Annotated in this window: 51 protein-coding genes (2 of these 51 only partly in view); 19 read left to right on the forward strand and 32 right to left on the reverse strand. The window is 66.6% G+C overall.

Annotation, left to right across the window (positions count from 1 at the left end; genetic code table 11):
- Positions 1-1,940 carry the 3' portion of a putative bifunctional diguanylate cyclase/phosphodiesterase gene (locus tag QW861_RS16390; protein ID WP_316193272.1) on the forward strand. It extends 70 nt beyond the left edge of the window, so 1,940 of the gene's 2,010 nt are visible here — the last part of the coding sequence; the start codon falls outside the window, past its left edge; it ends in the stop codon at positions 1,938-1,940.
- A gap of 1 nt (position 1,941) precedes the next feature.
- Here the strand turns inward: QW861_RS16390 and QW861_RS16395 are convergent, their stop codons facing one another.
- Both QW861_RS16395 and gloB read right to left on the reverse strand, forming a co-directional pair.
- On the reverse strand, positions 1,942-2,376 hold the full coding sequence (locus QW861_RS16395) for a cupin domain-containing protein (protein WP_315715181.1): 435 nt from the start codon (positions 2,374-2,376) through the stop codon (positions 1,942-1,944).
- A gap of 14 nt (positions 2,377-2,390) precedes the next feature.
- Entirely contained in the window at positions 2,391-3,158 is a 768-nt protein-coding gene (gene gloB / locus QW861_RS16400) for a hydroxyacylglutathione hydrolase (RefSeq protein ID WP_316166271.1), read from the reverse strand.
- A 193-nt stretch (positions 3,159-3,351) separates the two neighbouring features.
- Here gloB and QW861_RS16405 point away from each other — a divergent pair, with 193 nt between their 5' ends.
- Entirely contained in the window at positions 3,352-4,128 is a 777-nt protein-coding gene (locus tag QW861_RS16405; RefSeq protein ID WP_315751930.1) for a class I SAM-dependent methyltransferase, read from the forward strand.
- 87 nt (positions 4,129-4,215) lie between these two features.
- Here QW861_RS16405 and QW861_RS16410 read toward each other — a convergent pair whose 3' ends face one another.
- From QW861_RS16410 to QW861_RS16430, 5 genes are all read right to left on the reverse strand, one after another.
- Entirely contained in the window at positions 4,216-5,046 is an 831-nt protein-coding gene (locus tag QW861_RS16410; protein WP_315751931.1) for a DUF4167 domain-containing protein, read from the reverse strand.
- 551 nt (positions 5,047-5,597) lie between these two features.
- Positions 5,598-6,485 (reverse strand): peptide chain release factor N(5)-glutamine methyltransferase, encoded by an 888-nt coding sequence (prmC, locus tag QW861_RS16415; protein ID WP_316193273.1) that lies wholly within the window; start codon positions 6,483-6,485, stop codon positions 5,598-5,600.
- A 193-nt stretch (positions 6,486-6,678) separates the two neighbouring features.
- A complete protein-coding gene (gene prfA / locus QW861_RS16420; protein ID WP_316193274.1) occupies positions 6,679-7,764 on the reverse strand; it encodes a peptide chain release factor 1 in 1,086 nt (361 codons plus the stop codon).
- Positions 7,765-7,826: 62 nt separating this feature from the next.
- A complete protein-coding gene (gene ptsP, locus QW861_RS16425; protein WP_315715187.1) occupies positions 7,827-10,094 on the reverse strand; it encodes a phosphoenolpyruvate--protein phosphotransferase in 2,268 nt (755 codons plus the stop codon).
- 302 nt (positions 10,095-10,396) lie between these two features.
- Positions 10,397-11,653 carry an aspartate kinase gene (locus QW861_RS16430; protein ID WP_315715188.1) on the reverse strand — a complete coding sequence of 419 codons (1,257 nt, stop codon included), beginning with the start codon at positions 11,651-11,653 and terminating at the stop codon, positions 10,397-10,399.
- 147 nt (positions 11,654-11,800) lie between these two features.
- Between QW861_RS16430 and QW861_RS16435 the strand changes: the two genes are divergently transcribed.
- Both QW861_RS16435 and ubiG read left to right on the forward strand, forming a co-directional pair.
- Positions 11,801-12,268 (forward strand): PH domain-containing protein, encoded by a 468-nt coding sequence (locus QW861_RS16435; RefSeq protein WP_315715189.1) that lies wholly within the window; start codon positions 11,801-11,803, stop codon positions 12,266-12,268.
- A gap of 47 nt (positions 12,269-12,315) precedes the next feature.
- Positions 12,316-13,080, forward strand: coding sequence for a bifunctional 2-polyprenyl-6-hydroxyphenol methylase/3-demethylubiquinol 3-O-methyltransferase UbiG (gene ubiG / locus QW861_RS16440; protein WP_409977941.1), 765 nt, complete (start codon positions 12,316-12,318; stop codon positions 13,078-13,080).
- Between the two features lie 102 nt (positions 13,081-13,182).
- Here ubiG and QW861_RS16445 read toward each other — a convergent pair whose 3' ends face one another.
- Positions 13,183-13,464, reverse strand: a complete 282-nt coding sequence (locus tag QW861_RS16445; RefSeq protein ID WP_316170998.1) for a GIY-YIG nuclease family protein — start codon at positions 13,462-13,464, stop codon at positions 13,183-13,185.
- A 233-nt stretch (positions 13,465-13,697) separates the two neighbouring features.
- On the opposite strand from QW861_RS16445, the gene QW861_RS16450 reads away from it, so the two are divergent.
- Positions 13,698-14,597 (forward strand): DMT family transporter, encoded by a 900-nt coding sequence (locus tag QW861_RS16450; protein ID WP_315715192.1) that lies wholly within the window; start codon positions 13,698-13,700, stop codon positions 14,595-14,597.
- Here the strand turns inward: QW861_RS16450 and QW861_RS16455 are convergent, their stop codons facing one another.
- From QW861_RS16455 to QW861_RS16475, 5 genes are all read right to left on the reverse strand, one after another.
- The gene (locus tag QW861_RS16455; protein WP_315715193.1) at positions 14,598-15,035 is read right to left on the reverse strand and encodes an EamA family transporter; all 438 of its coding nucleotides are present in this window, start codon (positions 15,033-15,035) and stop codon (positions 14,598-14,600) included.
- 141 nt (positions 15,036-15,176) lie between these two features.
- Positions 15,177-15,653, reverse strand: coding sequence for a DUF1178 family protein (locus tag QW861_RS16460; RefSeq protein WP_315751936.1), 477 nt, complete (start codon positions 15,651-15,653; stop codon positions 15,177-15,179).
- Positions 15,650-16,528 carry a carbon-nitrogen hydrolase family protein gene (locus QW861_RS16465; RefSeq protein WP_315715195.1) on the reverse strand — a complete coding sequence of 293 codons (879 nt, stop codon included), beginning with the start codon at positions 16,526-16,528 and terminating at the stop codon, positions 15,650-15,652. Before QW861_RS16465 ends, QW861_RS16460 begins: the two co-directional genes overlap by 4 nt.
- Positions 16,525-16,800 carry a glutaredoxin 3 gene (gene grxC, locus QW861_RS16470; RefSeq protein WP_315715197.1) on the reverse strand — a complete coding sequence of 92 codons (276 nt, stop codon included), beginning with the start codon at positions 16,798-16,800 and terminating at the stop codon, positions 16,525-16,527. The genes QW861_RS16465 and grxC overlap by 4 nt, the downstream gene beginning before the upstream one ends.
- 29 nt (positions 16,801-16,829) lie before the next feature.
- Positions 16,830-17,633, reverse strand: coding sequence for a ComF family protein (locus tag QW861_RS16475; RefSeq protein ID WP_316193275.1), 804 nt, complete (start codon positions 17,631-17,633; stop codon positions 16,830-16,832).
- Between the two features lie 78 nt (positions 17,634-17,711).
- On the opposite strand from QW861_RS16475, the gene QW861_RS16480 reads away from it, so the two are divergent.
- Positions 17,712-18,569: a methyltransferase domain-containing protein gene (locus tag QW861_RS16480; RefSeq protein WP_316193276.1), complete on the forward strand. Its 858-nt coding sequence runs from the start codon at positions 17,712-17,714 to the stop codon at positions 18,567-18,569.
- Between the two features lie 119 nt (positions 18,570-18,688).
- On the opposite strand, the gene QW861_RS16485 is transcribed toward QW861_RS16480, so the two are convergent.
- Positions 18,689-19,099 carry a (deoxy)nucleoside triphosphate pyrophosphohydrolase gene (locus QW861_RS16485; RefSeq protein WP_316166260.1) on the reverse strand — a complete coding sequence of 137 codons (411 nt, stop codon included), beginning with the start codon at positions 19,097-19,099 and terminating at the stop codon, positions 18,689-18,691.
- Between the two features lie 180 nt (positions 19,100-19,279).
- Between QW861_RS16485 and QW861_RS16490 the strand changes: the two genes are divergently transcribed.
- Positions 19,280-20,629, forward strand: coding sequence for a TadE/TadG family type IV pilus assembly protein (locus tag QW861_RS16490; protein WP_316193277.1), 1,350 nt, complete (start codon positions 19,280-19,282; stop codon positions 20,627-20,629).
- A 91-nt stretch (positions 20,630-20,720) separates the two neighbouring features.
- On the forward strand, positions 20,721-21,092 hold the full coding sequence (locus QW861_RS16495) for a hypothetical protein (protein WP_316193278.1): 372 nt from the start codon (positions 20,721-20,723) through the stop codon (positions 21,090-21,092).
- A 9-nt stretch (positions 21,093-21,101) separates the two neighbouring features.
- On the opposite strand, the gene argJ is transcribed toward QW861_RS16495, so the two are convergent.
- Positions 21,102-22,343 (reverse strand): bifunctional glutamate N-acetyltransferase/amino-acid acetyltransferase ArgJ, encoded by a 1,242-nt coding sequence (gene argJ, locus QW861_RS16500; protein ID WP_315715203.1) that lies wholly within the window; start codon positions 22,341-22,343, stop codon positions 21,102-21,104.
- 255 nt (positions 22,344-22,598) lie between these two features.
- A complete protein-coding gene (locus QW861_RS16505) occupies positions 22,599-23,513 on the reverse strand; it encodes a peptidylprolyl isomerase (RefSeq protein ID WP_316193279.1) in 915 nt (304 codons plus the stop codon).
- A gap of 392 nt (positions 23,514-23,905) precedes the next feature.
- Between QW861_RS16505 and secA the strand changes: the two genes are divergently transcribed.
- Positions 23,906-26,758 (forward strand): preprotein translocase subunit SecA, encoded by a 2,853-nt coding sequence (gene secA / locus QW861_RS16510; RefSeq protein WP_316193280.1) that lies wholly within the window; start codon positions 23,906-23,908, stop codon positions 26,756-26,758.
- A 447-nt stretch (positions 26,759-27,205) separates the two neighbouring features.
- On the opposite strand, the gene QW861_RS16515 is transcribed toward secA, so the two are convergent.
- Both QW861_RS16515 and QW861_RS16520 read right to left on the reverse strand, forming a co-directional pair.
- The gene (locus QW861_RS16515) at positions 27,206-28,180 is read right to left on the reverse strand and encodes a glycoside hydrolase family 3 N-terminal domain-containing protein (RefSeq protein WP_316193281.1); all 975 of its coding nucleotides are present in this window, start codon (positions 28,178-28,180) and stop codon (positions 27,206-27,208) included.
- 72 nt (positions 28,181-28,252) lie between these two features.
- The gene (locus QW861_RS16520; protein WP_315715208.1) at positions 28,253-29,551 is read right to left on the reverse strand and encodes a flavin-dependent oxidoreductase; all 1,299 of its coding nucleotides are present in this window, start codon (positions 29,549-29,551) and stop codon (positions 28,253-28,255) included.
- A gap of 210 nt (positions 29,552-29,761) precedes the next feature.
- Here QW861_RS16520 and QW861_RS16525 point away from each other — a divergent pair, with 210 nt between their 5' ends.
- Complete coding sequence (locus QW861_RS16525; RefSeq protein ID WP_316193282.1) at positions 29,762-30,784, forward strand: glycerophosphodiester phosphodiesterase; 1,023 nt, start codon at positions 29,762-29,764, stop codon at positions 30,782-30,784.
- Positions 30,785-31,007: 223 nt separating this feature from the next.
- On the opposite strand, the gene QW861_RS16530 is transcribed toward QW861_RS16525, so the two are convergent.
- Together QW861_RS16530 and QW861_RS16535 are read right to left on the reverse strand one after the other, a co-directional pair.
- Positions 31,008-31,517: a GNAT family N-acetyltransferase gene (locus QW861_RS16530; protein WP_315715210.1), complete on the reverse strand. Its 510-nt coding sequence runs from the start codon at positions 31,515-31,517 to the stop codon at positions 31,008-31,010.
- 62 nt (positions 31,518-31,579) lie between these two features.
- Positions 31,580-33,487 (reverse strand): acyl-CoA synthetase, encoded by a 1,908-nt coding sequence (locus QW861_RS16535; protein ID WP_315751950.1) that lies wholly within the window; start codon positions 33,485-33,487, stop codon positions 31,580-31,582.
- Between the two features lie 377 nt (positions 33,488-33,864).
- On the opposite strand from QW861_RS16535, the gene QW861_RS16540 reads away from it, so the two are divergent.
- A complete protein-coding gene (locus tag QW861_RS16540) occupies positions 33,865-35,040 on the forward strand; it encodes an IS481 family transposase (protein ID WP_316193283.1) in 1,176 nt (391 codons plus the stop codon).
- A gap of 62 nt (positions 35,041-35,102) precedes the next feature.
- Here the strand turns inward: QW861_RS16540 and QW861_RS16545 are convergent, their stop codons facing one another.
- A complete protein-coding gene (locus QW861_RS16545; RefSeq protein ID WP_315715212.1) occupies positions 35,103-35,546 on the reverse strand; it encodes a MarR family winged helix-turn-helix transcriptional regulator in 444 nt (147 codons plus the stop codon).
- A 185-nt stretch (positions 35,547-35,731) separates the two neighbouring features.
- Here QW861_RS16545 and QW861_RS16550 point away from each other — a divergent pair, with 185 nt between their 5' ends.
- A complete protein-coding gene (locus QW861_RS16550) occupies positions 35,732-36,913 on the forward strand; it encodes a substrate-binding domain-containing protein (protein WP_315752312.1) in 1,182 nt (393 codons plus the stop codon).
- Between the two features lie 130 nt (positions 36,914-37,043).
- Here QW861_RS16550 and QW861_RS16555 read toward each other — a convergent pair whose 3' ends face one another.
- Positions 37,044-39,116, reverse strand: coding sequence for a putative bifunctional diguanylate cyclase/phosphodiesterase (locus tag QW861_RS16555; protein ID WP_315752311.1), 2,073 nt, complete (start codon positions 39,114-39,116; stop codon positions 37,044-37,046).
- A 321-nt stretch (positions 39,117-39,437) separates the two neighbouring features.
- Here QW861_RS16555 and QW861_RS16560 point away from each other — a divergent pair, with 321 nt between their 5' ends.
- Positions 39,438-40,331: a hypothetical protein gene (locus tag QW861_RS16560; RefSeq protein WP_315715215.1), complete on the forward strand. Its 894-nt coding sequence runs from the start codon at positions 39,438-39,440 to the stop codon at positions 40,329-40,331.
- Positions 40,332-40,388: 57 nt separating this feature from the next.
- Here the strand turns inward: QW861_RS16560 and QW861_RS16565 are convergent, their stop codons facing one another.
- The 7 genes from QW861_RS16565 to QW861_RS16595 form a co-directional block, all read right to left on the reverse strand.
- Entirely contained in the window at positions 40,389-41,702 is a 1,314-nt protein-coding gene (locus QW861_RS16565) for a hypothetical protein (protein WP_315752310.1), read from the reverse strand.
- Positions 41,703-41,964: 262 nt separating this feature from the next.
- Entirely contained in the window at positions 41,965-42,672 is a 708-nt protein-coding gene (locus tag QW861_RS16570; RefSeq protein WP_315715217.1) for a class I SAM-dependent methyltransferase, read from the reverse strand.
- The gene (locus QW861_RS16575) at positions 42,662-43,126 is read right to left on the reverse strand and encodes an Rrf2 family transcriptional regulator (protein ID WP_315735202.1); all 465 of its coding nucleotides are present in this window, start codon (positions 43,124-43,126) and stop codon (positions 42,662-42,664) included. Before QW861_RS16575 ends, QW861_RS16570 begins: the two co-directional genes overlap by 11 nt.
- Before the next feature lie 985 nt (positions 43,127-44,111).
- A complete protein-coding gene (locus tag QW861_RS16580) occupies positions 44,112-45,599 on the reverse strand; it encodes a L,D-transpeptidase family protein (RefSeq protein ID WP_315752309.1) in 1,488 nt (495 codons plus the stop codon).
- Between the two features lie 294 nt (positions 45,600-45,893).
- Positions 45,894-46,856, reverse strand: coding sequence for an acetyl-CoA carboxylase carboxyltransferase subunit alpha (locus tag QW861_RS16585; protein ID WP_315715221.1), 963 nt, complete (start codon positions 46,854-46,856; stop codon positions 45,894-45,896).
- Positions 46,857-47,075: 219 nt separating this feature from the next.
- Complete coding sequence (gene xerD / locus QW861_RS16590) at positions 47,076-48,032, reverse strand: site-specific tyrosine recombinase XerD (protein WP_315715222.1); 957 nt, start codon at positions 48,030-48,032, stop codon at positions 47,076-47,078.
- Between the two features lie 171 nt (positions 48,033-48,203).
- Positions 48,204-48,350, reverse strand: a complete 147-nt coding sequence (locus QW861_RS16595; RefSeq protein WP_316193331.1) for a histidine kinase — start codon at positions 48,348-48,350, stop codon at positions 48,204-48,206.
- 156 nt (positions 48,351-48,506) lie between these two features.
- Between QW861_RS16595 and QW861_RS16600 the strand changes: the two genes are divergently transcribed.
- From QW861_RS16600 to QW861_RS16610, 3 genes are all read left to right on the forward strand, one after another.
- A complete protein-coding gene (locus tag QW861_RS16600; RefSeq protein WP_315715223.1) occupies positions 48,507-49,172 on the forward strand; it encodes a shikimate kinase in 666 nt (221 codons plus the stop codon).
- Entirely contained in the window at positions 49,169-50,317 is a 1,149-nt protein-coding gene (gene aroB / locus QW861_RS16605) for a 3-dehydroquinate synthase (protein ID WP_316193284.1), read from the forward strand. The genes QW861_RS16600 and aroB overlap by 4 nt, the downstream gene beginning before the upstream one ends.
- Before the next feature lie 73 nt (positions 50,318-50,390).
- Positions 50,391-51,695 carry an HlyC/CorC family transporter gene (locus QW861_RS16610; RefSeq protein ID WP_315715225.1) on the forward strand — a complete coding sequence of 435 codons (1,305 nt, stop codon included), beginning with the start codon at positions 50,391-50,393 and terminating at the stop codon, positions 51,693-51,695.
- Positions 51,696-51,702: 7 nt separating this feature from the next.
- Here the strand turns inward: QW861_RS16610 and QW861_RS16615 are convergent, their stop codons facing one another.
- Positions 51,703-51,972 (reverse strand): BolA family protein, encoded by a 270-nt coding sequence (locus QW861_RS16615; RefSeq protein WP_316174476.1) that lies wholly within the window; start codon positions 51,970-51,972, stop codon positions 51,703-51,705.
- Positions 51,973-52,082: 110 nt separating this feature from the next.
- Here QW861_RS16615 and QW861_RS16620 point away from each other — a divergent pair, with 110 nt between their 5' ends.
- Positions 52,083-52,727 carry a J domain-containing protein gene (locus QW861_RS16620; protein WP_315715227.1) on the forward strand — a complete coding sequence of 215 codons (645 nt, stop codon included), beginning with the start codon at positions 52,083-52,085 and terminating at the stop codon, positions 52,725-52,727.
- Positions 52,728-52,770: 43 nt separating this feature from the next.
- Here QW861_RS16620 and QW861_RS16625 read toward each other — a convergent pair whose 3' ends face one another.
- Positions 52,771-53,859, reverse strand: coding sequence for a citrate synthase/methylcitrate synthase (locus tag QW861_RS16625; RefSeq protein WP_316193285.1), 1,089 nt, complete (start codon positions 53,857-53,859; stop codon positions 52,771-52,773).
- Positions 53,860-53,942: 83 nt separating this feature from the next.
- On the opposite strand from QW861_RS16625, the gene QW861_RS16630 reads away from it, so the two are divergent.
- On the forward strand, positions 53,943-55,166 hold the full coding sequence (locus tag QW861_RS16630) for a citrate synthase family protein (RefSeq protein WP_316193286.1): 1,224 nt from the start codon (positions 53,943-53,945) through the stop codon (positions 55,164-55,166).
- A gap of 14 nt (positions 55,167-55,180) precedes the next feature.
- On the opposite strand, the gene QW861_RS16635 is transcribed toward QW861_RS16630, so the two are convergent.
- Positions 55,181-55,837 carry a DedA family protein gene (locus QW861_RS16635; protein WP_315752305.1) on the reverse strand — a complete coding sequence of 219 codons (657 nt, stop codon included), beginning with the start codon at positions 55,835-55,837 and terminating at the stop codon, positions 55,181-55,183.
- Between the two features lie 295 nt (positions 55,838-56,132).
- On the opposite strand from QW861_RS16635, the gene cobS reads away from it, so the two are divergent.
- Positions 56,133-56,454 carry the beginning of a cobaltochelatase subunit CobS gene (gene cobS, locus QW861_RS16640; RefSeq protein ID WP_315715231.1) on the forward strand. It continues 677 nt past the right edge of the window, so the window shows 322 of its 999 coding nt (coding positions 1-322); the start codon lies at positions 56,133-56,135; its stop codon lies off the right edge, out of view.

Here is a 56,454-nt window from a genome sequence, read left to right on the forward strand (position 1 = left end):
TGACGCGCGCGCAGTTCCAGGCGTTCTCCAAGCAGGTGCCGCTGCTCTATTTCATTCTCATCACCAACAGCCTGGCGCTCGCCTACACGTTCCTTCCGCTGGCGCCGACGTGGCTCACGATTTCCGTGCCGGCGTTGCTATCGACGATTACCGGCGCGCGCATGCTGTGGTGGCTGCGGCAGGGCGAGGCCGCCAGCAGCGACGCCGAGGTGCTGCGCAACCTGCGTGTCACCAACCGGATTGCCGGCCCGATCGGGGCGCTGTTCGTCGTCTGGTCCTTCGCGTTGTTTCCCTACGGCGACCCATTCGCCAAGGGGCAGGTCGCGTTCTACATGGCGGTCACGGTCATCGGCATCATCTTCTGCCTGATGCACCTGCGCTCCGCAGCCCTGATCGTGACCCTCGTGGTCATCGTGCCCTATGTCATCTTCTTCATGTCCACGGGCGTTCACGCGCTGCGGGCGATCGCGGTCAATCAGCTGCTCGTGTCCGGCGCGATGGTCACGGTGCTGTTCATCTATTATCGGGATTTCGCCGCGCTCGTCGCCAGCCGCAAATCGCTGCTCGCGGAGCAGGCGGCGACGCAAGCGCTGTCGGATGAAAACTTCCGCCTCGCCAATCTGGATTCGCTGACCGATCTGCCCAATCGCCGTCGCTTCTTCTCGGAGCTCACGCAAGCTTTCGCCGAGGCCGACCGGGACGGCACGCGGCTCGCCGTCGGCATCATCGATCTCGACGGCTTCAAGCCGATCAACGACACCTATGGGCACACGGTCGGCGACCGCGTGCTGATCGAGGCCGCGCGCCGCATCCGCGACGCCTGTGCCGGCCATGGCGGCCAGGTCCATCTCGCCCGGCTCGGCGGCGACGAGTTCGGACTGGTGGTCGCCGGCAATCCCACGGACGACGATCTGCTCAACCTCGGACGGCAGATCACCGACCTCATCAAGCTGCCCTATCAGTTCGACACGACCCATACCGGCCTGTCGTGCTCGACCGGCTTTGCGTTGTATCCGCGCTCGGCCATGGTTGCGGATGCGCTGTACGAATGCGCCGACTATGCGCTCTACCACGCCAAGCGCCGCGCCCGCGGCCAGGCCATCATCTTCTCGACCGAGCTCGAGGCGGAGATCCGTAGCCGCAGCGTGATCGAGCACCTGTTGCGCACGGCCGATTTCGACGCCGAGATGGACCTGGCGTTTCAGCCGATCATGGACGCGATGAATTCGCGCACCACCGGATTCGAGGTCCTGGCGCGCTGGCACAGCCCCAAGCTGGGTACGGTGTCGCCCGCAAGCTTCATCCCGGCCGCCGAGCGGATCGGCGTCATCCGCAGCCTGACGCGTTGTCTGCTGGTCAAGGCGCTCGCCGCCGCGCGGACCTGGCCGGACGACATTCGCGTGTCGTTCAATCTCTCCGCGCACGACATCTGTTCGCCGGATGGCGTCCTGCCGCTGCTGGCGGTCATCCATGCCAGCGGCGTGCCGCCGCGCCGCATCGAGTTCGAGATCACCGAGACCGCCGTCACCTTCGACTTCGCCCGCGCCGAGCAGTCGATCGCGGCATTGAAGGCGATCGGTTGCGGCATCTCGCTGGACGATTTCGGCACCGGCTACTCGTCGCTCAGTCACGTCCACCGGCTGCCGCTCGACAAGCTCAAGGTCGACCGCAGTTTCGTGAGCGACGTCAACGCCAACCCGATCAGCCACAAGATCATCAAGTCGCTGACCGGCCTCTGCGCCGACATGGAAATTTCGTGCGTCGTCGAGGGTGTCGAGACCAAGGAGCAGCTCGACAGCCTGCGACGTCTGGGCGCGGACTACATCCAGGGCTACTACTTCGCGAAGCCGATGCCGGCCGACGCGATTTCCGGCTTCCTCGCCCAGGAGCGCCAGCGCTTCGCCGAGCCGGCCGCGAAGGTCGCCGGCGCGAGCGCCTGACTCAGACCTCCGGCTCCCAGCCGGGCGGCGCAAGCTCGAATCCTTCGAACATGAAGCCCGGCGCCACCGTGCAGCCGACGAGCGTCCAATCGCCGGCGCTCTCGGCGGCCTGCCAGGCATGGGCGGGCACCACCGCCTGCGGCTGCTGGCCGGCTGCGAGGTCGATGCCCAGCGTCGTCGTTTGCGGCGCCTGGCCTTCGGCGGCGATCCGCAAGGTCAGCGGCGCACCGGCATAGAAGTGCCAGGTCTCGACCGCGTCGACCCTGTGCCAATGCGAACGCTCGCCGCGCGCGAGCAGGAAATAGATCAAGGTCGATGCGGCGCGGCCGGAGGCGTCGACGGCCGGATCGCGGAAGGTCTCGCGAAAATGTCCGCCCTCCGGATGAGGCTGCAGGCCGAGACGCGCGATGATGTCGGCAGCCGAGAGCGTGGCCATCGTCGTCCTCGCCGTTACGACTTGTTCTTGCGCTCGCGCAACTCGCCGAATACCTGCTCGGCGCTGGCGCCCTTCATGCGCAGCCGCACTGCGACGGCCGGATCGTCGGCGCGCAGGAACACGTTGGCGGTCTTCTCGTCGCCCAGCAGCGACGGAATGGTCGGCCGGTTGGCGGCACGCAGCCGCGTGACCTCCTCGGCGCGAGCCTTCAGCGCCGCGTTGTCGCCGTCGACGGTGAGGGCGAATTTGACGTTCGAGGCTGTGTATTCGTGGCCGCAATAGAGCCGGAAGTCGTCCGGCAGCGCGCGCAGCTTGAGAAGCGAGTCCCACATCATCGGATAGGTGCCCTCGAACACGCGGCCGCAGCCGACCGAGAACAGCGTGTCGGCCGCAAACAGCGCCTTGTCGGCATCGAACACGTAGGAGACGTGGTCGAGCGTATGGCCCGGCGTTTCCAGCACGCGCGCGAGCAACTCGCCGATCTTCACGACATCGCCATGGGCGACTCGCAGATCGACGTTGGCGATCGCCGTCGTCTTGTCGTGGGGCGCGACCACCCGGCAGCCATATTTCTGCTTGAGCTCGGCGACGCCGCCGACATGGTCGTGATGATGATGCGTGATCAGGATGTCGGTGAGCCTCCAGCCTTCGGCGTCCAATTGCCGGACGATCGGTCCGGCCTCGGGGGCGTCGATCGAGGCAGTCGCACCGGTCGCGGGGTCATGGATCAGATAGCCGAAATTGTCGGACAGGCAGGTGAAGGCGCGGATGTCGGCGGCCATGATGTCTCCGTCGGCGGGACCGGGCGAGGCACGATGGTCGCGCTCGCGATGCCAGAAGGTCGTGGAAGCGGAGCCCGGGCGCAGCGCTGCGGGGCGGCCTCCGATGTCCCGCGCAGAGATATGGCGTTAACGCTGGAGGCGCAACGCAATATTCGGCGCGCGGCAGCGCGCGCTCGCATGATACATTGACGTCATGGACGTGATCGATCTGCGAAATTTCTATTCGGGTCGCCTCGGGATCGTCGCGCGGCTCTTGATCAACCGCGGTATCCGCGCGCGCTGGCCGAGCGCGGCCGGGCAGCGGGTGCTCGGCGTCGGCTATCCCACGCCCTATCTTGGCCTGTTCCGCGAGGATTCCGAACGCTGCATCGCCTTCATGCCGGCGGCGCAGGGGGTGCTGAAATGGCCGACGGCGCGGCCGACGCTGGCCTCGCTGGTGGACGAGTTCTCGCTGCCGCTGCCCGATGCGGCGATCGACCGCATCCTGATCGTGCATGCGCTGGAGATGTCGGACGACCCGGCCGGGCTGCTGCGCGAGATGTGGCGGGTGCTGGCGCCGGCGGGACGCATGATCATCGTGATCCCGAACCGGCGCGGCGTCTGGACGCGGACCGACAACACGCCGTTCGGCCATGGCCGGCCCTATTCGCGCTCGCAGATCACGCAACTGCTGCGGCAGACCTGGTTCACGCCGACCGGCTGGGGCGAGGCGCTGTTCATGCCTCCGGTCGGCGGCTGGTTCCTGAAATCGGCGATGGCCTGGGAGCGCGTCGGCGCGGCGCTGTCGCTGCCGTTCGCCGGTGTCCACATCGTGGAGGCGACCAAGCAGGTCTACCGGGTGATCCCGGCGCGCCGCGAGCGCATTCGGCTGATCCCGCGGCTCGAACCGGTGCTGGCGCCGTCACCGTCGGCCCCCGGATCCGGTGGCGCCGGTCGCCGCGAGGTCGGTCCGCCGTCGCGCGAAGCATGATCCCGGGCCGTTTTCCTGCGCGCTTCCCGCGCAAAAAAACGGGTGGGCTCAAGAGCCCACCCGTTTCGTCATGATGGAGGGTAATCGCTATTCGCCCGGATTGAGGTCCTCGCTCGGCGCCGGTGCAGCAGCGGCTGCTTCAGCGCGCGGACCATGCGGACGCCGGCGGCGCCGCGGATAGCGCTCGGCAGCGCCCTCGAAGGCGGCCGGGGGATTGGCGATCTGCGGCTGCGGACCGGTGATGAAGGACGGCAGCCGATCGACGCCGCTGTCGGCGATGACGGGCTGGGGTTGCGGCTGCGGCTGGTACTGGACGGGCTGCGGCCGCTCCCGGTGCTCGCGCGGCTCCCGCTCGCGATGTTCGCGGGGTTCACGGTGTTCCCGCGGCTCGCGGTGTTCGCGCGGCTCGCGATGCTCACGCGCTTCGCGGTGCTCGCGCGGCTGCTGCTCGCGCTGATAGGGCTGGTTGTCGCCGCGCTCGCGCTGGCCGCCTTCGCGGTCGCGCATGAAGGGTTGGGGCTGAGGCTGCGGCTGGGCCGGAACAAAGCCGGGCTCCTGGCCGAAATGCGAGAAGCTCTCACCGTCATCGTCGAGGTCGTCGACGGTCAGGTCCTCGGTGTTGCGCGGCTGCTGCGGCTGATTCTGGCGGAACTGCTCCTGCGCGGCGGCAATCAGGCGGAAATAGTGCTCGGCGTGCTGGTAGTAGTTCTCGGCGGCTACGGGGTCACCCGAAGAGCGGGCGTCGCGGGCAAGCTGGACATATTTCTCGGCGACATGAGAGGCAGTGCCGCGGATCTTGATGTCCGGTCCATTGGACTCGAACACCCGGGTCAGCGGATTCTGGCCGCGCCGGTTATTGTTGTTGTTACCGCCGCTGTTCCGGTTGCGCATCCGCTTGTTGTTCTGACCGTTTCTCATGTCCTGCCTTTATTCCAACCCTGCGTTAGGAGCACCGATTGTCTGAGCACTGATTGTTATCGGAATACCGAGAGTGTATTGAAATACCTTCGCCGGGCTCGGACGCCTCGCGCGCGGTCCAAATGGTCCCATCCGACCCATGTCGGTTCCGACATGCCGGTTTGACCCATGCCGATGTGATCGACAGCCGATTCTCTCGACAAAAGCGCGTTCAAAACGCGTTCCCCACCCGCCAGCCCCTGGGACCGGCGAACCACGTCATTCAGCCAGCCAAGGCGACATGCGCCACGACCGACCCAGTTTGCTTAGCGTAAGACCTCAAGTGCAAAGTCAGGCTTTCGTTCGCTTTGCAGTCGCGGGCTGCGCAGCCATCCGGGCTCTCGCGCTCAGCAGATCTGCGTTCTGGAACCTATCGCCCGGCGCGGCTCTCTGGCATCTGACCGCGGCGGTGTTCCGTGAATACCGCTCGTCGTGGCCTGCACCGGTGCTATGGATGGAACGTAGTCGCTCCCGGGGGATATTCCAAGAGCTTTTTCTGCATTCCCCGACCTTTACCGGAGCTTTTTTAGGCCCATGACGGTTCGGGGAATACCGGCCAGATCGGCCCGGATCGTCGAGGAATCGGCCGTCAGGCCAGCCCTCACCATCAATGCAGCGACCTCGTCACTCTGGCCAAGCCCGACCTCCACGATGACAGCGCCGTCCGGCCGCAGCAGGGCCGCCGCCTGCGGGATCAGCGCGCGGTAGGCGTCGAGCCCGTCCTTGCCCCCGTCCAGGGCGCGCAGCGGATCATGAGTGCGCACCTCGACGTCGAGCGCACCGATCTCGGACGATGGGATGTAGGGCGGGTTCGACACGATCAGGTCGAAACCCGCAGACAGCGCTGCGGCGTAGGAGCAGGCGACGAAGCCGGCGCGGTCGGCTAATCCGAGCGCGCGCGCATTATCCCGCGCGGTGGTCAGCGCGGCCAAGCTGATGTCGGTACCGAGTCCAAAGGCCCGCGGCAGCTCGGACAGCAGCGCCAGCAGGATCGCGCCGGAGCCCGTGCCGAGATCGGCGATGCGCAAGCGACGCTTCAGGTCGCCGCCGGCCGCGAGATGTTCCAGTGCCAGCTCGACGACAGTCTCTGTGTCCGGCCGCGGCACCAGCGTGTCGGCCGACAATCGCAGGTCCAGGCCCCAGAACTCTTTGGTGCCGAGGATGCGGGCGACCGGTTCGCCGGCCAGCCGGCGCTGCACCAGCGTTTCCAGGCGCTGCGCGTCGTCATGGGAGAGCTGTCGTCTCCCGTGCATCACGAGCCCGGTGAGGTCGAGCTGCAGCGCATGGCCGACCAGCAGCCGCGCATCGAGCTCGGGCGAGTCGAGGCCCGCATCTGCAAAGCGCGCGGCCAGGGCACGGCGGGCGGCATCGATCGTCACGCCGGCGATGAGGCCGGTCATCGCGCAAACTCCCTCCACGCGTCATCCCCGCGAACGCGGGGAGCCATACGCCGTGCCGTGGCGGGACGGGCGGTCGGAGTTGCCTTCTGTGACAGCCACGAAGGCCGGTGGTTAGGGGTCCCTGCGTTCGCCGGGACGACACCGTTTGTGTCGGGGCAGCGTCGCATCGCCTCCTGCAATGCGCCGGTGCGCATCACGCCGCAGCACCTTGCGCGGCGAGCTGCGCGGCCTGGTGCTCGGTCGTCAGCGCGTCGATGAGTTCGCCCAGCGCTTCGCCGGCGATCACCTGCGGCAGCTTGTAGAGCGTCAGGTTGATGCGGTGGTCGGTGACGCGCCCTTGCGGAAAATTATAGGTGCGGATGCGCTCCGAGCGGTCGCCCGAGCCGACTTTCTCCTTGCGCTCGGCCGAGCGGGCCGCGTCGACCTTCTGCCGCTCGGCGTCGTAGATGCGCGAGCGCAGGATGTTCATCGCGGAGGCGCGGTTCTTGTGCTGCGAGCGGCTGTCCTGCATCATCACGACGATCCCGGTCGGGATATGGGTGATGCGGATCGCCGATTCCGTCTTGTTGACGTGCTGGCCGCCGGCGCCTTGCGCGCGCATGGTCTCGATGCGCAGGTCGTCCGGCTTGATGTCGACGTCGACATCCTCGACCTCGGGCAGCACGGCGACTGTCGCCGCCGAGGTGTGGATGCGGCCTTGCGTCTCGGTGTCGGGCACGCGCTGCACGCGGTGCACGCCGGATTCGAACTTCAGCTTGGCGAAGGCGCCGCGGCCCTGCACTTCGGCGACGATCTCCTTGTAGCCGCCGACGGTGCCTTCGGAGGCCGAGACCACCTCGACCTTCCAGCCCTGCAGGGCGGCGAAGCGCTCATACATCCGGAACAGGTCTCCGGCGAACAACGAGGCCTCGTCGCCGCCGGTGCCGGCGCGGATTTCGAGCACGACGTTGCGGTCGTCCATCGCATCCTTCGGCAGCAGCGCGACGCGGATCTTCTGCTCCAGCTCGCCGCGGCGCGCGATCAGTTCGTCGCGCTCGGCCTCGGCCATCGCGCGCATTTCGGCATCGGTGGCGGGATCGGCGATCAGCGCCTCGGTGTCGGCGAGCTCCTTGACGCCGGCGCGATAGGCCTTCACCGCGTCGATCAGCGGATTGAGCTCGGCCAGCTCACGGGTGATCTGCACGTAGCGGTCGGAATTGACCTGGCCGAGCAGCTCCGCCTCGAGCGAGGCGTGATGCGCGAGCAGGACATCCAGTTTGGCTTGGGGAAGCGACGACATGATGCAATCTGTTCTAGGAGCAAACGATACGAACGGAAGACGCGCAGGCCGCGACAGACCCGCTACAGCGCGAGGCCTTCGCTCTCGGCGAACTCGGTCAGCTTCTGCCGCATCGAGAAGCTGCCGGCCGGCGCGGCCAGCCATTCGGCCATCTTCGTCGCCGCCTTGCCGGCGTCGAGTTCGAGGATCATCGCCTTCACAGGGCCGTGTGCGGTGGCCGACAACGACAGCGAGCGGTAGCCGAGCGCGATCAGCGCCAATGCGCCGATCGGCTTGGAGGCCATCTCGCCGCACAGTGACACCGACCGCTTGGCGGCCTTGGCCTTGTGCACGATCTGCTGCAACGCCCGCAGGATCGGCGTCGACAGCGTGTCGAAGCGCTCGGAGACCTTGGCATTGCCGCGATCGACCGCGAACAGGAACTGGAACAGGTCGTTCGAGCCGACCGAGATGAAGTCGACCTTCGAAAGCAGCTCGTCGAGCTGATACAGCAGCGCCGGGACCTCGAGCATGGTGCCGACGTCGACGCGTTCCGGCAGCGTATGGCCGTGCTGGCGCAGATAGGTCAGCTCGCGCTCGACGATCGCCTTGGCCGTGTCGAACTCGGCGACTTCCGAGATCATCGGGAACATGATGCGCAGCGAGCGGCCGCCGCCGGCGCGCAGCAGCGCCCGGATCTGGCCGCGCAGCAGGCCCGGACGGTCGAGGCCGAGGCGGATCGCGCGCCAGCCGAGCGCCGGATTCTCCTCGATCACGGTCTCCATGTACGGCAGCGCCTTGTCGCCGCCGATGTCCAAGGTGCGGAACGTGACCGGCTTGTGGCCGGCGGCGTCGAGAACCGTGCGATACAGCGCCAGCTGGTCGCTCGAGCGCGGCAGGCTGGCGGACACCATGAATTGCAGCTCGGTGCGGAACAGGCCGATGCCGGCGCTGCCGGTGTCCTCGATGTGCGGCAGGTCGATGACCAGGCCGGCATTGATCATCAGCTCGACCGGCTGGCCGTCCTTGGTCACGCAGGGCTTGTTGCGCAGCTCGCCATATTGCGCCTGACGGCGGGCGCGGAAGCGCACCCGCTCGGCATAGGCGGATTCGATCTCCGACGACGGGCGCACATAGATCGAGCCTGAGGTGCCATCGACGATGATGGCGTCGCCGGGATCGGCGATGCCCGGCGCGTTCGGCACCTCGCCGACGGCGGGAATGCCGAGTGCGCGCGCCACGATCGCGACGTGCGAATTGGCGGTGCCTTCCTCGAGCACGAGGCCGCGCAGCCGCTTGCGGTCGTAGTCGAGCAGCGCCGCCGGACCCATCGCGCGTGCGATCAGGATGGCGTTGTCCGGCAGGTGCTCGCGCCGCGGCGCGTGGTCCTGGCCGACGAGCTGACGTAGCAGCCGGTAGCCGAGATCCTCGAGGTCGTGCAGCCGCTCGCGCAGATACGGATCGGTCGAGCGCAGCATGCGGGCGCGGGTGTCCGACTGCACGCGCTCGACGGCGGCTTCCGCCGTGAGGCCGGTCGCCACCGCCTCGTGCAGCTTGTGCGACCAGCCCTGGTCGTTGGCGAACATGCGATAGGCTTCGAGCACCTCGCGGTGCTCGCCGCCATCGGCGACGTCGCCGCGCTCCAGCATGCGGTCGAGGTCGGCGCGCAGCTTGAGCAGCGCGGCGTCGAGCCGCTTGATCTCCTTGGGCAGGTCCTCGGCGATGTAGTTGTTGATGACGACGCGCGGCTCGTGCAGCACGACATGGCCGAGCGCGATGCCATCGGACAGCACCGTGCCGGTCTTGTGGATCGAGTGCCGCGCCGCCGGCTCGGCGCCGGGCTGCGCCAGTGCTGCGAGCTCGCCGGAGGCGATCATCTCGGCGAGCACCATCGCGGTGGTCTGCAGCGCCTCGACCTCTTCCTCGACATAGGTGCGCTTGGCTCGGTTCTGCACCACCAGCACGCCGAGCGTGTTGCCGGCGCGCAGGATCGGCACGCCAAGGAAGGAGTGGTAGATCTCTTCGCCGGTCTCCGGCCGATACGAGAAGGCGGGATGGCTCTGCGCGTCGTTCAGGTTGAGCGGCGTCGCTTCGCTGGCGACGAGGCCGACGAGACCTTCATGCGCGCTCAGCACGGTCATGTGCACGGCGTCGCGGTTCAGACCTTCGGTGGCATAGAGCTCGAGCGTGTTGTCGACGCGCAGCACATAGACCGAGCAGACCTCCGCGACCATGTTGGCCGCGATCAGCACCACGATCTTGTCGAGCCGCTCCTGTGCCGAGACCTGCTCCGCCATGGTCTCGCGAAGCCGTCTGAGCAGGACGCGGGGGCCTCCCGACGCGCTTCGCATGTGGCACAATCCCCCTTCCTGGGGCCAGCCCGGCACGCGGCCGGATCTGGCGCTAAACTCGCGGCATCGAACAGCTTTCTCGATTCGGCACTATCGCACGCTCAGAGTGCCGGCCCGAACCAGAACAACCTTCACTGGAGCACAGTTTGCGGCTGCCATCCTGCGATGGCGTATAGCGAATTAGGGCTTGTTTTGCCAAGCAAAACGCCTGCCACCGCGGGCGGCGTCAACGGCTTTCGAACGATCTCCGGCCCGTCCCGCTGTCACAGAACGGGACAGGTGTGGTCGCGGAGGAGGATTTTCTAGGCCTGGTCCAGTCCGTAGAGCGTATGCAGCGTGCGGACGGCGAGCTCGGTGTAGGCGGCGTCGATCAGCACCGAGAACTTGATCTCGGAGGTCGTGATCGCGCGAATGTTGATGTTGCGGGCGGCGAGCGCGGCGAATCCCTTGGCGGCGACGCCGGCATGGCTGCGCATGCCCGATCCGATCACCGAGACCTTGGCGACGTCGGTCGCGGTATCCAGGCGCTGATAGCCGATCCTGTCCTTGGCCGCGGTGATGGTCTCGCGCGCGCGATTGTAATCGGTGGCCGGCACCGTGAAGGTGAGATCGGTGGTCTTGCCGTCTTCGGAGACGTTCTGGACGATCATGTCGACGTTGATATTGGCATCCGCCAGTGGTCCGAAGATCGAGGCGGCGACGCCCGGCTTGTCCTCGATCTGGCGCACCGAGATCTGGGCCTCGTCCTTGGAGAAGGCGATGCCGGTCACGACGTGATTTTCCATGATTTGTTCCTCGCTGCAGATCAGCGTCCCCGGCGGCTGGTTGGCGTGCGGGTCGATATCCTCGGGCTTGTCGAATGAGGAGCGGACGAAGATCGGCATGTTGTGCACCATGCCCAGTTCCACCGAACGGACCTGCAGCACCTTGGCGCCCTGCGACGCCAGCTCCAGCATGTCCTCGAAGGCGATCTTGTCGAGCCGCTTGGCCTTCGGCACCACCCGGGGGTCGGTGGTATAGACGCCGTCGACGTCGGTATAGATGTCGCAGCGGTCGGCCTTGATGGCGGCCGCGATCGCCACCGCGGAGGTGTCCGAGCCGCCGCGGCCGAGCGTGGTGATTCGCCCGGTTTCGGCGTTGATGCCCTGGAAGCCGGCGATGACCGCGACCTCCTTGCGGTCGCGAAAGCGCTGGATCAGCTCGGAGCCGTCGATATCGACGATTCGCGCCGAGGCATGGGCGTCGCTGGTCTTGATCGGGATCTGCCAGCCCTGCCACGAGCGGGCCTGGATGCCCATGCTCTGCAGCACGATCGCCAGCAGGCCGGACGTGACCTGCTCGCCCGAGGCCACGACGGCATCGTATTCACGCGCATCGTGCATCGGCGACGCCTCGGTGCACCAGGCGACCAGTTCGTTGGTCTTGCCGGACATGGCCGAGACCACGACGGCGACCTCATGACCGGCGTCGACCTCGCGCTTGACGTGGCGCGCGACGTTGCGGATGCGGTCGATGTTGGCGACGGATGTGCCGCCGAATTTCAGCACGAGGCGACCCATGACGACGCGCTCATTCCCATCAGGAGGATAAGTTGACCGGCTGGGCGCGAAACCGGAGGCGCGCCAGCCGAAACGCGCGTATACATAGCGCCGCGGCTGGGGGCAAGACGGTTCCTTGTGGTGACAGGGTCAGGTAGAGGCTTTGGAATGGCGCGTTACATCGACGAAATCCTGCAACCCGGCGAGAAGGTGCTGTATTCGACCAATGCACATTGGATGTTCTACCTGCCGGCGATCGGGGCCTGGATCGTCGTGTTTGGATTGCTCGTCCTCTCCCGCATGACCGTGAACGACAATCTGGTTCTGCTGTGCCTGGCCACCGCCGCCGTCATCGCCATTGTTGCCCTGTATTGGACGGTCCGGGCCTGGTTCCATCGCCTGACCACCGAGACGGACGTCACCAATCGCCGTGTCGTGCACAAAACCGGTTTCATCAAGCGCCGTACCTTCGAGATGGCTCTCGACAAGGTCGAGAGCGTCGACGTCAACCAGACCATCATGGGACGGGTTCTCAATTACGGCGATGTCACCATCTTGGGTGTGGGCGAGGGCAAGGAAACCATTTCGACCATCGCGGAGCCGCTGGCGTTCCGGAACGCCATCACGGCGCGTTAGCCCGGTACGGCGCCGCAGCTTCGATCATTGAGTATTCAGCGATGACAATGCCTCAGGATTCCCGCAGCACTTCTGTTCCCTCCGGCTCGACCGTCGATCCGGCCGAGATCGCGAAGTTCTCGAAACTGTCCGAGACGTGGTGGGACCCCAAGGGCAAGATGGCGCCCCTGCACAAGATCAACCCGCTGCGCCTGACCTATATCCGCGATGCCGCCTGCCGGAAATTCGAGCGCAACGCCAAGAGCCTCAACTGCCTGTCGGGGCTGCGCATGCTCGACATCGGCTGCGGCGCGGGACTGCTGTGCGAGCCGTTCACGCGGCTGGGCGCGCAGGTCGTCGGCGTCGACCCCTCGGCCAGCAACATTGCCGCCGCCAGGCTGCATGCCGAGAAGGGTCATCTGTCGATCGACTACCGCTGCACCACGATCGAGGAGATGGACCCGCGCGAGCGCTTCGACATCGTGCTGGCGATGGAGGTCGTCGAGCACGTCACCGACGTCAGCGCCTTCCTCGGCCGCTGTGCCGCGGTGCTGAAGCCGGGCGGCATGATGGTGGTCTCGACCCTCAACCGCAACTGGAAGAGCTTTGCGCTCGCCATCGTCGGCGCCGAATACGTGCTGCGCTGGCTGCCGCGCGGCACGCATGAGTGGAGCAAGTTCGTCACGCCGGACGAGCTGACCAAATACCTGCTCGACAACCGTCTGGTCATCACCGAGCAGAGCGGCGTGGTCTACAGCCCGTTCGCCGACCGCTGGAGCCTGTCGACCGACATGGACGTGAACTACATGATGGTCGCCGAGCAGATGGTGTAGCGCGCGCGGCCATTCATCGGCTTGACCCGTCTGCCGCTCCATAACCGGTGTCGTCCCTGCGAACGCAGGGACCCATAACCACAGGGAGGGGTTTGAGGCACGCTAGGAGATCAGGTCGCTGAGATCGCGCCATTCAAGATTGTCGCGCTCGATCAGTTCGATTTTCCAATCACGCTTCCAGCGCTTGAGCTGCTTCTCGCGGGTGACCGCTTCCGCAGCAACAGTGTAGATTTCGACGTAGACCAGCCGAAACACCCCGTACTTCTTCACGAACTCCGAGCCTTCGCCCTTGCGATGCTGCTCGAGCCGCGTCCGTAACGAGTTGGTCACACCGATGTACAGCGTACCGTGACGGCCGCTGGCGAGAATATAGACATAGTACATCGCCGCACCATCGCGTGGATGGATCGCCTAACCCAATTGAAGCCGGTGGTTATGGGTCCCTGCGTTCGCAGGGACGACACCGGATGTGTGGCGCGAGGTTACCACAAGACGCAATCCGTCCTGGCCCTTCCGGCGAGAGCTGCAATCCTGACATGCGGCTGAACCGCCTCACCGCTGTTGACCCAGCGCCCCGTGGTCGTCACGGTGCCAATCTCACTACTGCATTGTGCCGCATGCTCCCCATCACCTCGCTCTGGATTCCGTTCACGTTGGTTGCCGCCGCCGGCCAGGTCGCGCGCAATGCGATGCAGCGGTCGCTGACGGCGAAGCTCGGCACCTGGGGGGCGACCAATATCCGCTTCCTGTTCGGCTTTCCGTTCTCGCTGGTGTTCCTGACCGCGGTGCTGCTGGCCACCGGCGACCACCTGCCGTGGCCGCCGGCGGTGTTCTGGCCGTGGCTGCTGCTCGGTGCGCTCAGCCAGATCATCGCCACCGGGCTGATGCTATTGGCGATGACCGACCGCTCCTTCGTCGTCACCACGGCCTATCTGAAGACCGAAGCGATCCAGACCGCGATCTTCGGCTTCATCTTTCTCGGCGATCCGCTCTCGCTTCCAAAGATGATCGCGATCCTGATCGCCACCATCGGCGTCGTCATCACCGCGCTCAGGCCCGGCGGTGAGAAAAGCTTTGCCGAGTTGAGGCCGACCGTAACCGGCCTGGTTGCCGCGGCGTCGTTCGCCTTGTCGGCCGTCGGCTTCCGCGGCGCCATCATCACCGTCGACGGCGTGTCCTTCGTCACCGCCGCGTCGTACACGCTGGTCTGGGGCCTATTCGTGCAGACGGCGCTCCTCACCGTCTATCTGCTGGCGCGCGCGCCCGACATCCTGCGCGGAATCCTGTCGCTGTGGCGGCCATCGATGATGGCCGGCTTCGTCGGCGCCTTCGCGTCGCAGTTCTGGTTCCTGGCGTTCGCGCTGACCGCGGCCGCCAACGTCCGCACGCTCGCGCTGATCGAGGTACTGTTCGCGCAGGGCGTGTCGTACTATTCGTTCAAGCAGCCGGTTTCGCTGCGCGAGATCGGCGGCATCACGCTGATCGTCGCCGGCGTGGCGCTGCTGGTCGCCGTGTAGTCAGCCCTTGATCGCGATCAGCACGGCGCCGGTCGCGATCAGGGCGATGCCGATCCAGCCCTGCAGGCTCGGTCGTTCGCCGAGAAACACGACGCCGAACAAGGCGACCAGCACGACGCTGAGTTTGTCGATCGGCGCGACCAGCGTCGCTGGTCCGAGCTTCAGGGCGCGGAAGTAGCACAGCCACGAGGCGCCGGTGCCGAGCGCCGACAGTGTGAGGAAGACCCAGCTCTTCATCGAGATCGGGCCGGGGCTCGTCAGCTGGCCTGTCGAAAACAGGATCAGCGCTAGCGTCACCAGCACGATCGCCGTGCGGATGAGCGTAGCGAGGTCGGAGTTGAGCCCCTCGACGCCAACCTTGGCGAAGATGGCGGTGAGGGCCGCAAACAGCGCGGAGAGGAGAGCCCAGAGCTGCCAGGAGGAGGAGAGGGGGGACATCGCTATCGCTCAGACCAAGAAGGCAGTTCGAGACAAGGTATTTCAACCGTCATTGCGAGCGAAGCGAAGCAATCCAGAATCTTTGCCCGGCGCTGGATTGCTTCGCTTCGCTCGCAATGACGGAGAGGGCGTCTCTATTGCTCAATTCCGGTCGTCCGGCAGCACCGGGATCGGCGCGACCTCGATGCCTTCCTCGATCAGTTCGCGGGCCTCGTCGAGCGAGGCCTCGCCATAGATCGGCCGGTGCTCGGTCTCGCCGTAATGCATCTTGCGGGCTTCGGTCGGGAATCGTTCGCCGACATCGTCGGCGTTCTTGACGATGTGGTCGCGCAGCTCCTTGAGCTTGGCGCGCAGCTCGCGCTCCTGCGCCATCATCAGCGCGGTCGATCCCGGCGGAATCACTTCCTGCGCTGGCGTCGGTGAGGCCGGTACCGGCACGGCCTCGCGGCCCTTCTTGCTGACGATGCGCGGCGCCATGATCGCCTTCTCGACCTTGGTCGAGCCGCAGGTCGGGCATTCCACCAGCTTGCGCTTCACCTGCGAATCGTAGGCCGAGGAGCTCTGGAACCAGCTTTCGAACGTATGGTCACGCTCGCAGCGCAGCGCATAGCGGATCATGCCGAGCCCCGCACCAGGTGCAGATAGTCCGGACCCGCGTTGGGGTCGGCGATGCCGAACCGGCGGCCGTGTTGCAGCGAAGGAATGGTCTGGCGCACGCTCTCGACCCGCGACGGATCGATGCGCGCCATGATCACGCCGGGCTCGACGCCGCCCTCGGCGAGAATCTCGCCCCAGGGATCGATGATCAGCGAATGGCCGAAGGTCTCGCGCTTGTTCTCGTGCAGGCCGCACTGGGCGGCGGCGAACACGAAGCATCCCGTCTCGATGGCGCGGGCGCGCAGCAGCGTGTGCCAGTGCGCCTCGCCGGTCTTGCGGGTGAAGGCGGAGGGCACGCTGATGAAGGAGGCGCCGCTCTCGGCCAGCGCACGATACAGCGCCGGGAAGCGCACGTCGTAGCAGATCGTCAGCCCCAGACGACCCCAGGGCAGATCCGAGATCACGGCCGTCTCGCCCGGCTGATAATTCGCCGACTCGCGATAGCTCTCACCGCCCGGCAGGTCGATGTCGAACATGTGGATCTTGTCGTAGCTCGCCAGCACGTTGCCCTCGGGCCCGATCAGGAACGAGCGGTTCACGGCCTTGTCTGCCGAGAAGCGCAGCGCCAGCGATCCGATGTGCAGATGGATGCCCAGCTCCTTGGCGAGCGCCTGATAGGCTTTGAGAGAGGGATCGTCCGCCTCGCTCTTGAGCTGCTCGAACAGCGCCGTCCGGTTGAGCTGCATCATGTTGCTCACTTCCGGCGTCTGGACGTACTCCGCGCCCTGCGCGACCGCTTCCCGGATCAGCCTGATGCCCTGCTCGAGGCTCGGCTCGGGCAGGAGCGAGGTGCGCATCTGCACCATGGCGGCGGTAAAGCTGCGGTCGTTGCTCATGATGTCGCCTTGTCTCCCGCCAGCATGGCGTCGAGCCTGCCCTCGCGATCGAGCGCATAGAGGTCGTCGCAGCCGCCGACATGGGTGTGGCCGATGAAGATCTGCGGAAAGGTCGAGCCCGGGCCGACACGATCATACATCTTCTGCCGGATCGTCGGATCCTTGCCCGCGTCATGCTCGGTGAAGGCAACGTTCTTGCGGGTCAGAAGCGATTTGGCGGCCGTGCAGTAGCCGCACCCCGGACGGGTATAGATTTCGATCGCAGCGGTCATGTCGCGCTCAGCTGTTACGGAACGACAGATTATATGGGAGCGCGGGGGGCATCGACAACCCGGGCGAAAACCAGCACGCTGACCTCGGCCGCCTTGGCGCGCAGCAGAGCGCGGGCGCAGGCATCCACCGTCGCGCCGGTGGTCAGCACGTCGTCGACGATGACGATGCGGCGCCCCTGCACGTCATGCAGGCGGTCTGAAGATACCTGGAATGCGCCCTGCACATTGCTGGCGCGCTGGGCGCGCGACAGGCCGACCTGCTGCTCGGTCGCCCGCACGCGGCGCAGCGCATCGCCCTGCATTCGGACGCCGCTGGACCGGGCGATCACCCGCGCCAGCGCGCCGGACTGGTTGTAACGCCGGCTGAAGCCGCGCCGCCAGTGCAACGGCACGGGCACCACGAGGTCGGCCTCGGCCAGCAGCTCGCGGCCGGCGCGAGCCATCCAGCGGCCCATGATCGGCGCCAGATCGGTGCGGTCCTGATATTTCAGCTGATGCACCAGCGCGCGGGCGACCTCGTCATAGCGCACGGCGGCGCGGGCGCGGGCATAGGCCGGTGGCGCCGCGATGGCTTCCATCGACAGCAGCTCGGGGCCCGGATCGTAGACGAAGGGGATGCCGAGCTTCGGGCAATACGGCCGCTCGATGAACGACAATTTGCCCCAGCAGGCCGCACACACGCCCTCGCCGTCGACCGGCTCGCGGCAGCAGATGCACAGGGTGGGAAGCGCGACGTCGAGTGCGAGCTTCGCAACGCGCGCGAGACTGCCATGCAGCGCGCCCACGGCTGCACGAAGTCGTCCGACGCTGATTGGAGCAAACGTCACACCCATGTGTTGAGGCTAGCGCCGCAACCCACGCGGCTCAAGCGGTGCATTGCCCGGCCACCAGGATCGGCGTAACCAGCCCCCATGACCCCGCCCGGCACCGCTCCCGTTCTGTTCGATCGCAGCTTGCTCGCGCTCAGGCTGCGGCGGGCTGCGCGCGCGCCCGAGACCTTCCTGCTGGAGCGCGTCGCCGAGGATGTCGCGGATCGCCTTGCCGCGGTGAACCGGTCCTTCACCGCGGCTGCCGACGTCTGGACGCCGGCCGCCGGCTTGAAGCCGTATCTTTCGGGACGCCTCTCGCAGCTCGCGCATATCGCCGCGCCCGCCACCGCGGACGAGCGGCTGCCGTTGGCCGCGCAGTCGCTCGATCTCGCGCTGTCGGCGCTGGCGTTTCAATTCGTCAACGATCTGCCCGGACTGCTGGTGCAGATTCGCCGGGCCTTGCGTCCCGATGGTCTGCTGCTGGCGGCGCTGATCGGCGGCGATACGCTGACCGAGCTCCGGCAGAGCTTCGCCGCCGCCGAAGCCGAATGCGAGGGCGGCGTCTCGCCGCGTGTCGCGCCGTTCGCCGATCTGCGCGACATCGGCGGTCTGCTGCAGCGTGCCGGCTTCGCGCTACCCGTCACCGACGTCGACCGCGTCGTGGTCCGCTATGCCAGCGCGCTCGGCCTGATGCAGGATCTCCGCCGCATGGGCGCGACCAACAGCCTGGTCGAGCGCCGCCGCACGCCGCTGCGCCGCGCCACCCTGCTGCGCATGGCCCAGATCTATGCCGAGCGCTTCGCCGATCCCGACGGCCGTATCCGCGCCACCTTCGACATCATCTGGCTGTCAGGCTGGGCCCCGCACGAGAGCCAGCAGAAGCCGCTGAAGCCGGGTTCGGCGACGGCGAGCCTCGAGGCGGCAGTGAACCGGAGCCCGCGCGCGGGAGCTGATGAATAGCTACTCTCGTCATCGCCGGGCTTGACCCGGCGATCCATCCCTCTTGAAGAGTCCGAATGTCGATGGATGCGCGGGTCAAGCCCGCGCATGACGAGTGAGCGTGAGGCTATCGCGGCGCCTCACATCAGCAGATCGATCAGATGCGGCAGGAGCGGAATGTCCGCCGGGGGCATCGGGTAGTCGCGCAGCTTGTTCGGCCGCACCCAGGCGAGCTGCTGTCCCTCGCGCGCGGTGACCACGCCTTCCCAGCGCCGGCAGATGTAGAGCGGCATCAACAGATGGAACGTCTCATAGCCGTGGCTGGCAAACGTCAGCGGCGCGAGACAGGCCTCGCGCACGATGATGCCGAGCTCCTCGTCGAGCTCGCGGATCAGGCTGGCTTCGGGGCGCTCGCCGGGCTCGAGCTTGCCGCCGGGAAACTCCCAGAGTCCCGCGAGCGTCTTGCCGGGCGGCCGCTGCGCCAGCAGCACACGATTGTCGGCGTCGACGAGCGCGCAGGCGACCACGAGCGTGAGTTTCAGGTCGGGCATGGTCCGATCGGTTTGAGAGGGATGCGCCGGTCCGAGAACCAGGTGCGCCTGTTGAGGGAATCTTAACCTAGGCCGTTTCGAGCCCGGTTTCCACGGTCGAAATAAGCCAACCTTAATGGCCGGCCGCGTATTTTCACGGGTGAACGCCATGGCCTCCTCATGGTTTGTTAGGCATCATTCATGCGAATTTTATCCAGCCTGCTCGGCCGCCTGCGGCACGACGTCAGCGGCAACGTCGCGGTGACGTTCGCGATCGTCTGCGTCCCGCTGATCACCGCGGTCGGCTGCGGCGTCGACTACAGCCGCGCCAACCAGATGCGCGCCAAGCTGCAGGCGGCGGTCGACGCCGCCTCGGTCGGCGCGGTGTCCCGGACCTCGCCGGCCTTCATCGCCGCAGGCACGATGACCTCGGACGGCGTGATCGCCGCCGGCAATGACGACGCGGCGAAGATCTTCAACGGCAACATGTCGGGCACCTCAGGCTATACGCTGACCAGCCTGACGCCGGAGGTGAAGAAGGCCGGCTCGGTGCTGAGCGCCACCGTGTCGTTCACGGCCACCGTGCCGATGATGTTCATGAACATCGTCGGGTTCAAGACCATGACCCTGCAGGGCTCGTCGACGGCCAAGGCCTCGATGCCGAAATACATCGACTTCTACCTGCTGCTCGACAACTCGCCGTCGATGGGCGTGGCGGCGACGCCGGCGGACGTGACCAAGATGGTCAATGCGACATCGGACGCAAGATACGGCAGCAACCGCTATTGCGCCTTTGCCTGCCACGACTACAACGATTCGAACAACTTCTATAACCTCGCAAAGAGCATCGGCGTCACCACCCGGATCGACGTGCTGCGCAGCGCCACCCAGCAGCTGATGGACAAGGCGCAGCAGACCCAGACCTATCCGAACCAGTTCCGCATGGCGATCTATGATTTCGGTGCGGCGTCGAAGACGATCGGGTTGCGGTCGCTGTTCTCGCTCTCGTCGAGCCTCTCCAGCGCCAAGAGTGCCGCCGGGAACATCGACCTGATGGGCGTGTATGGCAACAACGATTCCTATACGGCAGACAAGGATACGCCGTTCACCAGCGTGTTGCCGGCGATCAACAACGAGATTGCGACACCGGGCGACGGCACGTCGGGTTCGCCGCTGAAATACCTGTTCTTCGTCTCCGATGGCGTCGCCGACGAGAGCAATGCCGCGTGCCTGAAGCCCAAGGCCGGCGGCAACCGCTGCCAGTCGCCGATCAATCCGGCGCTGTGCACGGCGCTGAAGAGCCGCGGCATCAAGATCGCCGTGCTCTACACGACCTACCTGCAGCTGCCGACGAACAACTGGTACATGAACTGGATCGATCCGTTCAACAAGGGGCCGTTCGGCCCCTCGCCGAACAGCGAGATTGCGCAGAACATGCAGGCTTGCGCGTCCGATGGGTTCTATTTCGAGGTGTCGCCGACCCAGGGCATCTCGGATGCGATGCAGAAATTGTTCGACAGGGCGGTCGCCGACGCACGGATCGCGGGTTGAGTTGGCGCGGATTGCAATCAAAAATGGCGTTGATCGCCGTCACGACCTGAGGTGAAATCCCATCGGGTGCTCGACCCGATGGGAGGTTCGCGTGATCAAGGCTGCCGCGCTGGCGTGTGTGCTGGCTGTGGCGTTCTCGGCGGGGGCTTCGGCCGCCAAATGCATCGTACCGCCGTTCTCGACGCTGGAAAACCAGACGGCTCAAGGGCACATGTACGCTAAAACCGGCAAGCGCTGCAGCATCGCAGTCCTGCACTCGCGCGGACCGATTTTCGGCGTCCGCGTGCTGTCTGCTGCGAGCCACGGCGTGGTCTCCGTGCAGGGGGCGCAGGTCGTGTACGTCTCGAAGCCGGGCTTCGTCGGCGAAGACCACTTTGCCTACGTCCGGCACGGGGCCGATATGCTCAATCGGCCGGTGACCAAGGGCGTCGAGGTCACCGTCCATGTCAGCCAGCAGCTCTGATCCCGGCGGCTACGAGCGGTAGTCGCCGTTGATCGCGACATACTCCTTGGTCAGGTCGCAGGTCAGCACGCGGTCGCGGCCCTTGCCGAGGCCGAGCGCCACCTTGATCTGCACCTTCTGCGCCTTCATCGCCTCGGAGACTTCCGTCTCGTCATAGGACGGATCGCGCGCGCCCTTCGATGCGACGCGGATGCCGTTGAAGGAGATCGAGAGCTTGTCGCGGTCGGCCGGCTCGCCGGCCTTGCCGACGGCCATCACGACGCGGCCCCAATTGGCGTCCTCGCCGGCGATCGCGGTCTTGACCAGCGGCGAGTTGGCGATCGACATCGCGATTCTGCGCGCCGACGGCTTGCTCTTGGCGCCCTCGACGATGATCTCGACCAGCTTGCGGGCGCCCTCGCCGTCGCGCGCGACCTGCTCGGCGAGGTCGGCCAGCACGGCATTGAACGCCTTCACGAACGCTTTCGCGCGCGGATCGCTGGCGCGGCTGATCTTCGGCGCGCCCTTCGCCGCGGCGGCCCCGGTGGCGAAGGCGAGCAGCGTGTCGGATGTCGAGGTGTCGCCGTCGATCGTCACCGCGTTGAAGGTGTCCTCGACGCCGGCCTTGAGCAGGGCCTGCAGCGCGGGGGCCGAAATCGGCGCATCGGTGAAGATGAACGACAACATCGTCGCCATGTCGGGCGCGATCATGCCGGCGCCCTTGGCCATGCCGTTGATCGTCACCTTGGCCTTTCCGAGCTTGACGGTGGCGGTGGCGACCTTGGGGAAGGTGTCGGTGGTCATGATGGCGCGCGCTGCGCCCATCCAGTCCTCAGGGGCCGCGGTGCCCGCCAACCCTTCGAGCACGCCGTCGAACTTGGTCGCATCCAGCGGCTCGCCGATCACGCCGGTCGAGGCGAGGAAGATCTCGTCCTGCTTGCAGCCGACCGCCTTGGCGGCGATCGCCGCCGTCAGGGCCGTCGACTGCTTGCCGGTCTTGCCGGTGAAGGCGTTGGCGTTGCCGGAGTTGACCACCAGCGCGCGTGCCTTGCCGCCCTTCAGCTTGGCCCGGCACCATTCGACCGGCGCCGACGGGCATTTCGACAGGGTGAACACGCCGGCCACGGTGGTGCCGGGATCGAGCAGCGCCAGCAGCACGTCGGTGCGGTTCTTGTAGCGGATGCCGGCCGCCGCAGTCGCGAGCTTGACGCCCGCAACGGCGGGCATGTCGGGGACATCGGTGGGGGCGAGCGGGGAGACGGCTGAGGACATCGGAGAGGCTTCCGGCAGGAATGAGCGGGAAGCGCTCTGTATCATCTCGGTCGTCGTTGTGGGAGTGGATGTCACTGCACCCACTGCTGTCATCCCGGCGAACGCCGGGATCCATAACCAAAGGGTCCAGTTGGGAGCCCCGGTATCGGCCGCGTGCCTGTTTCAAACATCACGCGGTATGGGTCCCGGCTTTCGCCGGGACGACACCATTTATGACGCGACCATGTCCCGTCTCGAGCCAAGTAGCCGAGCCGCTTACTTCTTCGCCGGCTCGGCCGGCTTCGCGTCGGCGGGCTTCGCGTCCGCCGGCTTGGCGGCGTCGGCGGCCGGCTTGTCCAGGCGCTCGATCTTGGCGGCCTCGCGCAGCTTGCCGACGTAGTCGGCCTGGGCCTTGCGGGTGACGTAGGTCTCGATCTGGCCCTTGACCTGGTCGAACTCCGGCGGCTTGCGGCTGCGCTTTTCCTCGACCTTGATGACGTGCCAGCCGAACTGGGTCTTCACCGGATCGGAGATCTTGCCCGGCTCCAGCGAGAAGGCGACGTTGGCGAATTCCGGCACCATCTGCTCCTTGGTAAAGAAGCCGAGGTCGCCGCCGTCCGAGGCGCCGGGATCCTTGGACTTCTTCTTGGCGAGTTCGGCGAAATCGGCGCCCTTGGCGAGCTCGGCCTTGACGGCCTTGGCGTCGTCCTCGGTCTCCACCAGAATATGGCGGGCGTGGACCTCCTGCTCGCCACCGATCTGCTTGGCGGCCTCCTCATAGACCTTCTTCATCGCGTCCGGCGTGGTCGCGGCCTTGCCCTCGCTGGCCAGCAGGCTGTCCATCAGCAGCCGGTTGCGGGTGAAGGCGAGGCGCTTCTTGAACTCCTCGGTATCGGCGACCTTCTTGTCCTCGGCCGCCTTGGCGACCAGCTTCATGTCGATCAGGAACGACAGCACGTTCTCGTCCTTGGTCGCCGGATCCATCTGCGCGAGGCTCTGTCCGAGCTCCTCCTCGGCGAGCGTCACGTCGCTCTTGCGGATCTCGGCGCCGTTCACCTTGGCCAGCACCGGGTTGGCATCGTCGGCGGCGCGTGCGGGCGCGGCAAGCAGGGACAACGCGAGACTTCCGGCGAGAGCGGTGGCAAGGCCGAGGCGCAGGCCGGTTTTCGTAACCGGGAACGACGTGGTCATGGAAAATCCTTGTTGAGAAGAGGGGGCTCGAGGGGGAGGCCTCAGGGCGGCCGGGACACTCGCCCAATCGCCGTGCCTTGGCAACGCGAAAAGTCTGTCAATTTCGTGAAATCGGCGACAGGTTGGCGACGACGGCCCCGCTGTCGGGCGCCGTTGACAACGTTCCCCCCCAGCCATATCTCTGCCCGGTCGCTTCAAGGGCGATGGCGCTTATTTTGCTGCGTTTTTGGCCGTTGAACCCTGGTTTGCCTGTCTCCCACTCATCTGGCGGACGCCGCCCGGCGCCGAAGGTCGAGGCTGGCGCGGGTGCTGCGGTGCATCACGTCGGGAACAGCAAACCCAAACCATGAGTTACGGCTGCAACGCAGACCCATAGAGGCAGGATTTCAGCAATGATCGGCGCGCTCGCCCGTAAGCTATTCGGCTCCGCCAACGACCGTCGCGTCAAGGGTTACCAGTCCCGTGTCAATGCCATCAATGCGCTGGAGCCGGAGCTCGCCAAGCTGACCGACGAGCAGCTCAAGGCGCGCACCGAGGAGTTCAAGAAGCAGCTCGCCGACGGCAAGACGCTCGACGACATCCTGGTCCCGGCCTTCGCCACCGTCCGCGAGGCCTCCAAGCGCACCCTCGGCCAGCGCCATTTCGACGTCCAGCTGATCGGCGGCATGGTGCTGCACGAGGGCGACATCGCCGAGATGAAGACCGGCGAAGGCAAGACGCTGGTGGCGACCCTCGCAGTCTACCTCAACGCGCTCGCCGGCAAGGGCGTCCACGTCGTGACGGTGAACGACTACCTCGCCCGCCGCGACGCCGGCTGGATGAGCCAGATCTACGGCTTCCTCGGCCTGACCACAGGTGTGATCGTGCACGGCCTCGACGATGCCGAGCGCAAGGCGGCCTATGCCTGCGACATCACCTACGGCACCAACAACGAATACGGCTTCGACTATCTGCGCGACAACATGAAGTACCGGCTGGAGGACATGGTCCAGCGCGGGCACTTCTTCGCCATCGTCGACGAGGTGGACTCCATTCTCATCGATGAAGCGCGCACGCCGCTGATCATCTCCGGCCCGCTCGACGATCGCTCGGAGTTCTACAACACCATCGACACCTTCGTGCCGAAGCTCGACAAGACCGACTACGAGGTCGACGAGAAGCAGCGCACGGTGACGCTCACCGAAGCCGGCATGGAGAAGATCGAGACCCTGCTGCGCGATGCCGGCCAACTCAAGGGCGAGTCGCTCTACGACGTCGAGAACGTCTCCGTCGTGCACCACATCAACCAGGCGCTGCGCGCGCACACGCTGTTCACCCGCGACAAGGACTACATCGTCCGCGACGGCGAGGTCGTGATCATCGACGAATTCACCGGCCGCATGATGCCGGGCCGGCGCTATTCGGAAGGCCTGCACCAGGCGCTCGAGGCCAAGGAGCACCAGCCGGTGCAGCCCGAGAACCAGACGCTGGCCTCGATCACCTTCCAGAACTACTTCCGGATGTACGAGAAGCTCGCCGGCATGACCGGCACGGCGGCCACCGAGGCCGACGAGCTGTTCGACATCTACAAGCTCGAGGTGCTGGAGATCCCGACCAACCTGCCGGTCGCGCGTCTCGACGAGGACGACGAGGTCTATCGCACCCAGCAGGAGAAATACGCCGCGATCCTCGCCGAGATCGAGCGGGCGAATTCGCGCCTGCAGCCGGTGCTGGTCGGCACCGCCTCGATCGAGAAGTCCGAGGTGCTGGCCGCCTATCTCAAGCAGCATGGCTACAAGCAGATCGATTTCGGCAGCGAGCGCGCGCTCGACAAGCTCTATGCGGCGGCCCGCGCCGGCAAGCCCGCGAAACTGTTCGCGGTGCTCAATGCGCGCTTCCACGAGCAGGAAGCCTATATCGTGGCCGAAGCCGGCGTGCCCGGCGCGATCACGATCGCGACCAACATGGCCGGCCGCGGCACCGACATCAAGCTCGGCGGCTCGCTCGAGATGCGCCTGCAGCAGGAGACCGCCGGGATCACCGACGAGGCCGAGAAGGCCGCCAAGATCGAACAGATCAAGGCCGACATCGCCCGCTTCCGCGAGATCGTGCTGAAGGCCGAGGAGACGGTCGAGATCGAGCCCGCCAAGGGCTCGAAGGCGGCGAAGACCGTGACCAAGCCAGGCGGCCTCTACATCATCGGCTCCGAGCGCCATGAATCCCGCCGCATCGACAACCAGCTGCGCGGCCGCTCCGGCCGTCAGGGCGACCCCGGCCGGTCGAAATTCTTCCTGTCGCTGGAAGACGACCTAATGCGCATCTTCGGCTCCGACCGGCTCGACAGCATGCTGACCCGGCTCGGCCTGAAGGAAGGCGAGGCCATCATCCATCCCTGGATCAACAAGGCGCTGGAGAAGGCGCAGCAGAAGGTCGAGGCGCGCAACTTCGACATCCGCAAGAACCTCCTGAAGTTCGACAACGTCCAGAACGACCAGCGCAAGGTGATCTTCGACCAGCGCGTCGAGCTGATGCAGGACGAGAGCGTGGTCGAGACGATCACCGACATGCGTCACGCCTTCATCGACGATCTCGTCGCCAAGCACGTTCCCGAGCACGCCTATGCCGAGCAGTGGGACGTCGCCGGCCTGAAAGAAGAGCTGAAGCGCGTGCTCGACATCGACCTGCCGGTCGACGAATGGGCGAAGGAAGAGGGCATCGCCGACGAGGAGCTGCTCAAGCGCATCGAGACCCACGCCGACGAGCGCATGGCCGCCAAGGTCGCGCAATGGGGCCCCGACGTGATGCGCTACGTCGAGAAGACCATCCTGCTGCAGACGCTCGACCACCTCTGGCGCGAGCACCTGGTGATGCTCGACCATTTGCGCCAGGTCATCGGCCTGCGCGGCTACGGCCAGCGCGATCCGCTGCAGGAGTACAAGTCGGAAGCCTTCACGCTGTTCGAGGCGATGATCGCGCATCTTCGCGAGGCCGTCACCGCGCAGCTGATGCGGGTCGAGATCGTGCCACCGGAGGAGCAGCAGCCGGTGCTGCCGCCGATGCAGGCGCACCACGCCGATCCCAGCACCGGCGAGGACGAGATGGCCTTCGCCAACGTGTCACTCGTGCCCTCTTCGGGCGCCGCCCCGGTCCCGGCCGAAGCGCGCAACCCGAACGATCCCTCGACCTGGGGCAAGATTGGCCGCAACGAGGATTGCCCCTGCGGCTCCGGCAAGAAGTACAAGCACTGCCACGGCAGGTACGCGTAAGCTCGGGTCGAGGTCTCTCTTCCGTGATGGCGAGCGCAAGCGAAGCAATCCAGAGATCCGCCCACGACTCTGGATTGCTTCGCGGAGCCTGTCATCCGGCCGCGCTTTGCGGGGACCGGGCGGCTCGCAATGACGCTTGTTGATCGAGCCGCGCCGAACACACCGCCGTCATCCCGGCGTACGCCGGGATCCATAGCCACCGGCTCACCTGCAGCGACCCTTTGATAACTCCAGCATGTCGCGCTGCGTCCGGCTGAAACCATGGGCCAAGGTCCGCGCACAACGAGGCTATTGCTGTGCTTGCCTGCGGCTGTACTGAAGCCAGCCTGATCTCCAGCTTCGAATCCGCGCGACGGAGCGTTGCATCGCACCGGCCTTGAGCTCGCCCGCGCACACAGCAGCCGTCAGCGCACCGTTGATCTCGCGGCCGACATCGGAGGTCTGGTCCTAGTCGCTGAATTTGGTGAACATGATGATATCAGCGCCCGCCTTGACGGCGGCGATGGCGGCGGCGGCCGGCGGCTTGGCATCGAGGATGGCCTTCATGGCGAGATCGTCCGTCATCACCACGCCGTCATAGCCGAGCTCGCGGCGCAGCAGCCGATCGATCGCACGGCCGCCGCTCTGGGTGGCGACGCCGCCCCATCGGCTTGAATGCGCGAGATGCCCGGCCATGATCGCGCCAGCCAGTCCCCGCCTGATCAGGCGCCTGTACGGCTTCAGCTCCGCCGATGACCAGGTGGTCGTGACGTCGGCGATGCCGGCGTGGCTGTCGGCGGTGGACGATCCATGCCCCGGGAAATGCTTGAGCACCGTCAGGATGCCCTGCCTTCGGTGCGCCCGGATGAAGGCTGCCGCGTAGCGCACCACCGTGTCGGCGTCGCGGCCATAGCTGCGTTGCCGCTGACCGATGATCGGGTTCGACGGGTTGGTGTTGAGATCGACCACCGGCGCGAGATTCATGTTGATGTGCAGCGTCGCGAGCTTCTCGGCGAGTGCCGCGTAAGCGCGGCGCGCCGCCGGGACGGAGCCGCGGGCGATCTCCGCGGCCGACGGCGTTTCCGCAAGGCCGACATTCGATCCGAGCCGCTCGACCGTTCCGCCTTCATCGTCGATGGCGATGAACGGAGGAGCCGCGCATTTGCAGGACCGGAGTCGATCGATCATCGCGGCGAGATCATCTGACGTTCCGACATTGCGGCCGAGGATCACGACACCGCCGATCAGCCCCTCCTCGAGATCGGACAGAATCTGCTGAAATCCGGCATCCGATGCCTTGGTCCCGAAGAAGCCGGCCATGATCATCGGGCCCACGAGCCGCGACGTTGCCGCTGTGTTGCGGCAGCCGGCGGCAAGGCCGGCGTGCCCCGAGTGCATCAGGAGTGCGAGGGCGAGGGACAGTCGGCCCAGTCGTCGCAGCATTGCGATCACGCCTCGCGGCTGTGGAGGTGACTCGCTCATATGCACGGGGTCAGATCGCCGCGAAGGCAAATCTCAGGTTGTTGACAGGCTCGCGACCGTCGCCCCCTCGGCAATGGTCCGCGGCGCGGCATTGAGCTGCTCGATGGCAAACCCTGCCGCCTTCTTGTAGCCGGCCATGAACGCGTCGCGCTCGGCCGGTGGGATGACCTCGTCAATATTGGTGAAGGTCCCGCCGCAGCGCTCGTCGACCAGATTGAGCAGGCCGAACGGGCCGGCGCCGCGGTTGCGCAGGATGACAGCCGAAATCGGGCCGCACAGTTTCTCGTCATAGGCGGCGAGCGCGGCCGGCGTGACGCCGTGCGCGAGCAGGCAGGTACCGAGCACGCGGGCGTCGACGATCGCCTGGCTCGCGCCATTGGAGCCGGTCGGGTACATCGCATGCGCGGCGTCGCCCATCAGCGCGACCGGGCCATCGACCCAGGTCGAGACCGGATCGCGGTCGATCATAGGGTTCTCATAGGCGCCATCGGCGCCGGCGATCAGCGCGGGCACGTCGAGCCAGTCATAGGTCCAGCCGGCGAAGTGATGCGCAAACTCCTGCACCGGGACCTGGCGGAACCAGCCGGTCTGCTTCCAGCCCTCGGTGTTGTCCATCGTCACTTCCGCGATCCAGTTGATCAGCGCCAGCCCCGTCTTGGGGTCGGGATGCGAGATCGGATAGACCACGACGCGATGGCGATGGGTGCCGAGTCCGACGAAGGATGATCCGGTGCGCATCGGCTTCGCCCAGGTGACGCCGCGCCACATCACCGCGCCGCCCCAATGGATGGGCGGCTGCGCCGGGTGCATCTGCGCGCGCACCGCCGAGTGGATGCCGTCGGCGCCGATCAGGAGCCGCCCGCGCCGCTCGGAGCGCGACCCATCGGCATGCTCGACGCGTGCGGTCACGGAGCCGTCCGCATGCTTCTCATAGCCGCTGACGCGGCTGCCGAGCCGTACGCAATCAGCGCCAGCCCGCTGTACCAGCCGGCTGTAAAGCAGCATGTGCAGCCTGCCGCGGTGAACCGCATATTGCGGCCAATTGTAGCCGGCAAGCAGCCCGCGCGGCTCGGAATAGATGTCGTTGCCGTTCAGCCCGACCAGCGCCCATTCCTTCGCGGGCACGCCGACCTGATCGAGATCGTCGGCGCCAATGCCCAGATCATACAGCTCGCGCACGGCATTGGGCTGCAGGTTGATGCCGACCCCGAGCGGCCGCATCTCGCGCACGCTCTCGTAGACGACGCAGGGCACGCCGATCTGCTGCAGGGTGAGTGCGGTCGCAAGGCCGCCGATGCCGCCGCCGGCGATGATGACAGGAAGGTCGGTCATGGGCATGGGTCCGTCGCGCCTGAACTCGGGAAACAAAGCTCGAAAGGAGGGTCGATAGGGATGCTGGCACGACGCGTGCAGCGCGCGGATCGCCTCCCTCGATCCATCCGTGGCCAGCGTTATCCGCCGGTCTGTGGCAAAGGCCTAATTCAGAAGGCCAGCCGAAACAAGGGGAATGGGCAATCCGCGCCGTCATGGTAGGCTGGTGCCATGCACCGTCCAACTCTCTCCCTCTGTGCGGCCCTGTTGCTGGCCGGCCTGGCGAGTCCCGCGACCGCCTTCGACGTCGAGGCTCATCGCGGCGGGCGGGCACTGCATCCGGAGAACACGCTGCAGGCCTTCGCCGCAGCGCTCGCGTTGGGCGTCGATACGCTGGAGCTCGATGTCGGCGCCACGGCCGACGGCGTGCTGGTCGTCTCGCACGAGCGGCGGCTCAATCCCGATCTCGCCCGCGACGCTTCCGGCAACTACGTCGCGCCGCCCGGACCGCTGCTGATCGACCTGCCGCTGGCCGAGGTGCAGTCCTACGATGTCGGCCGGATTCGCCCCGGCAGCGACTATGCCAGGCAGTTTCCGGAGCAGCAGCCGCTCGCGGGCGACATGCCGCCGCGCATTCCGACCCTGAAGCAGGTGTTCGATCTCGTCAGGCGCTCGGGAGACGACCATGTGCGTCTCAACATCGAGACCAAGCTCGATCCAGCGTTTCCCAACGAGGCGCCGGTCCCCGAGCGGTTCGTCAGCCTGCTGCTCGGCCTGATCGATGCGGAGCAGTTCGCGGATCGCGTCATGATCCAGTCGTTCGACTGGCGCACCCTGCAGTTGGTACAGCAACGCGCACCTCGGATTCCAACCGTCTATTTGTCACTGCAGCGGGGCAAGGCGCCGACGGTGTCGTTGACCGAGGCCACCCGCTGGACCGCCGGCTTCAATCCTGCCGATCACGGCGGCTCGCTGCCGCGCACGATCAAAGCGGCCGGCGGCAAGGTGTGGTTACCCTATTTCGCCGACATCACGCCGGGGTTGGTCGCCGAAGCGCATGCGCTCGGGCTGCAGGTCGTGGTCTGGACCGTGAACAAGCCGGAGGACATGGCGCGACTGATCGACACCGGCGTCGATGGCATCATTTCCGATCGGCCGGATCTGTTGCGCAGGGTTGCTGCCGACAAGGGGGTGGCAAATCCAACGGGTGAGCTGCGGCTGCAATCGACGAAGCCAAGGGCGCATCCGGACTAGCGGAGCCGAGAGCTCTCACGCGTCGGAATCCGTGGCTCCTGACAGGATCATAGGCGATGAGTCGCGGCATAGACAGTCGGCTCCCTCTCCTCGTTCTGACGAGGGAGGAGGCCGGGGTGAGGCGCCGCCGCGCGGGGATACTTTGTTGTCCGACCTGTCGTCACTCCCCCTGACTGCACGTTCGATGCATCCGGACACCCAAGCACCGTTCGAGCCAGCCTGGTCAAGCCACCAGCCGTTTGGTCATGAACAGGCTGAGCGGATCGAGTCGGTAGATCCCGAACGGCCCGCAATCCTGATAGCCGGAGCTGCGATAGAGCTGGATCGCCTGCGGCTGTCTGATGCCCACTTCGAGGCTCACGCGGCCAAGCCCGCGACCTTGGGCCTCGTCTTCCAACGTCATGAGGAGCCTGCGTCCGAGCCCACAGCCGCGGGCGGTTTCGCGGACGAACAATCGCTTGATCTCGGCGTGTCCTGGACCAATGAGCCGAAGGGCGATCGATCCGAGCAGCGTCCCGTCACGACGGGCGGCAAAAAATGCGGCCCCGGGCACCGAAAGCGCGTGGGCATCGACGGGATGATTGCTTTCAGCAGGGTATAGCGTCCGCAGAAAGGCATTGGCCTCCGCGATGAGGTCGGCCACATCAGCCTGTCTGGCATCTTCGATCGCGATGGTGATGTCGGTTGGGTTCATCCGTCCCGGCCTGGCAAACGTGACGAAACGCGTCAGCATCGTGCCAGAGCACCACCGTCCCGATCAAATGCCGAGACGGCTGTCTCACCCGGAATCGCGGCTCACTCCATCACCACCTCGTGCCGGATCACGAACGGCGCCAGCAATGTGTGCACCTCGTTCTCGACCGCCTCGCGGGTCTCCGCCGGCACGTTGCGCAAGGTCACCGTCGCGATGCTGCCGTGGCTGCCGTGCGGTCCGACCTTGACGCTGCAATCGATGCCGCGGTCGGTCAGTTGCGACAACACCTTGGCGAACACCCGCGTCGCGGCGTCCCAGCGCAGTTGCGGCTTGAACACCTTGCCGACGCCGGTCACCGGCATCGGATCGATCGGGATGATCTGCACCGGCACCGCGGCGCGCTCCGGAGTGCGGGCGCGCACCCAGTCCTCCAGCTCGCCCGGTTGCACGCTCGCGCCGGGCTTGAGCTGCACATAGCCGATCGGCAGCTCGCCCGCATAGGCGTCGGGCTGACCGACCACCGCGGCGAAGCCCACGGCCGGATGCTGGAACAGGATCTCCTCGATCGGCGCCGGATCGATGTTGTGGCCGCCGCGGATCACGAGGTCCTTGGCGCGGCCAGTGATCCACAGGAAGCCGTCGGCATCGAGCCGGCCGAGATCGCCGGAATTGACCCAATGGCCCTGGACGAAGGCGCCCTTGTTGTGGGCGTCGTCGAGATAGCCGGAGAACACGCCGGGCCCGGCCATGATGACGACGCCGATCTCATCCGTTGCGCAGTCGCGCTCATAGCGCCCGTCGGCATCGAGCTTGACGATCCGCACCTTCGCGTAAGGCAGCGGCAGGCCGACCGAGCCGAGCCGGATCGGCTGGTCCGGATAGGCCATGGTGTGCACGCTCGCGGTCTCGGTCATGCCGTAGACCTCGATCACCGGCAGCTTGAGCTTGTCCATGATCGCCTGCCCCACGGCGACCGGAATCGCCGAGCCGCCGCCCGCGGCATAGCGCAGACTGGAGATGTCGGCGGCGCCTTGCGGCACCGCGAGCGTCGCCGCCAGCACCGTCGGCACGCTCGACAGCGTCTCCGGCTTGAAGCGCTCGACCAGGCCCCAGATGTTGCGCACCGCATTCGGATTGCGCCAGCCGGCGCCCGACAGCACGACGAGGCTGCCGCCGGCGGAGAGCGTCTGCAGCGCCTGGGTCAGCGATCCCCCGACATGGAATAGCGGCATGCCGAACAGCAAGGTGCCGCCGGGCTTGGCCTTCAGGACCAGGTTGATCCCCCAGGCCTGATAGACTTGGTTGCCATGGCTGTGGCGCACCAGCTTCGGCGTGCCGGTCGTGCCGCCGGTGTGGAAATAGGCGGCGGTGTCGCTGGCCTTGATCTGCCGGCCGCTGACGAGATGGTCGCTCGGCTGCGCTCCGATCAGGTCATTGAACGCGTGAATGCCGTTGGCGGGGTCCCCGCCGCCGCCATGCACCTGCACGATCGCCTTGAGGTGCTTGAGGCCGCCGCGCACCTTCTCGACCTTCTGCCAGATGTCGGTGCCGGGCAGGGGGCCGAGCGCCACCAGCACCTTGGTCCTGGCGGCATCGAGAATCTCGGCGATCTGGTGCGGCTCGAGCAGCGGATTGACCGGGTTGGCGATGCCGGCGGCCTCGGCGCCGAACAGCGTGACGAAGGCGTCGGGCACCAAAGGCAGCATGAAGCTGACGACGTCGTCGGGGCCGACGCCGAGCGCATGAAACATGTTCGCCGCCTGCGTCACCCGGGCGATGAAGTCGCGATGGGAGATCACGACCGGCGTGTCGGCCGGATCGGCGTTGGTCAGAAACTGGATCGCCGGCGCATCCGGGTTGACCGAGGCGCCGCACTTCAACGCCTCATAGGTGCTCTGCGCGGCGATCCGTTCGCCATACGGCGTCTGCTCGAAGGCGCGGATGTCAGCGGTGCTTGCGAATGTCGGATAATCGCTGCCGATGGCGCGATCGAGCAGGTGAATGCCCATGGCCTGTCCTCCCTGTGTCGTGTCCTCGTCCGGTCGATTGCGGCCGGCGACCGCGCGCGGGCTCTATGCGGCCCGTTCGTCGCGATCGTCACAGGACAGGATGAGGGAGGATTCGTCTTGCGTCTATCCCGGCGTTGCCGGGCGGACCGCCCGATTTGCCGCAGGCGAGGAGACGAGGCGTGGTCAAGTCGTCTTGATGCGACGCGAAGACCGCTCCGATTTCCGCGTCATTGCGAGCGCAGCGAAGCAATCCAGAGTCCCGCCCAAGACTCTGGATTGCTTCGCTGATGTTCAGCCCGGGGACATAGCTGACGGGTGTTCGGGGAGATGGTTGACACTTCAAAATCGGCTCGATTCGTCAAGCAGAGGGGCGAGCGATGCCGTGGCGAGAGGTGTCTGTCATGGACCAGCGACGAGAGTTTGTGATGCTTGCCAAGCAGGAAGGGGCGAACCGGCGGGAGCTGTGTCGGCGGTTCGGCATCAGCCCTCAGACGGGCTACAAATGGATCCAGCGGCATGACGCTGGGGACACGGCGCTGGCGGATCGGTCGCGGCGGCCTCATCGAAGTCCGGAGCGCACCGCGGCTGCGACCGAGCAGCAGATTGTCGCATTGCGCGATGCTCACCCGGCCTGGGGCGCGCGCAAGCTCGCACGGTGTCTTGAGCGTGATGGTCAAGCTGTCCCGGCGATATCCACCGTGCACACCATCCTGCGCCGCTACGATCGAGTGGTCGAGCCTGCAGGCGCGCCCGGACAGCCCTACACGCGGTTCGAGAAGGATGCGCCCAATCAGCTGTGGCAGATGGACTTCAAGGGGCACAGTGCGCTGGAGAACGGTGTGTCCTGTCATCCGCTGACAGCGTTGGACGATCACTCCCGCTTCTCGTTGTGCCTGGCGGCTTGTGACAACGAGCGCGGCTCTACGGTCAAAGGACATTTGGAGACGACGTTCCGCCGTTATGGACTGCCGGATGCGATGTTCGTCGACAATGGTGGCCCCTGGGGATTTACCCTCGAAGACCCCTGGACCGCGTTGACGGTCTGGCTTCTGAAGCTCGGCGTTCGAACGATCCACAGCCGGCCCTACCATCCTCAGAGCCGCGGCAAGAACGAACGCTTCCACCGTAGTCTGAAGGCCGAGGTGTTTGCCTTCAGGCGCTACCGTGATCTTCCCGATGTCCAGCGGGCACTCGACGGATGGCGCTCCGTCTACAATCTCGACCGGCCGCATGAGGCCTTGAACTTCGACGTGCCGGCAAGCCGCTATCAACCGAGCCAATGTGCGATGCCCGACCGGCTTCCGATCGTCGAATACGACGAGGGTGAGAGCATCCGTTCCGTGTCGAGCACGAAGGCCTACGTCAGTTTCGAGGGGCGGCTCTGGAAAGTCCCGCAAGCCTTCCGAGGTGAGCGGCTGGCTATCCGGCCACTCAGTGCCGACGGAAAGTTCGGAATTTTCTTTGCCGCACATCAGATCGCAGCGATTGATCTGCGCGACCCCAAAACTGTCAACTATGTCCCCGAACAGGTGTCAGCTATGTCCCCGGGCTGAACACTGCGCTCGCAATGACGGGAGGATAGAGCTTAGCCCTGATGTCGGCCGCGCAGCGTGCCTCAGCTCGCCGCGTCGATCAGATTTTCCAAGAGCCGCTTCAGCTCGCCGGTGGCCTTGTCGCCGTAGTTCTCCAGGATGTGCGCCTCCTGGCTGGCGGCCAGCGAGTTCAGCCGCTTGCATAGCGCCTTGCCATGATCGCTGATGAACATCAGCACCTTGCGCCGGTCGTGGGCGTCCTGGCGGCGGTAGACCAGCGAGTCGGAGACCATGCGGTCGATCATCTTGGTCAGGGTCGGGTGGTTCAGCAGGACCGCGTCGGCGAGATCGCCCATCGAGTGCCCCTCGCCGTCGGAGAGCACCTTGAGGATGCGCCACTGCTCGACGGGCACGCCCTCGGTGCTCAGGCGCGACTCCAGCTGCCGGTTGATCTCCCGGTTGGCCTGCGCGAGCAGGTAGGCGAGATGTTCGGTGAGGGGGCTGTTGGGATGGGGCGGTTTGGCCACGGTGAACTTCGCTTGCGGTCCCGACTTGAATGAATGTCCGGCAGTAGCTGCCCGATCTATATGCATCCTAATTCTTGAACATTCAACATTTTCGAATAGGATATTTGCCGAACTCGTGCTGATTTTGACGGCGTATGACCGCCGGCCCACAATGGGCCAGGCACGGTTGCGGCCAAGGAGTGGGTGTGCTCTCGACAGGATCTGTCACGGCCGGGCGTCTCCGTCTGCCGCCATCCCTGCTGTTCAGGAGCCCGCCCCGGCGGGCCGGCCTTCCTGCACTCGCCCCCTTCGATCCTGACCGTATCCAGCGGCGCGGCTCCCACAACAGGCTGCGCATCGGCAACTTCCTCACCTTCTCCGGGTCACCCGGCATCTGGGGGCCGGCCGCGACCAACAGCGCGCTGCTCGCGGTGTCCGACATCAACCGCCACGGTGGCATTCTCGGGCGCGAGATCGAGTTGTCGTTCTACGATTCCGGCGGGCCGGCGGACGAGGTGGCCGAGCGCGCCAGGGACGCGCTCGAATTCGACGACATCGACGTGGTCATGGGCTCGCATATCAGCGCGGTGAGGCTGGCGCTGCGCTGCCTCACCCGCGGACGCATCCCCTATGTGTATACGCCGGTCTATGAAGGCGGCGAGCGCACGCCCGGCGTGATGGCGATCGGCGAGACGCCGCACAGCCAGACGCGCCCCGCCATCCACTGGCTGGCGGAGAACAAGCGCGCCCGGCGCTGGTATCTGATCGGCAGCGACTATGTCTGGCCGTGGCAGTCGCACCTCCAGACCAAGACCTTCATCACCGAGGCCGGCGGCCAGGTGGTCGGCGAGGAGTTCGTGCCGGTGGGCGAGGATGATCACGAGGCGCATCTGGCGCGGATCCGCGCCGCCAGGCCCGACGTCGTGCTGATCTCGCTGATCGGCACCGACAGCATTACCTTCAATCGCGCCTTCGGCGAGTCGGGCCTCGCCGCGACCACGCTGCGTCTCGCCGGCGCGGTGGACGAAACGGTGCTGCTCGGCATCGGCGCCGACAACACCGAGAACCTGTATTCGGCCTCCGGCTATTTCTGTTGCATCGGCTCCAAGGCCAATGACGCGTTCATGAGCCGCTACACCGCGATGTTCGGCGCCGATGCGCCGCCGGTCGGATCGGTCGGCCAGTCGAACTACGAGGGCCTGCGCTTTCTCAAGGCGGCGGCCGAGCGCGCCGGCTCGCTGTCCCTGCGACCGCTCGCTGCCGCCGGCCGCAACATCGTCTATTCCGGCGCGCGCGGCGAGGTGACGATCCGGCAGGGCCGCGCCGACATGGCGATGCATCTCGCCGCGGCCGACGGGCTGGACTTCAAGATCATCCGCACGTTCTGAGTAACGCTGCGCCGAGCTCGGCGGGCTGCGTGCCGCGGTCACCCTCCCCCTCCAGGGGAGGGTGAGCCATCACATTCGCGGCCGCCTGTTCAGTTCAGCCGCAAGGCAATCACGATGACAAGATCTGCCCTCACGCGGCCGCAGCCTTCTTGGCCTGTACGTCGACGGCAGCCGCCGGCGTACCTCCGACCTCACGAATCATCCGGCTGATCGCCTCCTGCGGCATCGGCTTGCCGAACAGGAAGCCCTGTACGCTGCTGCAGCCTTCCTCGCGCAGGAAGGCGAGATGCTGTTCGGTCTCGACGCCTTCGGCGAGCACGGGAATGTTGAGGCTGCGCCCGAGCAGCAGGGTCGCCTTGACGATGGCCGCGGCGTGCACGCTGGTCTCGACCGACTGGATGAAGCTCTTGTCGACCTTGATCTTGTCGAACGGAAACACCTGCAGGGTCGACAGCGACGAATAGCCGGTGCCGAAATCGTCCATCGCCACGGTGACGCCGATCGCCTTCAAGGCCTGCATCACCTGCAGCGCGTGCTGGCGGTCGGCGATGATACCGGTCTCGGTCAGCTCGATCTCCAGCCGCTCCGGCGCCAATCCAGTCTCGCGCAGCACCTCGGCGACACGCTTCGGCAGGTCGTGGTTGAGCTGCATCGGCGCGACGTTGACGGCGACCTTGAACGGCTGGCTCCAGGTCGCGGCGGTGGCGCAGGCGGTGCGCAGCACCCAGTCGCCGATGTCGACGATCAGCCCCGTTTGTTCGGCCATCGGAATGAAATCGTTCGGCGGCACGCGGCCCTTCACCGGATGGTTCCACCGCAGCAGCGCCTCGAAGCCGACGATGCCGCCGCTCTGCGTGTCGTTCTGCACCTGGTAGTGCAGCTCGAACTCGTTGCGCAGCAGCGCGCGCTTGAGGTCGATCGCGAGCTCGGCGCGGCGCCGGCTGGCCTCGTCCATCGACGGCTCATAGGTGCAGATCTTGCCCTGGCCGAGACTCTTGGCGCGGTACATCGCGAGATCGGCGCGGGTGAGAAGCTCGTCCGAGGTCAGGCCGTGGTCGGGATGCAGCGCGATGCCGATACTGCAGCCGACCGAGAGGCTGCGCTCCTCCCACTCGACGGGCGCCAGCACCAGCGCGCGCATCCGCTCGGCGAACTTCGCCGCCTCGGTGCGCGCGAAGATCTCGCTCTTGACGGCGACGAACTCGTCGCCGCCGATTCGCGCCAGGAACTCGCCGGGCTGCAGCGTCGATGCAATACGCTGTGCGATCACCGTCAGCACCGCATCGCCCGCGGCATGGCCGTGCGCGTCGTTGACGTCCTTGAAGCGATCGAGGTCGATCGCGAGCACCGCCAGATGCGCGGTCTCGTCGCCCTCGGTCAGCAGCGGCGCGAGCCGCTGGCCGAGGCCGCTGCGGTTCGGCAGGCCGGTCAGCGGGTCCTGCAGCGCCAATTGCCGATAGCCTTCGACCGCTTCCTGCGTCGCCTGCATGTCGATCATGTAGGCCGAGGCGGCCATCGCCATGATCAGGCCGATGCCGGTGACGACCGTGACCAGCATCAGGCTGTCCGACAGCGACTGCACCGGCGCGCTGCTGGCCGCCATGGGTGCCAGGGTCAACGCGAGCATGCCGGTGAAGTGCAGGCTCAGGATCGCAAGCACCATCGCGAGCGAGCTGCCATATTTGCAGAAGCGCGTGACGGGACGCGCGATGCGGTTCGCCGCGACGGCACCGAACACCGTTGCAAGCGCGATCGAGAGCCACACCATCGGCACGTTCCAGGTCAGCACGCCGTCGAGCTTGAGCGCGCTCATGCCGCTGTAATGCATGGCGGCGATGCCGAAGCCGAACACCGCGCCGCCGGCCTCGATCAGCGGGCCGCGCTGGGTGCGTGTCGTGATGAAGAAGCCGAGCCACGCAAAGGCGACCGCCAGTCCGAGCGAGGCGAAGGTCATCGCCGGCTCGAACGAGCGGTATCCTGGCGTGTCGTAGCCGAGGACCGCGGCGAAGTGCGTGGTCCAGACCGTGCCACCGGCCACGAGTCCGGCCAGAAACAGCAGATGGAAGCGGCGGAGGCCGGCGTTGCGACGGACCCGCGCGAGCAGCCGCATGGACAGAATCGAGCCGAGCACGCAGACGAGCAGTGCGGCGGCGACGTAGCGCAGATCATGATCGGCGGGCAGGCAGGACAGGATCGTCAACATCGGCAATGTACCCTCGCTCAGCCGAGCTACGGTCCGCGGCGGGACCGGTTTTGGCACGCGCGATTCGCGGTTAGCGAAGCGTCAACGCGGGCAGCACCTCCGCCCGCGCCGATCCATCCAAGAGGTTTGGAATCCGACCATCGAGGCGCAAGGGCCGCCCCGCCGCAGGGAACTCGGGACATCGTGACGAAACTCCCAGTGCAGGCCGCAGGGCTCGCCGGCACACGGCCTTTTGCGATCCTCCGTGGCCGGAATGGGTTGCCGCTGCATGACGGAATTAATACGATCCGATGTCGTTCACATGAAATTTGGAGTGCCCGGATGCGTGCGCAGTCGCGAGCCCTGTCGAACCCGGTCGCCCTGTGGTGGGCGATGCTGACGCTCGTCAGCCTCGCCAACATCGTGTTCTGGTTCATCCTGTACCGGCAGCTCAACGGCGGCAGCAGTTCGTCGGGTCAGGCGTCCCAGACCAGTTCGATGCTGGCGCTGTCGGCGGCCTATGTGTTCGGCTGCGCCTTCCGCTCGGTGCTGCCGCGCGCCGACGTGCAGCGCATCTGCCTGGTCGACAGCTGGCTGTCGAGCGTGTTCATCGGCCGCACCGTCGCGACCATCGCCGAGATCGCCTTCGCGGCGCAGTGGGCCATCATCCTCGCGCAGCTCGGCGCGATCGCCGATGCCGAGACCGCGGTTAACATGGCCCGCATCATCGTGCCGCTGATCGTCGTCGCGGAGATCTGTTCCTGGTACGCCGTCGTCACCCGGAATTTCCTCTACAACGCGATCGAGAACTCGCTGTGGGCGGTGGCCTTCCTGTTCGTCGGCATCGGCCTCGGCCGGCTGCTGCCGGAGTTCGACGGCCTGGTGCGCGGCCTTCTGATCGCGGGCCTCGTCGGCATCGCCTGCTATCTCGCCTTCCTGGTCGTGATCGACGTCCCGATGTATGTGAAGCGCTGGCGCATCGAGCGCGCCGCCGGCACGCCACTCCTGCATCCGCTCGCCGGTCTGCGCGACTCCGCCACGCGTTGGACCGTCACCCACGAGTTCGAGCACTGGAAGGAAGAGATCGCCTGGATGTCGCTGTATTTCAGCGCCGCCGTCTGGGGCTCGCTGGCGCTATGCGCGCTCTCGGCGATGAACGATCCCCTGCCGCGCGATCGCGCGCAGGCCACCGGTGCACCGCCGGCCATCGTCCAGCACGACGCCGATCGATCCTGACGCGACATCCCGCCGTGACGATCACGGCGGGATGCCTGCCGGCCGAGCGGCGTTGCCTCAGCCATGCATCGCGAAGTGATGCGCGTCGTCCATCTGGACGATGTGGCTGTAGTCGGCGTGCGGCGCGTCGTGCACGGCCACCGGCGCGTGGTCGAAATTCGGCGGTGCGATGCCGGTGTTGCCCGCATGGCCATGGTCGCCGAAATTGTCGACGATGATCGGGTTGTGCGACGAGCCCTCGCCGTGCAACGGGCCGGGGAAGCCGGGGCCCTGACCGCCCTGGACGTTGTCGGCGGACTGATGGATCGCCTGCGCGATCGAGTCCCAGAACCCGCCATGGCTGCCGCCGTCCTGTCCCGCATGAGCGATCTGGATGCTGCCGTCGCTGCGCAGGCCGTCCTGGGCCAGCTTGAAGACGTCGCCGATCGCCGCGCCGAGATCGCCATGGCTGAGGTCGTTGACCAGCGAGCCCAGGTCGTGGCCGATCGCGTCGAGCTGCTGCCCCAGAGAGTGGCTCAACTCGCCGGCGGTCTGTGCCAGCCCGTTGAGACCCTCGCCGACGAAATGGCCGACGCCATCGACGATGCCGGTGCCGACCGCATCGGCGCCGTGGGCGATGCCGGAGATCGCCTCGCCGATCGGTCCGCCGATCAGGTGGCCCGCGGCCGACGCCGTGTCGGTGACCACGCCGATGGCGCCGTCGGCCACCGCTACGCCGGCGTCGAAGCCGCCCTTCACCACGGCGCCTGCAGCGTCGAGCGCGTCCATGCCGACCTCGCCGGCCGTTCCGACGATGGTGCCGGCCATGCCGAGCGCGCCGTGGCCGACTGCGCCGGCGGCCTCCAGCCCGGCCTCGCCGAGGCCGACCGCGGTGTGTGCGAGGTCGCCGGCGACGTCGAGGGCGCCATGCGCCACGTCGCCACCGACCTTGAGCCCGCCGTCGACGATGTCGCCGCCGATATGCTTGACGTCGTTGATGACGCCGTCGATGTCGCCATGCACCAGGTGGCCGACCCCGGACGCCACGTCGCCGGCGACGTTGATCCCGGTATGGAGGACGTCGCCGCCGACATGGACCACGGTCGACGCGACGTCGCCTACGGTGTGAAGCAGGCCGCCGCCGATCGCCTCGGCACCGTGCCCGATCGCGCCGAGCACGCCGCCCACGGTATGGATGGCCTCGCCGCCGAGCGCGCCGATGCCATGCACCACGCTGCCCATGGCATGGGCCGCATCGCCGGCGACGTGCTCGACCGTATCGACCACGGCGCCCGCCGCACCGCCGACCGCACCCGCCACATCCTTCGCGACGTCCTTCACGTCGTCCACGGCGGAACTGACGGCATCTCCGATATCATCCCAAAAGCTCATGACCTGCTCCTCTCGGTTGCGTCACCTCGCCTCGGGTGACGCGCCGTTTGTCGCAGATCGCGTCCCGGCGCTCCGTGCGCGACATCACGCAGGCTGAGACGTGGCACGGCTCCGGCGCGAAGCCTGTCCGCAAGCCGCGTCATCCACCTCTTCGGGGGCCGCGGGAAGGGACATGCGTGGATGCCGGCGCAGGCCGGGCAACTAATTAGCAGGCCCTGATCGCGTTCGTTCAGGGGGCATCGGTGTGATGCTCGGCGGCGGTTCAGGCGTGGCCGATCCAGCCATGCCAGGTCAGCGCTGTGAAGAATGGACGGGCATCGCGAAAGCCGCCGTCACGCAGGATGGCTTCATCCTCCCCTGGGCTCAGCATGTTGACGCTGGCATCGACGGTCGCGCGCATCGTCCTGGCCTGCTCGGGGTCTGTGCCGGACGCAACGGCATAGGCCGCATACCGATCCAGCCACAGCGACCTCTCGACTGGCTCGTTGGGCAGGCAGCTATGGGCCACCACGAAAGGCGCTCCAGGGTGGAGCCGGTCGTGCACGGCGCGGACTGTCCGCAACCGTTCCGATGCTGCCAGAAAATGCAGCGTCAGCAGGCATGTCGCCGCGTCAAACGGGCCGGCCGGCGCATCGTCGATGGTGCCCTCGATCAGTTCGACCCGGCTCGTCCGCGCGCCGAGCGTGCGTTCGGCGAGTCGCAGCATCTGCGGCGCCGGATCGACGCCGACGAAGGTCCACGATGGTTGCGCTTCCGCCAACGCGTTGAGCTCGAGCCCGCCGCCCGCGCCCAGCACGAGCACCCTCGCATGTTCGGGCGCCCGCTCGGCCAGCAGGACCGCCGTCATCCGGTGCAGCCCGTCGAGACCGGGCACGAAGCGACGTGGACCATCCGTGTAGCGCGCGACGAATTCGGGATCGGAAAACGCGCGGATGAACTGCTGAGCGCCGTCGGCAATGTCAGCCGGCATGACAAATGTCTCCTTTGCGAGGTCGCTTGCGTCGTTCGAGGCGGTCGTGGAAATCAGCGCTCAGCGCCGCCAGCGTGATGGCGCCGAGACGGGACAGCAGCAAGGTCTCGGCGGCCCGGATGGAGGTGTCGAGCGCCGCATTGACCGCCTGCTCGACGAGGCAGTCGGGAGTCTCGCTCCGATGGCCGATGGCGAACAGCGATGGACGCCCGAGTGAATCGTAGACGTCGCGCAGGGTGACGGTCGCCAGATCGCAGGCGAGCGTCCAGCCGCCGCCATGGCCTTTCTCGGAGCGCACATAGCCGCTGTCCCGGAGGCCCGCCATGATTCTGCGGATCACGACCGGATTGGTCTGCATCATCGCTGCGAGGGCCTCGGACGTGACCGGACCGTCGTGCTCCGCCATGTGGAGCAGGACGTGCAGGATGCCGGACAACTGGCTGTTGGGTCTCATGTAACTTTTAATATGACATGATATTCCAGCCGTCAACCGGCCGGCCCGGCCATGAAGGCTTGGGCGCCGACGCTGGCGCCTCTGCCCGTCGGGCGATTCGGTTCTGCATCCCGCGTGCGGCGGGCGGGTCCATGCCTCCCAACGATGAGAAACGCGCTGCGCGGAAAGACTGAATTTGCCCGCGCATTCAAGCTGATTTGGGCTGTCCAGTCCCATCAGTAAAAATATGCCGCTTCTCAATTTCGGAATTTCGTGATTTGTTCCGTCCGTCCCGCCTCATCGACGAGGGGCGCTGCGCGGTCGTCACGAAGCGTGGAGTGCGGGATGTGATGGGCGGGCCGGTTTGCAGCGTGATCATTCGCGCGGACGAACAACATCGGCTCGCACGGTCAAGTCGCGTGGTCCTGACCTCCCGATGCTGAGGTCAAGCCGGCTGTTGATGCCCCGCGCATCTCGCCGGTGATGGGGGCAACACAGCCCGGTCCCCAGGGAGATCGCGAAGCAGCCGTTAAAACTATCGCGCAGGGAGGGCCGGGTCGTCCGGCTGGACCTGTGGTACCTGCCGCCTGCATTTTTTTCGCAGGCGGGCCACGGGCCTCAGTCGAGGTCCGGCCTTCCCTGCACCCTCGCTTCGGAAGAGGGTGAGATCGATGCATCACTCGGACGCCAAGAGCGTCGCGAGGACAATGACGCGCGTCCCCAAATGCAGTTTGAGATTGCTGACCACGACGGCACCACAAACGCGATGCTCACCCTCCCCTGGAGGGGGAGGGTCGCCTCACGAGGAGCGAAGCGAAACGTGAGGCGGGGTGGGGTGATGTCTCCGCGCGCAAAAGCATGCGTGGAGAGATCATCCCACCCCGCTCGCCCGCTTCGCGTGCGATCGACCCTCCCCCTCCAGGGGAGGGTGGCACCCGAGCGCGCGGCTAGCGTCCGGCGGCCCTCGGTATCTCGCCAAAAAAAGCGGCGCTCGATGGACGGCTTACTATTTGAATCCTGCGAACCGGCTGTCGAACGAGTTCGACTGCAGCACTGGTACGGCGCCGGAGACCAGCGCGGTCTGGGTCTGCGCGGGGGCCGAGGCCGTGGTGGCGGGCGCGTCGCCGGCGGCGGGCTTGAACGGCGGCCGCGCGGCGGCCTGCCGGGTCTCGGCGGGCTTCGCCGCGACCGGCTTGGGCGCAGGCTTGATCTCGGCGGGCTTGATCTCCGAGGGCCTGGCGTCCGCGGTCTTGCTCTCGGGCTTCGCGGTCGCAGCCTTGGTGTCGGCCGCGGCATTGCCGCCGATCCCGACCTTGCGGGCGAGGCTCGACATGAAGCTCGGCTTCTCCGGCGCACTGACGGCCGCCACCCGGGTGGAGGGCGCCGCTGCGGGAGCCGGAGCCGCACTGGCCGGCATCGCGGCGACCTCGTCGGCGCCGGGCGCGCGGGGCGGGTTGACATGACCGGGGATCGTGCCTGGCGCCGGCGTGAAATTGGCGAGCGACAGGCCCGGCGCTTCGCCGGCGTCGGACAGGCCGGTGGAGGCGCCCGGCACGCGGCTGGCGAAGATGGGGTTCATGCCGCCATCGATGCCGGTGTTGAGCTTGGCGACCGGCGTGCCCTTGGAGACGAGCTTGGCATATTCCGCCTCGTCCGCCTGCTGCTTGTCGCGCACGGCGGCGGTGATCTCGTCGGGCACGACGTAGGCCGGGCACTTGGCGGAGGCGTCGAACACCGGATCGTGCGTCGCGCCCGGCGGCTTCTGGGCGTCGAAGACGTACTTCTTCTCGCAGAAGTCGACCTTCGGCTCCTGCCGGGTGACTTCGAAATGGTCGTAGCCTTCCTTGATCATGCGCCAGAACGGCATGTTCGGATTGTTGCGGTGCCTGGCCATGTTCACCGGCGTCATCCGGAACGGATAGGCCTGGAACTGGAAGGCGCGCTGGCCGCCGAAGAAGGACTCGCGCCCGAGCGCATAGATCTCGGCGATCTGCTCGTCGGTCATCGCGAAGCAGCCGCGCGAGGAGCAGTCGCCATGCACCATCAGCTGCGAGCCGGTGCGGCCGAGCGCCTTGTCGAACGCGTTCGGATAGCCGGTGTTGAAGGACAGATAGTAGGCCGATTGCGGGTTCATCTGGCTCGGATTGATCGAGTAGAAGCCCTCCGGCGCCTGGCGGTCGCCCTCGCGCACCTTCGGTCCGAGATCGCCGGACCAGCGGCAGATCGGATAGGTCTTGAGCAGCGCGAACTTGCCCGAGCGGTCCTGCTTCCAGACCTCGAGCTCGGCTTCCTGCTTGAACACGCGGACCAGGATCGGCGACTGCAGATCCATGTCCTTCTCGCCCATCGTCGCGACGAGCTTCGGCGGCACCGGCTGGTTGGCCTTGGCGTTGGTGGCGAGCGCGACCTGATCGCTGTTGCAACCCGTCAGCAGCGCGCCGGCGGCCAACACCGCCGAGGTCATCAGAACCCGGACGAAAGCGCGGTTGATCAAAGCAAAGCTCCCCGCAAACCCGGCATGCCGCAACACCCCAGTCTCATCTCACGCGATCGGCCCGAAAGCTGGATAAATCACGGGTCGACCCTGTGTCATGCCGTCAAACCATTGATTAAAATTGTAGCCTTTGACCCCAAGCCTCGCAACCCGCGCTCCGGCGATGCCGAAAGGCCCCGGCCGCTTTGGTCAACAACTCCTAAACAGCAGACCCCGCCGGCGGGGCCGAAATGCGGCCAAACGGCTGGAAAGACTCACAAAACCGCGAGCGCCGGGAGCTCGGCTCCGGCCCGGTCAGCCGAGCTTGCGGCCGATCTCGATGAACTTCTGCCGGCGCTGTTTGCGGATGGCGTCGGCGTCGAGCCCCTTCAGCTCGTCGAGCGCCTGGGCGATCGCCTCGCCGGTGGCGGCGATCATCGCCGCCGGGTCGCGGTGGGCGCCGCCGACCGGCTCCTTGAGGATGGTGTCGACCACGCCGAAACGCAGCATGTCCTGGGCGGTGATCTTCATGCTGTTGGCGGCTTCCTGCGCCTTGGTGCCGTCGCGCCAGAGGATCGAGGAGGCGGCCTCCGGCGAGATCACGCTGTAGATCGCGTGCTCCAGCATCAGCACCCGGTTGGCGGTGGTCAGCGCGATGGCGCCGCCCGACATGCCCTCGCCGGTGATGATCGCGACATTCGGCACGCCGAGCGCCAGGCAGGCGTCGGTCGAGCGGGCGATGGCCTCGGCCTGGCCGCGCTCCTCGGCGCCGATGCCGGGATAGGCGCCGGCGGAATCGACCAGCGACAGCACCGGGATGCCGAACCGTTCGGCCATCTCCATCAGCCTGACAGCCTTGCGATAGCCCTCCGGGCGGGCCATGCCGAAATTGTGCTTGAGACGGGATTCGGTGGTGGCGCCCTTTTCCTGGCCCATCACGCAGATCGGCTCGCCGCGGAAGCGGCCGAAGCCGCCCAGCAACGCGGCGTCCTCGCCGAACTTGCGGTCGCCTGCGAGCGGCGTGAACTCGGTGATCAGCCCGCTGACGAAATCGGTGAAATGCGGCCGCTGCGGGTGGCGCGCGACCATCGTCTTCTGCCAGGGCGTCAGATTGGCGTAGAGCTCGGCCAGCGCCTGGCCGGCCTTCTCCTCGATCCGGCTGACCTCCTCGCCGATGTCGGTGCCGGAGGCGGCCATCGCCCGGAGTTCATCGACCTTGGAATCGAGCTCGGCAACGGGCTTTTCGAAATCGAGGTAGCTGCGCATGGGATCCGGCATGGAAGAGCTGAAGGAAGAGCGCTGGGAGACGAAATCGGTTCGGCCTTCGGACCTGAAGCCGAAGGACTTCAGGAGCTTAGGGTACGATCGGTGCCCAGCCTCCAGGCATCGCGCCGGGATCGCGGGCAGGATGGCGCTCTTTCGGGGCAGACGGGCGCGAAGTCAAGCCGGCCGGGCGTCACGCCGGCGGATTTGGTTTCGGGAAGGTGTGAAGCGAGGTCAGGTCTCGGCCAGCGGGTGCAGGTCGCGCACCAGGCTCTTGAGCCGCTCCTCGACCACGTGGGTGTAGATCTGGGTGGTCGAGATGTCGGTGTGGCCGAGCAGGGTCTGGACGATGCGCAGGTCGGCGCCGTTGTGCAGCAGATGGCTGGCGAAGGCGTGGCGCAGCACGTGCGGCGACACCAGCCGGGCCGGCAGGCCGCTCGCCACCGCGAGCTCCTTGAGGTCGCGGGCGAAGTGCTGGCGGGTGAGGTGGCCGCTCTCGCCGAACGACGGAAACAGCCATTTGCCGAATGTCGCACTGGCCTTCTTCTCGGGCTTCAGCGCATCCAGGGCGGCGAGATAGTCGGCCATCGCCTGGCGCGAGGCCTGGTTCAGCGGCACCAGCCGCTCCTTGTTGCCCTTGCCGCGCACCACGATCATGCGGGCGTCGTTGCGCGCCGCGGTGCGCGGCAGCGCCACCAGCTCGGAGACGCGCAGGCCGGTCGCGTAGAGCACCTCGAGCAGGCAATACAGGCGAAGCGCGCGCAGCCGCTGCGCCGGCGAAGCGTCCGCGCCCTCGCTCAGCTCCTTGGCGCGGGTCAGCATCCGGTCGACATCGCCGATCGACAGCACCTTGGGCAGCGGCCGGCCGCGTTTCGGGCCCGACAGGATGGCAGCGGGATCGTCGCTGCGGATGCGCTCGCTCAGCAGGAAGCGAAACAGGTGCCGCATCGCCGACAGCCGCCGCGCCACGCTGGAGGATTTGAAACCCCTGGTGTCGAGATCGGCGAGATAGTCGCGCAATGCCTGGGTGTCGGCCGTGGCGAAGCCGTTGGCCTTGCCGCCGAGAAATTCGGAGAGATCGGTGAGGTCGCGGCGATAGGCGTCCAGCGTGTTCTGACCGGCGCCCTGCTCGGCGGCCATCATGTCGAGGAACAGGCTCATCAGCCCGGCGTCGGAGGCCTTGACCTTCATGTCGTGAAATCCGCTGCGTCCGAGGCGATCGAATCACTACGAGGTATTCGTGCCGGCACGGCGAGCGGTGACTGCAAATCTGGCCGATATCGCGGCGCCCGGCCGCCTCAGACAACCGCAAAATTCTTAATCAATGCCCTGTGGCTTTTCGGTTCGTCGCAGCGGCGCCGCTCATCTCTTCTGGAACCTGTCGGGCGGGATCGTCACCGTTATCTCGCGCGGCTTCGGATTGACGAAATTCGCCAGCGCGTAGATCGCGCCATAGACCACGCCGACGATGACGGCGATGACGGTCAGGAAGCGGAACAGGCTGGGCATGTCGGTCGCGCAGGCCACCAGAAAGGGAACGGTTTCATCCAACATGTTCGCATCGGCCTTGCAAGCCCGTCGGACAGACCGGGCAGCTCGCCTTGGCTCGGGGGGACGGAACAGGATGCCTTTGAAAGCAGCAGGGGCTGGGTTAGAAGCCTGGAGATGACCGACACGACGCAACCCGCACCCAGCCCAGCCGCTCCGGAGGCCGCGATTCTCGCAGGCCTCGGCAAGCGGCTGATCGTGCTGGTCGGCATGATGGGTGTCGGCAAGTCGACCGTTGGCCGGCGGCTCGCGGCGCGGTTGCGGCTGCCCTTCGTCGATGCGGACACCGAGATCGAGACCGCGGCCGGCATGACCATACCGGAGATCTTCGAGTCGCGCGGCGAGGACTATTTCCGCAACGGCGAGGCCAGGGTGATCGCCCGCCTGCTCGAAAATGGTCCGGCCGTGCTGGCAACCGGTGGCGGCGCCTTCATGCGCGAGGAGACGCGGCGGCGCATCCAGGAGAAGGCGGTCTCGGTGTGGCTCAAGGCCGATGCCGACGTGATCATGCGCCGCGTTCGGCGGCGGGCCGACCGGCCGCTGCTGCAGACCGCCGATCCGGAAGGCACGGTCGCTCGCCTGCTCGTCGAGCGCGAGCCGGTCTACCAGCTTGCCGATCTCACGATCTGCTCGCGCGATGTGCCGCATGATCGCGTTGTCGAGGACTGCATGGAGGCGCTGCAGGCGTTCTTCTCGCCACCGGAGACCGAGGCGGGGCCGGCCGGACCACAACCCGATCCAGTTCAACCCGATCCTCCGCAGGCGATGGGCGCGCTCCGATGACAGCACCACTGAAGCATTCCGATCCGATCATCGTCGACGTCGCGCTCGGCGAGCGCGCCTATGACATCGTCATCGGCCGCGGCGTGCTGGCTTCACTCGGCCAGCGGATCGCGGCGCTGCGGCCCGGCGTGCGCACCGCCATCGTCACCGACCGTACCGTGGCCGCGCATTGGCTGAAGCCGGCCGAGGCGATCCTGGCGGAGGCGGGCATCCCGGCGTCCACGATCGTGGTCGATGAGGGCGAGGGCTCCAAGACCTATGCCGGCCTGGAGAAGGTCAGCGAGGCGCTGATCGCTGCCAGGATCGAGCGCAATGATCTCGTCATCGCGCTCGGCGGCGGGGTGGTCGGGGATCTCGCCGGCTTCGCGGCCGCCATCCTGCGCCGCGGCGTCGATTTCGTGCAGGTGCCGACCTCGCTGCTGGCGCAGGTCGATTCCTCCGTCGGCGGCAAGACCGGCATCAATTCGCCCCAGGGCAAGAACCTGCTCGGCGCCTTCCACCAGCCGGTGCTGGTGATCGCCGACACCGCCGTGCTCGACACGCTGTCACCGCGCCAGTTCCGCGCCGGCTATGCCGAGGTCGCCAAATACGGCCTGCTCGGCGATGCCAGCTTTTTCGCCTGGCTCGAGGCCAACCATGCCGACATCGTCAAGGGCGGTGGGGCGCGTGAGCACGCGGTCGCGACCTCCTGTCGCGCCAAGGCGGCGATCGTCGCCCGCGACGAGCGCGAGACCGGCGACCGGGCGCTGCTCAATCTCGGCCACACCTTCGGCCATGCGCTGGAGGCCGTGACCGGCTTCTCCGACCGGCTGTTCCACGGCGAGGGCGTTGCGGTCGGCATGGTGCTGGCGGCGCAGTTCTCGGCCGAGCTCGGCATGCTGCCGCCCGACGACGTCGTCAGGATCGAGCGTCACCTTGCCGCGGTCGGTCTGCCGACCCATCTGCAGGACATCGCCGGCTTCGCCCAGGAGGGGATCGGCGACGCCGATCGGCTTTTGGCCTTGATGGCGCAGGACAAGAAGGTCAAGCGCGGCAAGCTCACCTTCATCCTGATGGAGGCCATCGGCCGCGCCGTCATCGCGAAGGACGTCGATCCGGCGCGCGTCCGCGACTTTCTCCAGGCCAAATTGCGCAGCAGAAGCTGATCCCGGGCTTTACGCCGTATTGAGCAGTGCCAACGGATCATCGGCGGCCTCCCTACAGAGCGACATCGGCGTCATGGACTGGTTCACACTCTCCGTCGTCATCCTGCTCCTCGCCGCCTCGGCCTTCTTTGCGCTGAGCGAGACCGCGCTGACCGGTGCCTCCCGCGCCTCGATGCTGCGGCTGTCGAAGCAGGGCAATCGCGATGCCGATGTGGTGTCGAGCCTGTTCGACATGCGCGAACGGCTGATCGGCGCCCTGCTGCTCGGCAACAACATCGCCAATATCGGCGCCTCCGCGCTGGCGACCGGTATTTTTACCGCCTGGTTCGGTGAGGTCGGCGTGCTCTACGCGACCGGCGTGATGACCGCGCTGGTCGTGATCTTTGCCGAGGTGCTGCCGAAGACGATCGCGATCAATGCGCCGGATCGCGTCTCGCTCGCGGTCGCCAGGCCGATGCGCGCGACCGTGTTCGTGCTCGGTCCGGTGCTCGCAGTGATCGAAGCGATCGTGCGCGGGCTGATGCGGCTGATCGGCTTCAAGGTCGGGGCCAATCAGCCGATCCTGTCGCCGACCGAACGCCTGCGCGGTGCCGTCGATCTGTTGCATCATGAAGGCAAGGTCGAGAAGCAGGACCGCGACATGCTCGGCGGCCTGCTCGATCTGCGCGAATTGCAGGTGTCCGACGTGATGGTCCACCGCACCGAAATGGTGATGGTGAATGCGGACCTGCCGCAGGAGGAACTGGTGCGCGAGGTGCTCGCCACCGAGTACACACGCATCCCGCTGTGGCGCGGCACGCCGGAGAACATCATCGGCGTGCTGCATGCGAAGGACCTGCTGCGTGCGATCCGCGCCGCCGAGGGCGATGTGTCGCACATCGACGTTGCTTCACTGGCGCTCCCGCCGTGGTTCGTACCGGAGATGCGCTCCGTGTCGGAACAGCTGAAGGCGTTCCGCCGGCGCAAGACGCATTTCGCGCTCGTGGTCGACGAGTATGGCGAGGTCGAAGGCATCGTCACGCTGGAGGATATTCTGGAGGAGATCGTCGGCGACATCTCCGACGAGCAAGATGTGCAGGTCGCGGGGGTGCGCCTGCAGCCGGACGGGTCCGTCGTCGTCGATGGCTCAGTGCCGATCCGCGATCTCAATCGCGCGATGGACTGGACGCTGCCCGATGAGGAAGCAACGACAGTTGCCGGTCTTGTCATTCACGAGGCGCGTTCGATCCCCGAGCGCGGCCAGAGCTTCACGTTCCACGGCTTCCGCTTTCGCGTGCTGCGCCGGGAGCGCAATCGCATCACCGCGCTGCGCATCGTACCGGTGCCGCGCGGCGAAACCGAGGAGGCGCGGCCGCGCCGTGCGGGCACGGCGTTCTAATTGGGGATCAAGCCTCGCCCGGCGCCTTCGCATGCAGCGCGAGCGCGTGCACCGAGCCGGCAAGTTCCGCTGCCAATGCGGCGTTGATCAGGCGGTGGCGATCGACACGGCTCTTGCCGGCGAAGGCCTGCGACACAATATACACGCGGAAATGGGTCTCACCGCTCGGCTGATGGCCCACATGGCCTTCATGCAGATGTGATTCGTCTTGAACATCGAGGCTCTCGGGCGAGAAAGCTTCGCGCAACTTTTTGATGATAGCATCTCGGGTCCGCATGGTCTCTGGAAATACGCATCAAATTATTTTTCGTCAATCGGCGGTCCCCGCCTGAGGTATTCGCAATGTCAAGACTTGAAGCTTTTCGCGTTGCGTAGTCAAAGTCCGCCATGCCGATCGATTCAAACAAATTCTTCGACTCCATCCGCATCAAGCCCAAGAAGCAGGCTGCGCGGCAGCCGGTGGTGCGCGAGGAGGCCCAGCCCTGTCAGTGGCCGGACTGCAAGAACAAGGGCTCGCATCGCGCGCCCAAGGGACGCGAGAACGCGCGCGAGTATTGGCACTTCTGTCTCGATCACGTGCGCGAGTACAACCAGTCCTACAATTTCTTCTCGGGGATGAACGCCGAAGCGGTCGCGCGCTACCAGAAGGATGCGCTGACCGGACACCGCCCGACCTGGAAGATGGGTGCCAACACGTCGGCCAAGCGCGGCACCGGCAGCGCCGAGGGCGATCTCGGCGATGCCGCCGATCCGTTCAGCGTATTCGCCGAGATCAACGGCCGCGGCAGTTGGCGTCCGGATCCCCGCTCGGCTCCCAAGGCCGAGACGCGCAAGGTCTTCAACGCCGAGCGCAAGGCGCTGCAGGTGATGGGCCTCGGTCCCGACGCGACGCTCGAGGATGTCAAGGTCAAGTACAAGGCGCTGGTGAAGCAGCACCATCCCGATGCCAATGGCGGCGACCGCTCCACCGAGGATCGCCTGATCGAGATCATCAAGGCCTACAACTACCTGAAGACGGTGGTGAAGGGCTGACGCGCGGCAGCGCGCGAGGCTGCCGCACGTCGCGTTGAAGGTATCAGGGCTTCGGCCCGATATAGGCCGAGCTCGGCCGGATCAACCGCCCGGTGCGCTGTTGCTCGCGGGCATGCGCCGTCCAGCCGGCGGCACGCGCCACCGCGAAGATCGGCGTGAACGCCTGGCGCGGAATCTTCAGCGCATCGAGCAGGATGGCGGTGAAGAACTCGACATTGGTGTCGAGCACGCGCTCCGGATTCTTCTGCCGCAGCGCTTGGCGAATGTAAGCCTCCACCTCGCTCGCAAACGGCAGATCAGCCCCGCTGCCCGCCAGCCGCTCGATCGCGCCCTTGAGCACGTCGGCCCGCGGATCGCGCACGCGATAGATCCGATGCCCGAACCCCATCAGCCGCTCGCCACGGCCGAGCGCCGCGTCGACCCACGGCCTGATGTTGTCGCGCGTGCCGATCGCGTTGAGCATTTCCAGCACCGGCTCCGGCGCGCCGCCATGCAGCGGGCCGGTGAGCGCGCAATAGCCGGCGGTGACTGACGCGAACAGGTCGGCCTGGGTCGAGGCGACGACGCGCGCGGCGAAGGTCGAGGCGTTCATGCCGTGATCGCTGACGGTGACGAGATACGTGTCCAGCGCCGCCACCTCGCCGCTCTCGGGCGTGTCGCCGCGGACCATCCGCAACGTGTCTGCGGCGTGACCGGCGTCAGGGTCGGGCGCGATCGGCTGTGTTCCCTGGGCGCGCTGGACCAGGGCGCCGGCGATCACCGGGCAGGCGCCGACGATCGTGGCTTCGTCGTCGAGCCCGGGTTCGGACCGCAGCGCCGCGACGGCGGCGCGGAAGCCGTCGATGATCGACAGGCCGGAGGTCGCGGCGAGCAGCTCGGGCAGCCGGGCAAAGGCACGCTCGCGGGCACGGCCAAGGCTGGCGCGGACCTCGGCCTCGCCGACGGTGCGCTTCGTCGCCGCGCTCCATAGCCGGGCGGTCACGCCCTCGAAGCCGCTGGCGGCGGCGAGATCGGCCACACGCGCTCCGGCGATGATGAGCTCCCCCTGCTGGCCGTCGACGTGGCTGAGCACGGTCTCGGCGGCGGCGATGCCGTCGAGGCCGATCGGGGTCTTGCCGAGCTGGATGGTCATGGCGAGGGTCTCCTTCGAGAATGATCACGCTGACAAGATCCGCTCAGTCGACAACTTGATCAATCTTGATTAAGCTGATCAATATGAAAAAAGACAGCGGCCTTTACCTATCTGCTCGTGAAGCTTCGGCGGAACTCGCGATCTCGCCGGCCACCCTCTACGCCTATGTCAGCCGCGGACTGGTCCGCTCCGAGCCGTCTCCGAATTCGCGCAGCAACCGCTATCGCGCCGAGGACATCCGAGCCCTGAAGGAAAGGCGCGCACCGGCCCCCGAGCCGCGCGCCTTCCGTAGCTTCGATGCGGACCTCCCCGTGTTCGATTCCGCCGTGTCGACGATCACCGAAGCCGGTCCGATCTATCGCGGCGTCAATTGCGTCGACCTGGCCGTGCGCGGCACGCTGGAGCATGCTGCGACCCTGCTGTGGGACGTGACCGCGCTCGATCCGTTTGCGCCAGGCAACCTTCCGGCCGTGTCGGAGGAGATGGGTTTCATCGCCGATGCTGCGCGGCGCGCGGCGCCGATCGACCGCGCCATCGCGGTACTGGCGCTGGCGACACATGCTGATCCCGCGGCTTTCAACCGCGCTCCCGACGGTCGGGCGCTGGTCGGCGCGCGCATCGTTCGGCTTGTGGTCGCAACCATGTTGAACCAGCCAGCGTCAGCCGATCCGCTCCATGTTCAGGTCGCGCGGAGCTGGGCGCCCGGACATGAACATGCGCCGGACCTGATCCGTCGCACCCTGGTGCTGCTGGCCGATCATGAGCTGAACGCCTCGACCTTCACCGTCCGCTGTGCGGCGTCGACGGGCCTCAGCCTCTACGATGCCGTCATCGCGGGTCTTGCGGCGCTCAAGGGACCGCAGCACGGCGGCGCCGGCGTCCTGGCGTCGCAGCTGGTGAAGGCACTCATCGATCGCGATGTCGCGCCGCTGATCCGCGAGCGGGTGGCGCTCGGCGAGCGCTTCGCCGGCTTCGGCCACGGCGTTTACAAGCACGGCGACCCTCGCGCCATCTCGCTCCTGGAGGCGCTGACGCGCGCCGGTGCGCCGCGCAAATTCACCCGCGAGGTGCCCGAGCGGATCGCGGAAGCGACCGGTGAATTCGTGAACATCGATTACGCGCTGGCCGTGCTGGTTCACAGCCTGCGGCTGCCCGCGGGAAGCGAGCTGGCGCTGTTCGCGATGGCGCGCTGCGTCGGCTGGATCGCCCATGCCTGCGAGCAGCTGCAGTTCGGCCGCCTGATCCGGCCGCGCGCCCGCTACACCGGACCCATCCCGGGGCGCGGCGCTATCCTGGAGACGCTCTAGCGACCGCCGTCCGCCTATTCCGCCGTGCCGGCCGCCAGCTGAGTTTCGCGTCGCTTCCGCACGAGCCACAGCACGAGCCAGACCACGATCGTGCCCGCGACAGTCGCGATGATCCAGGTGGACTTGGCGATATGGCTATGATGCGGAATGCCGCCATAACGGTGCAACAGCTGCACGGCGAACACTCCGGGCAGGACATGGGCGCAGGCCCACAGCACGATGGCAGGGATGTTCACGGCGTAGAAGCGGGGCGGAGGGATGTCGAGCGCGCCGGCCGTGATCGGTACGACGGCGCGGATCGGCGCGATAAAGCGGGCGAAGAAGATCGCCAGGGTGCCGAAACGGTGGAACAGGGCCTCGCTCTGCGCCACCAGGCGCGGATAGTTCGAGAACGGCCAGCTCGTCAAGATCTCGCGCTGCCTGCGATGGCCGACCCAGAACGCCCCGCCGTCCCCCAGCACCGCGCCCAGGATCGCCGCCGCCAGCACCCATTGCAGGGTCAGCTCGCCGCCCGGAATCAATGCGCTCAGCGCCAGGATGATGGTCGTGCCTGGAACCACCGAGCCCACGATCGGGATCGCCTCCAGCAGGGCGGCCAGAAACAGGGTGAGATAAGCCAGTCCCGCATGCGCTGAGACGAAGGCAATGAGGGGATCGAGCAGATGGGCCACGCGGTTCCTGTTGGTGCAGAGGGTGGGCGGGGAGCTCCTCCATAAGTAGGAACCCCGGCTCCGGGTGCCACGTCGAGATCCTGGGAAGAGCCGGTGGGCGGAAAGGTGGCACGATTCGCAGGGCAGCCTTTCGAAAACGACCACTCATGCCTATCTCGATGATATAACGACGGAACTTTGATCAAGGCTTAGGCTTCTGCCCGCGCGTGCTCTCTGCTAGGCTGGCGTCGAAGCCCTTCAACCGCAGCCAAACATGAAATCTGGTTTCGGGAATGCCCGGGACCTCGGAGGATGAATGACGACCGCCGCTACGACCAATGCGCAGGAGATGACCGGTGTGCCCGACATGAAGGTGTCGGTGCGGCAGGTGTTCGGGATCGACAGCGACCTTGAGGTGCCGGCCTTTTCCGCAAGCGACCCGCATGTTCCCGAAGTCGACGCCGACTACCGCTTCGACCGCGCCACCACCCTTGCGATCCTGGCTGGCTTCGCCAAGAACCGCCGCGTGATGGTGACTGGTTACCATGGGACGGGCAAGTCGACCCATATCGAGCAGGTCGCGGCGCGACTCAACTGGCCCTGCGTGCGCGTCAACCTCGACAGCCATATCAGCCGCA

The sequence above is a fragment of the Bradyrhizobium sp. SZCCHNRI1029 genome (assembly GCF_032487555.1).
Classification (GTDB): Bacteria; Pseudomonadota; Alphaproteobacteria; order Rhizobiales; family Xanthobacteraceae; genus Bradyrhizobium.

Bases quoted from the DNA above. Each gene is read 5' to 3' on its own strand.
- QW861_RS16610 (WP_315715225.1), top strand. From the start codon at position 50,391: ATGGACTGGTTCACACTCTCCGTCGTCATCCTGCTCCTCGCCGCCTCG.
- prfA (WP_316193274.1), bottom strand. From the start codon at position 7,764: ATGTCGTCGCTTCCCCAAGCCAAACTGGATGTCCTGCTCGCGCATCAC.
- QW861_RS16525 (WP_316193282.1), top strand. From the start codon at position 29,762: ATGCACCGTCCAACTCTCTCCCTCTGTGCGGCCCTGTTGCTGGCCGGC.
- QW861_RS16520 (WP_315715208.1), bottom strand. From the start codon at position 29,551: ATGACCGACCTTCCTGTCATCATCGCCGGCGGCGGCATCGGCGGCCTT.
- QW861_RS16625 (WP_316193285.1), bottom strand. From the start codon at position 53,859: ATGACCATCCAGCTCGGCAAGACCCCGATCGGCCTCGACGGCATCGCC.
- QW861_RS16530 (WP_315715210.1), bottom strand. From the start codon at position 31,517: ATGCTGACGCGTTTCGTCACGTTTGCCAGGCCGGGACGGATGAACCCA.
- QW861_RS16575 (WP_315735202.1), bottom strand. From the start codon at position 43,126: ATGAGACCCAACAGCCAGTTGTCCGGCATCCTGCACGTCCTGCTCCAC.
- QW861_RS16435 (WP_315715189.1), top strand. From the start codon at position 11,801: ATGGCGCGTTACATCGACGAAATCCTGCAACCCGGCGAGAAGGTGCTG.
- argJ (WP_315715203.1), bottom strand. From the start codon at position 22,343: ATGTCCTCAGCCGTCTCCCCGCTCGCCCCCACCGATGTCCCCGACATG.
- QW861_RS16555 (WP_315752311.1), bottom strand. From the start codon at position 39,116: ATGTTGACGATCCTGTCCTGCCTGCCCGCCGATCATGATCTGCGCTAC.
- QW861_RS16585 (WP_315715221.1), bottom strand. From the start codon at position 46,856: ATGCCGGATCCCATGCGCAGCTACCTCGATTTCGAAAAGCCCGTTGCC.
- QW861_RS16600 (WP_315715223.1), top strand. From the start codon at position 48,507: ATGACCGACACGACGCAACCCGCACCCAGCCCAGCCGCTCCGGAGGCC.
- QW861_RS16565 (WP_315752310.1), bottom strand. From the start codon at position 41,702: ATGAGCTTTTGGGATGATATCGGAGATGCCGTCAGTTCCGCCGTGGAC.
- QW861_RS16505 (WP_316193279.1), bottom strand. From the start codon at position 23,513: ATGACCACGTCGTTCCCGGTTACGAAAACCGGCCTGCGCCTCGGCCTT.
- QW861_RS16595 (WP_316193331.1), bottom strand. From the start codon at position 48,350: ATGCCCAGCCTGTTCCGCTTCCTGACCGTCATCGCCGTCATCGTCGGC.
- ptsP (WP_315715187.1), bottom strand. From the start codon at position 10,094: ATGCGAAGCGCGTCGGGAGGCCCCCGCGTCCTGCTCAGACGGCTTCGC.
- QW861_RS16460 (WP_315751936.1), bottom strand. From the start codon at position 15,653: ATGATCCGCTATGCGCTGCGCTGCGAGCGTGACCATACGTTCGAAAGC.
- QW861_RS16410 (WP_315751931.1), bottom strand. From the start codon at position 5,046: ATGAGAAACGGTCAGAACAACAAGCGGATGCGCAACCGGAACAGCGGC.
- QW861_RS16405 (WP_315751930.1), top strand. From the start codon at position 3,352: ATGGACGTGATCGATCTGCGAAATTTCTATTCGGGTCGCCTCGGGATC.
- QW861_RS16430 (WP_315715188.1), bottom strand. From the start codon at position 11,653: ATGGGTCGCCTCGTGCTGAAATTCGGCGGCACATCCGTCGCCAACATC.
- QW861_RS16630 (WP_316193286.1), top strand. From the start codon at position 53,943: ATGAAAAAAGACAGCGGCCTTTACCTATCTGCTCGTGAAGCTTCGGCG.
- QW861_RS16465 (WP_315715195.1), bottom strand. From the start codon at position 16,528: ATGAGCAACGACCGCAGCTTTACCGCCGCCATGGTGCAGATGCGCACC.
- secA (WP_316193280.1), top strand. From the start codon at position 23,906: ATGATCGGCGCGCTCGCCCGTAAGCTATTCGGCTCCGCCAACGACCGT.
- QW861_RS16475 (WP_316193275.1), bottom strand. From the start codon at position 17,633: ATGGGTGTGACGTTTGCTCCAATCAGCGTCGGACGACTTCGTGCAGCC.
- QW861_RS16540 (WP_316193283.1), top strand. From the start codon at position 33,865: ATGCCGTGGCGAGAGGTGTCTGTCATGGACCAGCGACGAGAGTTTGTG.
- aroB (WP_316193284.1), top strand. From the start codon at position 49,169: ATGACAGCACCACTGAAGCATTCCGATCCGATCATCGTCGACGTCGCG.
- xerD (WP_315715222.1), bottom strand. From the start codon at position 48,032: ATGAAGGTCAAGGCCTCCGACGCCGGGCTGATGAGCCTGTTCCTCGAC.
- QW861_RS16515 (WP_316193281.1), bottom strand. From the start codon at position 28,180: ATGCTGCGACGACTGGGCCGACTGTCCCTCGCCCTCGCACTCCTGATG.
- QW861_RS16570 (WP_315715217.1), bottom strand. From the start codon at position 42,672: ATGCCGGCTGACATTGCCGACGGCGCTCAGCAGTTCATCCGCGCGTTT.
- ubiG (WP_409977941.1), top strand. From the start codon at position 12,316: ATGCCTCAGGATTCCCGCAGCACTTCTGTTCCCTCCGGCTCGACCGTC.
- QW861_RS16620 (WP_315715227.1), top strand. From the start codon at position 52,083: ATGCCGATCGATTCAAACAAATTCTTCGACTCCATCCGCATCAAGCCC.
- QW861_RS16535 (WP_315751950.1), bottom strand. From the start codon at position 33,487: ATGGGCATTCACCTGCTCGATCGCGCCATCGGCAGCGATTATCCGACA.
- QW861_RS16395 (WP_315715181.1), bottom strand. From the start codon at position 2,376: ATGGCCACGCTCTCGGCTGCCGACATCATCGCGCGTCTCGGCCTGCAG.
- QW861_RS16455 (WP_315715193.1), bottom strand. From the start codon at position 15,035: ATGTCCCCCCTCTCCTCCTCCTGGCAGCTCTGGGCTCTCCTCTCCGCG.
- QW861_RS16490 (WP_316193277.1), top strand. From the start codon at position 19,280: ATGCGAATTTTATCCAGCCTGCTCGGCCGCCTGCGGCACGACGTCAGC.
- prmC (WP_316193273.1), bottom strand. From the start codon at position 6,485: ATGACCGGCCTCATCGCCGGCGTGACGATCGATGCCGCCCGCCGTGCC.
- grxC (WP_315715197.1), bottom strand. From the start codon at position 16,800: ATGACCGCTGCGATCGAAATCTATACCCGTCCGGGGTGCGGCTACTGC.
- QW861_RS16445 (WP_316170998.1), bottom strand. From the start codon at position 13,464: ATGTACTATGTCTATATTCTCGCCAGCGGCCGTCACGGTACGCTGTAC.
- QW861_RS16485 (WP_316166260.1), bottom strand. From the start codon at position 19,099: ATGCCCGACCTGAAACTCACGCTCGTGGTCGCCTGCGCGCTCGTCGAC.
- gloB (WP_316166271.1), bottom strand. From the start codon at position 3,158: ATGGCCGCCGACATCCGCGCCTTCACCTGCCTGTCCGACAATTTCGGC.
- QW861_RS16480 (WP_316193276.1), top strand. From the start codon at position 17,712: ATGACCCCGCCCGGCACCGCTCCCGTTCTGTTCGATCGCAGCTTGCTC.
- QW861_RS16560 (WP_315715215.1), top strand. From the start codon at position 39,438: ATGCGTGCGCAGTCGCGAGCCCTGTCGAACCCGGTCGCCCTGTGGTGG.
- QW861_RS16615 (WP_316174476.1), bottom strand. From the start codon at position 51,972: ATGCGGACCCGAGATGCTATCATCAAAAAGTTGCGCGAAGCTTTCTCG.
- QW861_RS16450 (WP_315715192.1), top strand. From the start codon at position 13,698: ATGCTCCCCATCACCTCGCTCTGGATTCCGTTCACGTTGGTTGCCGCC.